The organism is Massilia sp., from assembly GCF_031995545.1.
GTDB lineage: Bacteria > Pseudomonadota > Gammaproteobacteria > Burkholderiales > Burkholderiaceae_D > Telluria.
Map to the genome: position 1 here is coordinate 1 of NZ_DAMAGA010000025.1, position 55,449 is coordinate 55,449.

The 55,449-nt window shown below is 64.6% G+C and carries 55 protein-coding genes (1 of these 55 only partly in view); 33 read left to right on the forward strand and 22 right to left on the reverse strand.

Annotation, left to right across the window (positions count from 1 at the left end):
* Positions 1-427: carboxymuconolactone decarboxylase family protein (locus RTQ83_RS16435; RefSeq protein ID WP_312516769.1), on the reverse strand; the 427-nt coding region annotated here is incomplete at its 3' end.
* A 119-nt stretch (positions 428-546) separates the two neighbouring features.
* Between RTQ83_RS16435 and RTQ83_RS16440 the strand changes: the two genes are divergently transcribed.
* Positions 547-1,872, forward strand: a complete 1,326-nt coding sequence (locus RTQ83_RS16440; protein ID WP_312516771.1) for an aspartate aminotransferase family protein — start codon at positions 547-549, stop codon at positions 1,870-1,872.
* Here the strand turns inward: RTQ83_RS16440 and RTQ83_RS16445 are convergent, their stop codons facing one another.
* Genes RTQ83_RS16445 through yjgA form a run of 3 tightly spaced genes read right to left on the reverse strand, consistent with a single transcriptional unit; the run spans position 1,873 to position 3,779 of the window.
* Entirely contained in the window at positions 1,873-2,547 is a 675-nt protein-coding gene (locus RTQ83_RS16445) for an alpha/beta hydrolase (RefSeq protein ID WP_312516773.1), read from the reverse strand.
* Between the two features lie 19 nt (positions 2,548-2,566).
* Positions 2,567-3,196 (reverse strand): molybdopterin adenylyltransferase, encoded by a 630-nt coding sequence (mog, locus tag RTQ83_RS16450; protein ID WP_312516774.1) that lies wholly within the window; start codon positions 3,194-3,196, stop codon positions 2,567-2,569.
* A complete protein-coding gene (yjgA, locus tag RTQ83_RS16455) occupies positions 3,177-3,779 on the reverse strand; it encodes a ribosome biogenesis factor YjgA (protein WP_312516775.1) in 603 nt (200 codons plus the stop codon). The genes mog and yjgA overlap by 20 nt, the downstream gene beginning before the upstream one ends.
* 92 nt (positions 3,780-3,871) lie before the next feature.
* On the opposite strand from yjgA, the gene pmbA reads away from it, so the two are divergent.
* Entirely contained in the window at positions 3,872-5,224 is a 1,353-nt protein-coding gene (pmbA, locus tag RTQ83_RS16460; protein ID WP_312516776.1) for a metalloprotease PmbA, read from the forward strand.
* A 20-nt stretch (positions 5,225-5,244) separates the two neighbouring features.
* Positions 5,245-5,484 carry a hypothetical protein gene (locus RTQ83_RS16465; RefSeq protein ID WP_312516777.1) on the forward strand — a complete coding sequence of 80 codons (240 nt, stop codon included), beginning with the start codon at positions 5,245-5,247 and terminating at the stop codon, positions 5,482-5,484.
* Between the two features lie 198 nt (positions 5,485-5,682).
* On the opposite strand, the gene RTQ83_RS16470 is transcribed toward RTQ83_RS16465, so the two are convergent.
* Positions 5,683-6,816, reverse strand: coding sequence for a M14-type cytosolic carboxypeptidase (locus tag RTQ83_RS16470; protein ID WP_312516778.1), 1,134 nt, complete (start codon positions 6,814-6,816; stop codon positions 5,683-5,685).
* A 60-nt stretch (positions 6,817-6,876) separates the two neighbouring features.
* Positions 6,877-7,806: a phenylacetic acid degradation operon negative regulatory protein PaaX gene (gene paaX / locus RTQ83_RS16475; protein ID WP_312516780.1), complete on the reverse strand. Its 930-nt coding sequence runs from the start codon at positions 7,804-7,806 to the stop codon at positions 6,877-6,879.
* Positions 7,807-7,922: 116 nt separating this feature from the next.
* On the opposite strand from paaX, the gene paaA reads away from it, so the two are divergent.
* The 12 genes from paaA (at position 7,923) to RTQ83_RS16535 (ending at position 18,851) form a co-directional block, all read left to right on the forward strand.
* Positions 7,923-8,912, forward strand: a complete 990-nt coding sequence (gene paaA / locus RTQ83_RS16480) for a 1,2-phenylacetyl-CoA epoxidase subunit PaaA (protein WP_312516782.1) — start codon at positions 7,923-7,925, stop codon at positions 8,910-8,912.
* Positions 8,913-8,995: 83 nt separating this feature from the next.
* A complete protein-coding gene (paaB, locus tag RTQ83_RS16485) occupies positions 8,996-9,280 on the forward strand; it encodes a 1,2-phenylacetyl-CoA epoxidase subunit PaaB (RefSeq protein ID WP_312516784.1) in 285 nt (94 codons plus the stop codon).
* A 7-nt stretch (positions 9,281-9,287) separates the two neighbouring features.
* On the forward strand, positions 9,288-10,055 hold the full coding sequence (paaC, locus tag RTQ83_RS16490) for a 1,2-phenylacetyl-CoA epoxidase subunit PaaC (RefSeq protein WP_312516786.1): 768 nt from the start codon (positions 9,288-9,290) through the stop codon (positions 10,053-10,055).
* Positions 10,055-10,564 (forward strand): 1,2-phenylacetyl-CoA epoxidase subunit PaaD, encoded by a 510-nt coding sequence (gene paaD / locus RTQ83_RS16495; protein WP_312516788.1) that lies wholly within the window; start codon positions 10,055-10,057, stop codon positions 10,562-10,564. The genes paaC and paaD overlap by 1 nt, the downstream gene beginning before the upstream one ends.
* 19 nt (positions 10,565-10,583) lie before the next feature.
* On the forward strand, positions 10,584-11,660 hold the full coding sequence (gene paaE / locus RTQ83_RS16500; protein ID WP_312516790.1) for a 1,2-phenylacetyl-CoA epoxidase subunit PaaE: 1,077 nt from the start codon (positions 10,584-10,586) through the stop codon (positions 11,658-11,660).
* Between the two features lie 183 nt (positions 11,661-11,843).
* The gene (paaG, locus tag RTQ83_RS16505) at positions 11,844-12,635 is read left to right on the forward strand and encodes a 2-(1,2-epoxy-1,2-dihydrophenyl)acetyl-CoA isomerase PaaG (protein ID WP_312516792.1); all 792 of its coding nucleotides are present in this window, start codon (positions 11,844-11,846) and stop codon (positions 12,633-12,635) included.
* 2 nt (positions 12,636-12,637) lie between these two features.
* A complete protein-coding gene (gene paaI, locus RTQ83_RS16510; RefSeq protein ID WP_312516793.1) occupies positions 12,638-13,078 on the forward strand; it encodes a hydroxyphenylacetyl-CoA thioesterase PaaI in 441 nt (146 codons plus the stop codon).
* Between the two features lie 25 nt (positions 13,079-13,103).
* Entirely contained in the window at positions 13,104-14,414 is a 1,311-nt protein-coding gene (gene paaK / locus RTQ83_RS16515; protein WP_312516795.1) for a phenylacetate--CoA ligase PaaK, read from the forward strand.
* A gap of 12 nt (positions 14,415-14,426) precedes the next feature.
* A complete protein-coding gene (gene pcaF, locus RTQ83_RS16520) occupies positions 14,427-15,632 on the forward strand; it encodes a 3-oxoadipyl-CoA thiolase (RefSeq protein ID WP_312516797.1) in 1,206 nt (401 codons plus the stop codon).
* Between the two features lie 3 nt (positions 15,633-15,635).
* Complete coding sequence (gene paaY / locus RTQ83_RS16525; RefSeq protein WP_312516798.1) at positions 15,636-16,235, forward strand: phenylacetic acid degradation protein PaaY; 600 nt, start codon at positions 15,636-15,638, stop codon at positions 16,233-16,235.
* A gap of 29 nt (positions 16,236-16,264) precedes the next feature.
* Positions 16,265-18,328 (forward strand): phenylacetic acid degradation bifunctional protein PaaZ, encoded by a 2,064-nt coding sequence (gene paaZ, locus RTQ83_RS16530; RefSeq protein WP_312516800.1) that lies wholly within the window; start codon positions 16,265-16,267, stop codon positions 18,326-18,328.
* 58 nt (positions 18,329-18,386) lie between these two features.
* Positions 18,387-18,851: a cupin domain-containing protein gene (locus tag RTQ83_RS16535; protein ID WP_312516802.1), complete on the forward strand. Its 465-nt coding sequence runs from the start codon at positions 18,387-18,389 to the stop codon at positions 18,849-18,851.
* A 9-nt stretch (positions 18,852-18,860) separates the two neighbouring features.
* On the opposite strand, the gene RTQ83_RS16540 is transcribed toward RTQ83_RS16535, so the two are convergent.
* From RTQ83_RS16540 to argH, 3 genes are all read right to left on the reverse strand, one after another.
* Positions 18,861-19,100, reverse strand: coding sequence for a hypothetical protein (locus RTQ83_RS16540; protein WP_312516804.1), 240 nt, complete (start codon positions 19,098-19,100; stop codon positions 18,861-18,863).
* 62 nt (positions 19,101-19,162) lie between these two features.
* A complete protein-coding gene (locus RTQ83_RS16545; protein ID WP_312516806.1) occupies positions 19,163-19,828 on the reverse strand; it encodes an HAD-IA family hydrolase in 666 nt (221 codons plus the stop codon).
* An 88-nt stretch (positions 19,829-19,916) separates the two neighbouring features.
* The gene (gene argH, locus RTQ83_RS16550; protein ID WP_312516808.1) at positions 19,917-21,314 is read right to left on the reverse strand and encodes an argininosuccinate lyase; all 1,398 of its coding nucleotides are present in this window, start codon (positions 21,312-21,314) and stop codon (positions 19,917-19,919) included.
* A 174-nt stretch (positions 21,315-21,488) separates the two neighbouring features.
* Here argH and RTQ83_RS16555 point away from each other — a divergent pair, with 174 nt between their 5' ends.
* Positions 21,489-21,926: a GNAT family N-acetyltransferase gene (locus RTQ83_RS16555; RefSeq protein ID WP_312516810.1), complete on the forward strand. Its 438-nt coding sequence runs from the start codon at positions 21,489-21,491 to the stop codon at positions 21,924-21,926.
* Between the two features lie 151 nt (positions 21,927-22,077).
* On the forward strand, positions 22,078-23,280 hold the full coding sequence (locus tag RTQ83_RS16560; RefSeq protein ID WP_312516812.1) for a cyanophycinase: 1,203 nt from the start codon (positions 22,078-22,080) through the stop codon (positions 23,278-23,280).
* On the opposite strand, the gene RTQ83_RS16565 is transcribed toward RTQ83_RS16560, so the two are convergent.
* A complete protein-coding gene (locus tag RTQ83_RS16565) occupies positions 23,268-24,047 on the reverse strand; it encodes a hypothetical protein (protein ID WP_312516814.1) in 780 nt (259 codons plus the stop codon). The genes RTQ83_RS16560 and RTQ83_RS16565 overlap by 13 nt on opposite strands.
* Before the next feature lie 72 nt (positions 24,048-24,119).
* Here RTQ83_RS16565 and RTQ83_RS16570 point away from each other — a divergent pair, with 72 nt between their 5' ends.
* Together RTQ83_RS16570 and RTQ83_RS16575 are read left to right on the forward strand one after the other, a co-directional pair.
* Positions 24,120-25,532, forward strand: coding sequence for a M64 family metallopeptidase (locus RTQ83_RS16570; protein ID WP_312516816.1), 1,413 nt, complete (start codon positions 24,120-24,122; stop codon positions 25,530-25,532).
* Positions 25,533-25,675: 143 nt separating this feature from the next.
* The gene (locus RTQ83_RS16575) at positions 25,676-26,164 is read left to right on the forward strand and encodes a hypothetical protein (RefSeq protein WP_312516818.1); all 489 of its coding nucleotides are present in this window, start codon (positions 25,676-25,678) and stop codon (positions 26,162-26,164) included.
* A gap of 124 nt (positions 26,165-26,288) precedes the next feature.
* Here RTQ83_RS16575 and parC read toward each other — a convergent pair whose 3' ends face one another.
* Both parC and RTQ83_RS16585 read right to left on the reverse strand, forming a co-directional pair.
* Positions 26,289-28,613 carry a DNA topoisomerase IV subunit A gene (gene parC, locus RTQ83_RS16580; RefSeq protein ID WP_312516820.1) on the reverse strand — a complete coding sequence of 775 codons (2,325 nt, stop codon included), beginning with the start codon at positions 28,611-28,613 and terminating at the stop codon, positions 26,289-26,291.
* Positions 28,614-28,653: 40 nt separating this feature from the next.
* Positions 28,654-30,648, reverse strand: coding sequence for a DNA topoisomerase IV subunit B (locus RTQ83_RS16585; protein ID WP_312516822.1), 1,995 nt, complete (start codon positions 30,646-30,648; stop codon positions 28,654-28,656).
* 175 nt (positions 30,649-30,823) lie between these two features.
* On the opposite strand from RTQ83_RS16585, the gene RTQ83_RS16590 reads away from it, so the two are divergent.
* From RTQ83_RS16590 to RTQ83_RS16600, 3 genes are all read left to right on the forward strand, one after another.
* A complete protein-coding gene (locus RTQ83_RS16590; RefSeq protein WP_312516824.1) occupies positions 30,824-31,660 on the forward strand; it encodes a response regulator in 837 nt (278 codons plus the stop codon).
* 95 nt (positions 31,661-31,755) lie between these two features.
* Positions 31,756-32,766 carry a type 1 glutamine amidotransferase gene (locus tag RTQ83_RS16595; RefSeq protein WP_312516826.1) on the forward strand — a complete coding sequence of 337 codons (1,011 nt, stop codon included), beginning with the start codon at positions 31,756-31,758 and terminating at the stop codon, positions 32,764-32,766.
* A gap of 189 nt (positions 32,767-32,955) precedes the next feature.
* Complete coding sequence (locus tag RTQ83_RS16600; RefSeq protein WP_312516828.1) at positions 32,956-33,303, forward strand: hypothetical protein; 348 nt, start codon at positions 32,956-32,958, stop codon at positions 33,301-33,303.
* A gap of 12 nt (positions 33,304-33,315) precedes the next feature.
* Here RTQ83_RS16600 and RTQ83_RS16605 read toward each other — a convergent pair whose 3' ends face one another.
* The 5 genes from RTQ83_RS16605 to RTQ83_RS16625 form a co-directional block, all read right to left on the reverse strand.
* On the reverse strand, positions 33,316-34,464 hold the full coding sequence (locus tag RTQ83_RS16605) for a YbdK family carboxylate-amine ligase (RefSeq protein ID WP_312516830.1): 1,149 nt from the start codon (positions 34,462-34,464) through the stop codon (positions 33,316-33,318).
* Positions 34,454-35,644 carry a cation:proton antiporter gene (locus tag RTQ83_RS16610; RefSeq protein ID WP_312516832.1) on the reverse strand — a complete coding sequence of 397 codons (1,191 nt, stop codon included), beginning with the start codon at positions 35,642-35,644 and terminating at the stop codon, positions 34,454-34,456. The genes RTQ83_RS16605 and RTQ83_RS16610 overlap by 11 nt, the downstream gene beginning before the upstream one ends.
* A 186-nt stretch (positions 35,645-35,830) precedes the next feature.
* Complete coding sequence (locus RTQ83_RS16615; RefSeq protein WP_312516834.1) at positions 35,831-37,000, reverse strand: VWA domain-containing protein; 1,170 nt, start codon at positions 36,998-37,000, stop codon at positions 35,831-35,833.
* Positions 36,994-37,593, reverse strand: coding sequence for a GNAT family protein (locus tag RTQ83_RS16620; RefSeq protein ID WP_312516836.1), 600 nt, complete (start codon positions 37,591-37,593; stop codon positions 36,994-36,996). The genes RTQ83_RS16615 and RTQ83_RS16620 overlap by 7 nt, the downstream gene beginning before the upstream one ends.
* Positions 37,590-38,483, reverse strand: coding sequence for a MoxR family ATPase (locus tag RTQ83_RS16625; protein WP_312516838.1), 894 nt, complete (start codon positions 38,481-38,483; stop codon positions 37,590-37,592). The genes RTQ83_RS16620 and RTQ83_RS16625 overlap by 4 nt, the downstream gene beginning before the upstream one ends.
* A gap of 187 nt (positions 38,484-38,670) precedes the next feature.
* Here RTQ83_RS16625 and RTQ83_RS16630 point away from each other — a divergent pair, with 187 nt between their 5' ends.
* The 3 genes from RTQ83_RS16630 to RTQ83_RS16640 all read left to right on the forward strand — a co-directional run bounded on the left by RTQ83_RS16630 (position 38,671) and on the right by RTQ83_RS16640 (position 41,207).
* A complete protein-coding gene (locus tag RTQ83_RS16630; protein ID WP_312516839.1) occupies positions 38,671-39,030 on the forward strand; it encodes a cytochrome c in 360 nt (119 codons plus the stop codon).
* An 8-nt stretch (positions 39,031-39,038) separates the two neighbouring features.
* The gene (locus RTQ83_RS16635) at positions 39,039-39,377 is read left to right on the forward strand and encodes a cytochrome c (protein WP_312516841.1); all 339 of its coding nucleotides are present in this window, start codon (positions 39,039-39,041) and stop codon (positions 39,375-39,377) included.
* A gap of 309 nt (positions 39,378-39,686) precedes the next feature.
* Positions 39,687-41,207 (forward strand): SulP family inorganic anion transporter, encoded by a 1,521-nt coding sequence (locus RTQ83_RS16640; protein ID WP_312516843.1) that lies wholly within the window; start codon positions 39,687-39,689, stop codon positions 41,205-41,207.
* A gap of 22 nt (positions 41,208-41,229) precedes the next feature.
* Here RTQ83_RS16640 and RTQ83_RS16645 read toward each other — a convergent pair whose 3' ends face one another.
* Positions 41,230-41,658, reverse strand: a complete 429-nt coding sequence (locus RTQ83_RS16645) for a DUF1841 family protein (protein WP_312516845.1) — start codon at positions 41,656-41,658, stop codon at positions 41,230-41,232.
* 89 nt (positions 41,659-41,747) lie between these two features.
* Complete coding sequence (locus RTQ83_RS16650) at positions 41,748-42,419, reverse strand: RNA pyrophosphohydrolase (RefSeq protein ID WP_312516847.1); 672 nt, start codon at positions 42,417-42,419, stop codon at positions 41,748-41,750.
* Between the two features lie 207 nt (positions 42,420-42,626).
* On the opposite strand from RTQ83_RS16650, the gene RTQ83_RS16655 reads away from it, so the two are divergent.
* The 4 genes from RTQ83_RS16655 to RTQ83_RS16670 all read left to right on the forward strand — a co-directional run bounded on the left by RTQ83_RS16655 (position 42,627) and on the right by RTQ83_RS16670 (position 47,906).
* On the forward strand, positions 42,627-44,345 hold the full coding sequence (locus RTQ83_RS16655) for a proline--tRNA ligase (protein ID WP_312516849.1): 1,719 nt from the start codon (positions 42,627-42,629) through the stop codon (positions 44,343-44,345).
* Positions 44,345-44,974 carry a lytic transglycosylase domain-containing protein gene (locus RTQ83_RS16660; protein WP_409456120.1) on the forward strand — a complete coding sequence of 210 codons (630 nt, stop codon included), beginning with the start codon at positions 44,345-44,347 and terminating at the stop codon, positions 44,972-44,974. The genes RTQ83_RS16655 and RTQ83_RS16660 overlap by 1 nt, the downstream gene beginning before the upstream one ends.
* Positions 44,975-45,064: 90 nt before the next feature.
* Positions 45,065-46,513 (forward strand): alkaline phosphatase, encoded by a 1,449-nt coding sequence (locus RTQ83_RS16665; RefSeq protein WP_312516853.1) that lies wholly within the window; start codon positions 45,065-45,067, stop codon positions 46,511-46,513.
* Positions 46,514-46,529: 16 nt separating this feature from the next.
* Positions 46,530-47,906: an alkaline phosphatase gene (locus tag RTQ83_RS16670; RefSeq protein ID WP_312516855.1), complete on the forward strand. Its 1,377-nt coding sequence runs from the start codon at positions 46,530-46,532 to the stop codon at positions 47,904-47,906.
* Positions 47,907-48,077: 171 nt separating this feature from the next.
* Here the strand turns inward: RTQ83_RS16670 and RTQ83_RS16675 are convergent, their stop codons facing one another.
* The 3 genes from RTQ83_RS16675 to RTQ83_RS16685 form a co-directional block, all read right to left on the reverse strand.
* On the reverse strand, positions 48,078-48,470 hold the full coding sequence (locus RTQ83_RS16675) for an SWIB/MDM2 domain-containing protein (protein WP_290417619.1): 393 nt from the start codon (positions 48,468-48,470) through the stop codon (positions 48,078-48,080).
* A gap of 248 nt (positions 48,471-48,718) precedes the next feature.
* On the reverse strand, positions 48,719-50,086 hold the full coding sequence (gene ffh, locus RTQ83_RS16680; RefSeq protein ID WP_290417620.1) for a signal recognition particle protein: 1,368 nt from the start codon (positions 50,084-50,086) through the stop codon (positions 48,719-48,721).
* A gap of 122 nt (positions 50,087-50,208) precedes the next feature.
* Entirely contained in the window at positions 50,209-52,455 is a 2,247-nt protein-coding gene (locus RTQ83_RS16685) for a hypothetical protein (RefSeq protein ID WP_312516859.1), read from the reverse strand.
* 247 nt (positions 52,456-52,702) lie between these two features.
* On the opposite strand from RTQ83_RS16685, the gene RTQ83_RS16690 reads away from it, so the two are divergent.
* From RTQ83_RS16690 to RTQ83_RS16705, 4 genes are all read left to right on the forward strand, one after another.
* Positions 52,703-53,668 (forward strand): ABC transporter substrate-binding protein, encoded by a 966-nt coding sequence (locus RTQ83_RS16690; RefSeq protein ID WP_312516860.1) that lies wholly within the window; start codon positions 52,703-52,705, stop codon positions 53,666-53,668.
* Positions 53,669-53,678: 10 nt separating this feature from the next.
* On the forward strand, positions 53,679-54,536 hold the full coding sequence (locus RTQ83_RS16695; RefSeq protein ID WP_312516862.1) for an ABC transporter permease: 858 nt from the start codon (positions 53,679-53,681) through the stop codon (positions 54,534-54,536).
* Between the two features lies 1 nt (position 54,537).
* A complete protein-coding gene (locus RTQ83_RS16700; RefSeq protein ID WP_312516864.1) occupies positions 54,538-55,335 on the forward strand; it encodes an ABC transporter ATP-binding protein in 798 nt (265 codons plus the stop codon).
* Positions 55,336-55,400: 65 nt separating this feature from the next.
* Positions 55,401-55,449, forward strand: the 5' end (the start) of a protein-coding gene (locus RTQ83_RS16705) for a cytochrome c biogenesis protein CcsA (RefSeq protein WP_312516866.1). 755 nt of this gene lie beyond the right edge of the window; the window shows 49 of its 804 coding nt (coding positions 1-49); its start codon is at positions 55,401-55,403; its stop codon lies off the right edge, out of view.

A 55,449-nucleotide genomic window follows, 5' to 3' on the forward strand; every position in this document is an offset into this window, starting at 1 on the left:
CCAGCGCATCCGCATACACAAGGTCCGACACCGCTTTCCGCTCGTGCAGCTCGACGCAGAAGTCGTGCACCACGGTCTCGTCCACCAGCAGATCCCCGGGCCGCTCGCGCGCCGCGATCGCCGCGATCACCGACGCCGGAATCCCCACCTGCACCGCGATCGGCGCATGGATCGCCCACTCCACCCCCTGGTCCCAGTGGCGCGCCGTGACCAGGATCGCCAGCTCCGACAACCGCACCCCGATCGCGCTGCGGTAGCGCAGGTATTCGCCCATACGCTGCGCATGGCGCATCAGTTCGGGACTGCGCAACAGCGGCACGAACGGCCCGTACACGGCGCCGCGCGGACCGTCGGCGACTTCGCGCGCAACGGCGCGCTGGGCCTCGCTTAGCGCGTGATCGGGGATGGGGCCGAGGCGTTCGCTCATGTGTGGTCCAAAAGTGGATTCGCGGAAATATTCGCACGGCGTGCGGCAAAAATCAAAAGAACAGCGCTCCGGCGCGCTTATCGTCAAGCGTCATTGTCGAACCCGAGGGAGAGCGAGCCATGACCCACATCATCCACCGCAGCCTGCGCCACACCCCGCCCGTGGCCGTCGGCGGCGAAGGCATCCTGCTGCGCGACAGCAGCGGCAAGACCTATATCGATGCCAGCAGCGGCGCGGCGGTGTCGTCGCTCGGCCACGGCCACCCGGAAGTGCTGGCCGCCATGCACCGCCAGATCGACCGCTGCGCCTATGCCCACACCGGCTTTTTCACCACCGAAGCGGCCGAGCAGCTGGCCGAGCGCCTGGCGCGCGGTGCGCCCGACGGCTTGAGGGGCGTGTACTTCGTCTCAGGCGGTTCGGAGGCGATGGAGACGGCGCTGAAGCTGGCGCGCCAGTACTGGGTAGAGCGCGGCGAGCCGACCCGCACGCGCTTCCTGGCGCGGCGCCAGAGCTATCACGGCAACACGCTCGGCGTGCTGGGTGTGGGCGGCAATGAATGGAGAAAGCGCGACTTCGCCCCGCTGCTGGTCGATGCGCTGCGGGTCTCGGCCTGCTACGAATACCGCGGCCGCGCGCCGCAGCAGAACGTCGAGGACTACACCGCCGCGCTGCTCGACGAACTGGAAACCGCGATCCTGCAGGCCGGCGCCGAGAACATCATCGCCTTCGTGGCCGAACCGGTGGTGGGCGCCACCGGCGGCGCGATCCCGCCCACGCCCGGCTACTTCAAGGGCGTGCGCGAGATCTGCGACCGTCATCGCATCCTCCTGATCGCGGACGAAGTCATGTGCGGCATGGGCCGCAGCGGCACCATGTACGCGATCGAGCAGGACGGCGTGGCGCCCGACATCATCGCCGTGGCCAAGGGCCTGGCGGCCGGCTACCAGCCGATCGGCGCGGTGCTGGCGCATCACGCGATCGTCGACGTTCTGCGTTCGGGCAGCGGCATGTTCCAGCATGGGCACACGTATATCGGCCATCCGGTGGCGGCGGCGGCGGCGCTGGCGGTGCAGCAGGTGATCGAGCGTGACGATCTACTGGCGCGGGTGCGCAGCCGCGGTGCGACGCTGCGGCGTATGCTGGGCGATGTGTTCGGGGTGCACGAACACGTGGGGGATATCCGCGGACGCGGCATGCTGCTGGCGCTGGAGTTCGTGCGCGACCGCGCGACCAAGGAGCCGTTCGCGCCGGAACGCAAGCTGCATGCGGCAATCAAGGCGCAGGCGATGGCGCACGGCTTGCTGGTGTATCCGATGGGTGGGACGATCGACGGCCAGCGCGGGGATCATGTGCTGCTGGCGCCGCCGTTCATTGCGACGGCGGCGGATCTGTCGGAGATCGTGTCGAGGTTGAGCGATGCGGTGGATGCGGCTTTGGCAAGCTGATCAGGCGACGACCTTGCGAATCCACTTCGCGATGTCCTGCACCTCTTCCAGGCACAGCGTGTGCTGCATCTGGTACGCGTGCCACTCCACCTGACACCCGAGCGCCTCGAGCACCTTGCGCGAATCCTCGGCGCGCGCGAACGGCACCACCGGATCCTGGGTGCCGTGCGCCATGAACACCGGCACCTGCAGGCTTGCTTCGCTGCGCTCGGCCGCCACGTGCCCCGCCAGCGGCAGGTAGCCCGACAGGCACATCATGCCGGCCAGCTTCTCCGGATGACGCAAGCCGGTCTGCAGCGTCATCGCGCAGCCCTGCGAGAACCCGGCCAGGATGATGCGCGAGGCCGGAATCCCGCGCGACTTCTCGCGGGCGATCAGCGCTTCCACCGCCAGCTGCGACGAGCGCAGGCCGCCTTCGTCTTCGCGCCGGGTCAGTTCGGTGCCGAGGATGTCGTACCACGAGCGCATCACGTAGCCGCCGTTGATCGTCACCGGCATGGTCTTCGCATGCGGGAACACGAAGCGGATGCCCGGCAGGCCGGCCAGGTCCAGCTCGCGCACGATCGGCACGAAGTCGTTGCCGTCGGCGCCCAGGCCGTGCAGCCAGATGATGGCGATTTCCGGATGCGGGGCGGTTTCGATCTCGATGTTTTCAAGCAGCTCGGTGTCGCTCATGGGATCTTTCGTCAATCAATCAGTTGGCAGGTGGACGCAGCGCCGATTTGGGGCGGAAGGTCTTGCTCACCGCCGGATCGGTTTCGATATACGGGCCCTTGATGAGGTCGATGCAGTAAGGGACGGCCGCGAAGATGCCGCCGACGACCGGGTTGCCGGCGTCATCCTTCAAGCCTTCCAGCGTTTCCTTGATCGACTTCGGTTGGCCCGGCAGGTTCATGATCAGGGCTGCGTGATCGGCGGTTTCACGGATCACGGCAGTCTGGCGCGACAGGATCGCGGTCGGCACGAAGCGCAGGCTGATCTGGCGCATCTGCTCGCCGAAGCCCGGCATCTCCTTGGTGGCGACGGCCAGCGTGGCCTCGGGCGTGACATCGCGCCGCGCCGGGCCGGTGCCGCCGGTGGTGAGCACCAGGTGGCAGCGCGCCGTGTCGACCAGTTCGATCAGCGTGGCTTCGATCGCCGCGCGCTCGTCGGGAATCAGGCGCGTCTCGACCCGGAACGGGGTGGTGATGGCGCCGGCCAGCCATTCCTGCAACGCCGGAATGCCCTTGTCTTCATAGACGCCGCCGCTGGCACGGTCCGAGACCGACACCAGTCCGATCACCAGCTCATTGGCCAGCGCAGCGTTATTCGTCGTCGTCGCCATCGACCGCCTCTTCAGCTTCGTCGTCGCCGGCCGCCTTCTTGTCCTTCTTGCCCAGGTCCTTCAGGATCTGGAAGATCTCGCGGTAGGCCTTCGGCGGCTTCGACTCGGCCACTTCCTTGCGCGCGTTGCGGATCAGGGTACGCAGCTGCTGCACGTCCAGGTGCGGGTGTTCTTCCAGCAGCTGGGTCAGGGCCTTGTCGTCGGCGAGGAGTTTTTCGCGGCGGCGTTCGAGCGCGTGCAGGGCGGCGGTTTCCGCCTTCGAGGCGCCTTTCCAGCTGTCGATGGTGCGCTGGATGACGGCGACTTCTTCCTCATCCAGGGTGCGCATCTTCTTGCCCACGAACTGCAGCGCGCGGCGCCGGCCTTCGTGGTTGCTGATGGTCTGGCACTGGAGGATGGCATCGCGCACGTCCTCCGGCATCGGCACGCGCTTGACGCGGTCGCGCGGCGCGTCGACCAGCTGCTCGCCGAGTTTTTGCAGGTCGTTCGACTGGCGCTTGAGCTCGGACTTGGAAGGACGGTCGTACTCGGGTTCGAACTCGTTCGACTGGAAGCCGACGGAGCCGCGATTTGGATTAGGCATGATATGGAGATTTGATTGGCGCTGGGCCGATCAGTGAAAACTGTAAACGGCTGCTATGATAACTGTTTTAGGGCTCGCTACGAAAATACGACATGAACGACTCCGCTTTCACCCACACCCAGGATCAGCTGAAACAGCTGGCGCGCGACGTGCTGGCATTTGCCCGCGAGCAGGGCGCCACAGACGCTTCGGTCGAGATCAGCGAGGGCAGCGGACTGTCGGTTTCTGTGCGTAAAGGCAACATCGAGACCATCGAGCAGAACAAGGACAAGGGCCTGGGCGTGACCGTGTATTCGGGCCAGCGCCGCGGCAACGCCAGCACCTCGGATTTCTCCACCGCCTCGCTCAAGGCCACCGTCGAAGCGGCCTGGAACATTGCCCGCTTCACCGCCGAAGACAACTGCGCCGGCCTGCCGGACGCCGATCTGCTGGAAACCAATCCACGCGACCTGCGCCTGTTCTATCCATGGCAGATCTCTACCCAAGAAGCGGTCGAACTGGCGCGCCGCTGCGAAAGCGCCGCGTTCGAGGTCGACAAGCGCATCATCAACAGCGAGGGTGCCAGCGTCTACGTCCAGCAATCGCATTTCGTCGGCGCCAACACGCGCGGCTTCATCGGCGGCTATCCGTTCTCGCGCCACACCATGTCGGTGGCCCCGATCGCCGGCAAGGGCAATCAGATGCAGCGCGACGACTGGTACACCTCGTCGCGCGACCCGAAACAGCTGGCCAAGCCGGAAGCGGTCGGCCGCTACGCTGCCGAACGCGCCCTGGCGCGCCTGAACGCACGCAAGCTCGATACCCGCACCTGCCCGGTGCTGTTCGAGGCACCGCTGGCCGCCGGCCTCTTGGGCGCCTTCGTGCAGGCGGTGTCGGGCGGCGCGCTGTACCGTAAATCCACCTTCCTGCTCGACACGCTCGGCAAGCAGGTGTTCCCGTCGCACATCCAGATCATCGAAGACCCGCACGCGATCGGCGCGGTCGGCTCGGCGCCGTTCGATGAAGAAGGCGTCAAGACCGTGCGCCGCAAGGTGATCGCGGATGGCGTGCTGCAGGGTTACTTCCTGTCCTCGTACTCTGCGCGTAAACTCGGCATGCAGACCACGGGTAATGCCGGCGGCTCGCACAATCTGCAGATCCTGTCGGATGACACCAAACGTTCGGACGATTTCGAAGGCATGCTGCGCAAGATGGGCACCGGCCTCTTGGTGACCGAGCTGATGGGGCAGGGCGTGAACTACGTCACCGGCGACTATTCGCGCGGCGCATCGGGTTACTGGGTCGAGAATGGCGTGATCCAGTATCCGGTCGAAGAAATCACCATCGCGGGCAATATGCGCGAGATGTTCCAGCAAATCGTTGCTGTCGGCAACGACACCCTGGTCCGCGGCAACAAGACTGTCGGCTCGATCCTGATCGAGAAGATGGTCGTGGCTGGTAACTAAGGGAAACTGAGGAGATCGCCATGAGCCGATTCGTACGTATCGACAAGGAAAGCAGCCAGAAGACCGTGCTGCTCAATCTCGACCTGGTGGCTACCGTCGAGCTGGCCCAGCAGTCAGACCTGCTGAGTTCGGGGGCGGATAGCCGCAAGGTGTATGCCACTTTCCTGGCGGCGGACAAGACCGCGATCGCGACGCTGCATTTCGATAGCAGCGCGGATGCGAATGCGTGGGTCGAGTCGCATCTGGGCGTGCAGCTCTGATTCATGTAGGGTTGGCGGCTACGCCGCCGACGCGGCGGCCGGCGCTCCGGTGAGCGTTGGCAGCAAGATCATCCGGCACGATATGGAGCCGATAACAATCGACGCGTCGGCGGCGAAGCCGCCAACCCTACGCTCCCGGCGAAGCCGCGAACCCTACGCTCCGTTTTGCGGAGCGTTTTTTTTATTGGCGGATTGCGCTTACTTGATGGCGCGGATCGCGCTCAACACCGGCTGCAGCACCGCCGCACCCAGGCGCGCGCTGCGTGCGCCGTCCCAGCCGACCTGCTCGTCCGGATCGTTGGCGTTGTCCTTGAACGGCAGTTCCAGCGTCAGCGACAGGCAGCCGAACGCGTGGGTGATATGCGGCGACCCCATGGTCAGCGTCTCTTCCGAATACGGCGACTCGCCATAGCCGTATTCGTCCTGGAAGTCCGGGCTGGCGATCTTGAAGTCGGCGATGAAGCGCTGCTGCGCCTCGGCCTGCTCAGCGCTGAAGTTCGGCAGCGACTCGCTGCCTGCCACGAACACGTACGGCAAGCCTTCGTCACCGTGCACGTCCAGGCACATGTCGACGCCGACTTCATGCATCTTCTGCTTGACCAGGAACACCTCCGGGCTGCGCTCCATGGTCGGGTTCAGCCATTCGCGATTGAGGTTGGCGCCGGCTGCGTTGGTGCGCAGGTTGCCGCGTACCGAGCCGTCCGGGTTCATGTTCGGCACCACGTAGAACACCGACTCTTTCAGCAGCTGGCGTCCGAACGGATGCGCCGGGTCCAGCAGCGCGTCCAGCATGCCTTCGACGAACCATTCGGCCATGGTCTCGCCCGGGTGCTGGCGTGCGATCACCCACACCTTCTTCTTGCCCTCGGCCGGCTCGCCGATCACCAGCATGTTCAGGTCGCGGCCGTCGACGGTCGAACCCAGGTCGAGCATGCGCACGTTCTCGGCCATCTGGGCGCGGTCGAGCAGCTCGAGGTGGCGTTCGAACGAGTACGGCTCGAAGTAGGCGTAGTAGACGCTGTCCATGCCCGGGGTGTGCTCGATGGTGAGGGTCTCACCGTCGAAGCTGGTGGGCACGCGGAACCAGTTGACGCGGTCGTAGCTCGCCATCGCCTGGTAGCCTTCCCAGCCGGCCGGATAGGCGGCCTTGCCGGCGTTGAGCAGGCGGATGGTGCAGGCCTGGCCTTGTGCGCCCTGCAGGCGGAAGTAGAACCACTGGATGATGTCGGCGTGCGAATCCTTGCGGATGTTCAGGTCGATGGCGTTGGCGCTGGTGGCGTTCACGACCTCGATGGCGCCAGCGTCGAATTGGCTGCTGATCTTGATAGACATGGTGTTGTCCTGTGTTGGGAAGTGCATCGAAGAAGAGATGATAACCGCTTTCGCGTCCTCTTATTCGACCTGCAATCCGCCGAAACGTCCGTGGAAGGCGTCGTCGGCGTCGGGCGTCGCTTCGTCCTCGCGGCGCAGCATGGCCAGCAGGTGTTGTTCGGCGCGCACGTGGCACAGGCGGTAGATGTCGCGCGCCAGTTCGTAGGCGCTCGCACCTGGCCACGGCTGCGGCAGCAGCGCCAATGGCAGCATCGGATCGTGCAGCTGCACCCGGCGGTAGGCATGGATCAAGAGGGTGCGGATCGCGAACGCATCCTCGGGCGGGATGGCGTCCTGGTCCAGCATGTTCAGTAGCGGGGCGAAGGTCTCGATGAAGCCGCGGTAGCCCTCGATCACCGCATCCAGGTTCCAGCAATCGCGCACCAGCTGCGGCAGCGGGCGCGATCCCAGTCCCGGCAGCTCGGCTACTTCGCAGGCGAACACCTTGCCGTCGGCGTCGCAGCGCACCAGGATTTCGCGCAGGGTGTCGCGGTCCGGCGCCGGATGGGCCATCACGCCGGTAGCCAGCATCGCATAACCCTCCCACTCGAGTTCCTTGCGCAGCTGCGTACGCAGCTCGCTGTCGATGCTGCCGCTCGGCGCCAGCAGGAAGGTCCATTTGCCATCCCAGTCCAGGCCCGGCGCCGAATAGATGCGGCGGTTGGCGCGCTCGAAGCGCGGCAGCGCCTTCGCTTCCAGCGCGTAGCGGCTGCGCCGGCCCTCGCGGCTGGCGTTCAGCCAGCCTTCCTGCACCAGGCGAAACACGTTGGTGCGCACCAGCCGGTCGCCCACGCCCAGCGGCGCCAGCAGCTCGATCATGCTGCCCAGCCAGAACGCGCCGCCATGCGGCGCGATGGCGTCGCCGCAGACGGTCATCACCAGCGATTTGTGACGCGGCGGATCGGTGGCGAGCACGTGGGCGATCCACTCGCTGCTGGAGAGTCGTTTCATGAGTTTGGTCAGCTTGTTAAGTCTCGATATGATTCAAAATTCTTGTGTACATCCGATTTTTTGTATCGTATTATGATTCGCACAGGTTTGCAATGCAGGAGATGGAGGAGACACTCATGTACGCACAGATGGTGGAGACCGGCCTCAAGAAAGTCCGCACAGAACAGGACATGAGCGCCGAAGAACAGGCATTCCAGGCGCGTATCGACGCCGGGATCAAGATCGAACCGAAGGACTGGATGCCGGAGGCGTACCGCAAGACGCTGATCCGGCAGATCTCGCAGCACGCGCATTCCGAGATCGTCGGCCAGCTCCCCGAGGGTAACTGGGTGACGCGCGCGCCGACGCTGCAGCGCAAGTCGGTCCTGCTGGCCAAGATCCAGGACGAGGCCGGCCACGGCCTGTACCTGTACAGCGCCGCCGAGACGCTGGGCGTGTCGCGCGACGAGCTGCTGCAGGCGCTGCACGCCGGCAAAGCGAAATACTCGAGCATCTTCAACTACCCGACCCTGAGCTGGGCCGACATGGGCGCCATCGGCTGGCTGGTCGACGGCTCGGCGATCATCAACCAGATCCCGCTGTGCCGCTGCTCGTACGGCCCGTATGCGCGCGCCATGGTCCGCGTCTGCAAGGAAGAATCCTTCCACGCGCGCCAGGGCTACGACATCATGATGAGCCTTGCCAAAGGCACGCCCGAGCAGAAGGCGATGGCGCAGGACGCTCTCAATCGCTGGTGGTGGCCGTCGTTGATGATGTTCGGCCCGTCCGACGCCGAATCGGTCAACAGCGCCCAGTCGACCGCCTGGCGCATCAAGCTGTTCTCGAACGACGAACTGCGCCAGCGCATGGTCGACCAGACCGTCCCGCAAGCCGAATACCTCGGCCTGACGGTGCCCGACCCCGACCTGAAATGGAACGAAGAACGCGGCTCGTACGATTTCGGCGAAATCGACTGGTCCGAGTTCCACAACGTCCTGAAGGGCAACGGCCCCTGCAACCGCGAACGCCTGCGCACCCGCGTCAAGGCTTGGGACGACGGCGAATGGTTCCGCGACGCTCTGGTAGCCCACGCCGACAAACAGGCAGCCAAGCGAACCGCCGCTTGACCGGACAATAAACGTAGGGTTGGCGGCTTCGCCGCCGACGCGTCCAACGTACGCCGGACCAACCGGCGACATCGGAGACAACAATGAGCAAAGAATGGCCCCTCTGGGAAGTCTTCATCCGCGGCCAGCACGGCCTGGCCCATAAACACGTCGGCAGCCTGCACGCCCCCGACGCCGAAATGGCGATCAACAACGCCCGCGACGTCTACACCCGCCGCAACGAAGGCGTCTCGATCTGGGTCGTGCGCGCCGCCGACATCGTCGCCAGCAGCCCGCTTGATAAGGAAGCCCTGTTCGAACCCGCCAATAGCAAGGTCTACCGCCACCCTACCTTCTTCCCGATGCCGGAAGAAGTGAAGAACCTGTGAGGCGAGCATGGACGCAAAGTTCGCAGACGCCAAATTCGACTACCTCCTGCGCCAGGGCGACAATGCCCTGATCCTGTCGCAGCAGCTGTGCCAACTGGTCGGCAAGGGCCCGGCCCTGGAAGAAGACATGGCCCTGTCCAACGTCGCCCTCGACCTGCTCGGCCAGACCCGCATGTGGCTGTCCTACGCCGGCGAGCTGGAAGGCAAGGGCCGCGACGAAGACCGCCTCGCCTTCCTGCGCGACGCGCACGATTACCGCAACTGCATCCTGGTCGAGCAGCCCAACGGCAGCTACGCCGACACCCTGATGCGTCAGTTCCTGTTCGATACCTGGCACTACTTCCTGATGGACGGCCTCACCAGATCGAGCGATGAACGCATCCGCGACATCGCCGCCAAGTCGCTCAAGGAAGTGACCTACCACCTGCGCCGCAGCGGCGACCTGGTAGTGCGCCTGGGCGACGGCACCGACATCAGCCACACCAAAATGCAGACCGCGCTCGACGAGCTGTGGATGTACAGCGGCGAAGCATTCATCTACGACGAGATCGACAACGCGATGGTAGAGCAGGGCGTGTCCCCTGCGGTTGAACCGTTACGCAAGCAGTTCCTCGACCACGTCGCCGAAGTGCTGCAGGAAGCCACCTTGAGGATGCCGTCGCTAGAAGCCTGGATGCAGCGCGGCGGCAAGCAGGGCCGCCACAGCGAACGCCTCGGCTACATCCTGGCCGAGATGCAGTTCCTGCAGCGCGCCTATCCGGGAGCGACGTGGTGATGACCGCGCAAGCTGCCACCGTCGAACAGGTCTGGTCCTGGCTCGGTGCGGTCCCCGATCCCGAGATCCCGGTGATCTCGGTGGTCGACCTGGGCATCGTGCGCGACGTGCGCATGCAGGACGACGCATGCGTGGTCACGATCACGCCGACCTATTCGGGCTGTCCCGCGATGCAGGTAATCTCCGACGCGGTGAAAGACGCACTGCACGAACACGGCGTGGAAGCCCGCATCGAAACCCGCCTGTCACCCGCCTGGACTACCGACTGGATGAGCGAGTCCGGCAAGGCCGCCCTGAAAGGCTACGGCATCGCCCCACCGGTACAGCAGGCGATCGACATCAGCGGCCTGCACGCCGGCATCCGCCGCCGCGCCGCGCCCGCCGTCAGCTGCCCGCACTGCGGCTCGCCGCACACCCAGCTGACCAGCGAGTTCGGCTCGACCCCGTGCAAGTCGCTGTACAAGTGCCTCGACTGCCGCGAGCCGTTCGATTACTTCAAGTGCCACTAAGTTGCCCAATGAGGCCAGCATGAGCAAATTCTATCCATTGACCGTGGCGAAGGTGAAGCACGAGACACGCGACGCCATCGCCGTCACCTTCGACGTGCCGCCCGAGCTGAAGGACACCTTCGCCTACCGCCAGGGCCAGTACCTGACCCTGCGCACCACCATCGACGGCGAGGACGTGCGCCGTTCGTATTCGATCTGCTCCGCCGTGCAGGACGAGCGCCTGCGCGTGGCGATCAAGCGCTGCAACGGCGGCCTGTTCTCGAACTGGGCCACCGAGCGACTGCAGCCCGGCATGCAGCTCGACGTCATGCCCCCCAGCGGCAACTTCAACGTGCCGCTGGACGCGTCCAGCCGGCGCCACTACCTGGCCTTCGCCGCCGGCAGCGGCATCACGCCGATCCTGTCGATCGCCAAGACCACGCTGCTGGCCGAGCCGGAAAGCCGCTTCACCATCGTCTATGGCAACCGCGCTTCATCGACCGTGATCTTCCGCGACGAGCTCACCGACCTGAAGGACCAGTACCTGGACCGCCTGCGCCTGGTGTACGTGATGAGCCGCGAGCCGCAGGACATCGAGCTGTTCAACGGCCGCATCGACGAAGCGAAGTGCAACCAGTTCCTGAAGGGGTGGATCGACATCGGCGACATCGACGTCGCCTTCATCTGCGGTCCCGAGGACATGATGCACGGCGTCTCGCGCGCGCTGCAGAATGCCGGGCTGCCGAAGGAACAGATCCGCATCGAGCTGTTCGCCGCCAGCGCGCCGGCGCGCGAACGCCAGCCGCGCGCCGCAGCGCTTGACTCCCGCCACCAGACCGAAGTCACCGTGATCATGGACGGCAGCGCCGCCAGCTTCATGATGGACAAGGACAAGGAATCGATCGTCGACGCCGGCCTGCGCGCCGGGATCGAGATGCGCTATTCATGCAAGGGCGGCGTGTGCTCGACCTGCCGCTGCAAGGTGCTCGAGGGCGAGGTCGAGATGGACGTGAATTACGCGCTCGAGGATTACGAGGTGGCGCGCGGGTTTGTGCTGAGTTGCCAGAGTTTTCCGGTGACGGACAAGGTGGTGGTGGATTTCGATATTGCTGAGTAGCGGAGCTATCGGTCTGCACGCAAACTTGGGTCCCCGCCTTCGCGGGGATGACGTGCTGATGGAGCAGTGCTAGCAAAATTCTCAGCCTGCTACCTGAGCACGTCATTCCCGCGAAGGCGGGAACCCAAGCTTGTAGCGGTCCATTTGCACCCCAGAGCGCAGCGAATAACAACGGAGACAACAATGACCTACGCAACCATCCAGTTCAAGATCGACAACGGCGTCGCCGTCCTCACCCTGAACCGTCCCGATCGCCTCAACAGCTTCACCCAGTCCATGCACCACGAAGTGCGTGACGCCTTGACCAGGCTGCAGGAAGACAAATCCGCCCGCGTCCTGGTCCTCACCGGCGCCGGCCGGGCATTTTGCGCCGGCCAGGACCTGAACGACCGCGCCGTCGAACCCGGCGCCCCCGGCGTCGACCTCGGCGAGTCGGTCGAAAAATTCTACGCCCCGCTGGTGCTGACGTTGAAGAACCTGCCCATGCCGGTGATCTGCGCCGTCAACGGCGTCGCGGCCGGCGCCGGCGCCAACCTGGCGCTGGCCTGCGACATCGTACTGGCCGCGAAATCGGCCAGCTTCATCGAAGCCTTCTGCAAACTGGGCCTGATTCCGGACACCGGCGGCACCTGGCACTTGCCGCGCCTGATCGGCCACGCGCGCGCCATGGGCCTGGCACTGCTGGGCGAAAAACTCAGCGCCGAAAAGGCCGAGGAATGGGGCCTGATCTGGCGCTGCGTTCCCGACGAAGCGCTGATGGGCGAAGCCCTGGCCATGGCCGAACACTTCGCCGCAGCACCAACCAAGGGCCTGGCGTTCACCAAGAAAGCGATCCAGGCCAGCTACACCAACACGCTGGAAGACCAGCTGCAGCTCGAAGCCGGCATGATGCGCGAACTCGGTTATAGCCACGACTACCGCGAAGGCGTCGCCGCCTTCATGGCCAAGCGCCCGGCGCAATTCAAGGGAGAGTGAGCATGGACGCGCTGCACCCCCAACAACTGGCCGAGCTGGCCGGCCGCACCATGTTCGAACGCGACCCGGCCAGCCAGGCGCTGGGCATGACGCTGGAAGAGATCAAGCCCGGCTACGCGCGCATGTCGATGGCGATCCGCCCCGACATGCTCAACGGCCACGGCACGGCCCACGGCGGCTACATCTTCATGCTGGCCGACAGCGCGTTCGCCTTCGCCTGCAATTCGCACAACCTCAACACCGTGGGCGCCGGCTGCACGATCGACTATCTGGCACCTGGCCGGGCCGGCGACGTGCTGGTGGCCGAGGCGGTCGAGCAGGCATTGCAGGGCAAGACCGGCGTCTACGACGTGACGGTGAGCGACCAGGAAGGGCGCAACATCGCACTCTTTCGCGGCAAATCGCACCGCGTCGGCGGCCTGGTGGCCGAAGTGATTGCCTGAACAACGAGATCGAAAGGAAGCCGTGATGGTCCAACGTAATCCCGCCCCAGGCGACCTGGAACCAATCGAACGCGCCAGCCGCGACGAACTGCAGGCGCTGCAGCTGGAACGCCTGCAATGGACGCTGCAGCACGCGTACGAGAACGTGCCGCACTACCGCGCCGCCTTCGACGAAGCCGGCGTGCACCCGAGCGACTTGAAAACCCTGGCCGACCTGGCCAAGTTCCCGTTCACTGAAAAGAAAACCCTGCGCGACAACTACCCGTTCGGCCTGTTCGCCGTGCCGCGCGAACAGGTAGTGCGCGTGCATGCCTCGTCCGGCACCACCGGCAAGCCGACCGTGGTCGGCTACACCCAGAACGATATCGACACCTGGGCCAATGTGGTGGCGCGTTCGATCCGCGCCGCCGGCGGGCGCAAGGGCGACCTGGTACACATCTCCTACGGCTACGGCCTGTTCACCGGCGGCCTGGGCGCGCACTACGGCGCCGAGCGCCTGGGCTGCACCGTGATCCCGATGTCGGGTGGCCAGACCGAAAAGCAGGTGCAGCTGATCTGCGACTTCAAGCCGTCGATCATCATGGTCACGCCGTCGTACATGCTGAACATCGTCGAGGAATTCGCGCGCCAGGGGATCGACCCGGCGCAGTCCTCGCTCAAGGTCGGCATCTTCGGCGCCGAGCCGTGGACCGACGCCATGCGGCGCGAGATCGAGGCGCGCGCCGGCATCGACGCGGTCGACATCTACGGCCTGTCTGAAGTGATGGGCCCGGGCGTGGCCAGCGAATGCATCGAGAGCAAGGACGGCCCGGTGGTCTGGGAAGACCATTTCTACCCCGAGATCATCGACCCCGACACCGGCGCAGTGCTGCCCGACGGCGAAGAGGGCGAGCTGGTATTCACCTCACTCACCAAGGAAGCGCTGCCGATCATCCGCTACCGCACGCGCGACCTCACGCGCCTGCTGCCGCCCACGTCGCGCTCGATGCGCCGCATGGGCCGCATCACCGGCCGCTCGGACGACATGCTCATCATCCGCGGCGTGAACGTATTCCCGAGCCAGATCGAAGAACTGGTCCTGAAGATGCCGGCGCTGGCGCCGCAATACCAGCTGGTGGTGGCGCGCGACGGCCATCTCGATACGCTGGAGGTGCTGTGCGAGCTGCGTGACGCCACGCTGGCCCCGGACACCGTCGATGCGCTGAGCCGCGAGCTGCAGCACTGCATCAAGACCTATGTCGGCGTCACCACCCGCGTGACCCTGATGGCCCCGCAAGGCATCGAACGCACGATGACCGGCAAGGCCCGGCGCGTGGTCGACCGCCGTCCAAAATAACCGGAGACTTTCATGAACGACGCTTTTATCTGCGACGCGATCCGCACCCCGTTCGGCCGCTACGGCGGCGCCTTGTCCAGCATCCGCGCCGACGACCTGGGCGCGCTGCCGATCGCCGCCCTGATGGCGCGCAACAAGGACGTGGACTGGGCCACCGTCGACGACCTGTTCTACGGCTGCGCCAACCAGGCCGGCGAAGACAACCGCAACGTCGGCCGCATGGCCGCGCTGCTGGCCGGCCTGCCGCCTGCGGTGCCGGGCAACACCATCAACCGCCTGTGCGGCTCCGGCATGGACGCCGTGGGCAGCGCCGCGCGCGCGATCAAGACCGGCGAAGCGCAGCTGGTGATCGCCGGCGGCGTGGAAAGCATGACGCGCGCGCCGTTCGTGATGGGCAAGGCCGACAGCGCGTTCTCGCGCGCAGCGAAGATCGAGGACACCACCCTTGGATGGCGCTTCGTCAACCCGCTGATGAAAGCGGCATACGGCATCGACTCGATGCCTGAAACCGCCGAGAACGTGGCGCGCGAATTCGGCATTGCACGCGGCGACCAGGATGCCTTCGCATTGCGCAGCCAGCAGCGCTGGGCGCGCGCGCATGCCGACGGTTTCTTCAAAGAAGAGATCGTGCCGGTGACGGTGCATGGCAAGAAAGGCGATTCACGGGTGGTCGACACCGACGAACAGCCACGTGCCGACACCAGCCTCGATGCGCTAGCGCGCTTGAAAGGCGTGGTCGCGGCAGATGGCACGGTCACCGCCGGTAATGCCTCGAGCCTGAACGACGGCGCCTGCGCACTGCTGCTGGCGTCCGGCGACGCCGCCGCGCGCCACGGCTTGACCCCGCGCGCGCGCGTGGTCGGCATGGCCACCGTCGGCCTGGCGCCGCGCATCATGGGCTTCGGTCCCGCGCCGGCCGTCAAGAAGTTGCTGGCCCAGACCGGCCTGCGCCTGGATCAGATGGACGTGATCGAACTGAACGAAGCCTTCGCCGCGCAAGGTCTGGCGGTGACGCGCGACCTCGGCCTGCCAGATGACGCCGAACACGTGAACCCGAACGGCGGAGCGATCGCGCTCGGCCATCCGCTTGGCGCCTCTGGCGCACGCCTGGTGACGACGGCGGTGAACCAGCTGCACCGCATTGGGGGCCGCTACGCGCTGTGCACCATGTGCATCGGCGTCGGGCAGGGTATCGCCATCATCGTCGAGCGGGTGTAAGGCATGGTCAAGGTTTACGAGATCGACGGCGTGCGCCCGGTGGTGCATCCGAGCGCCTACGTGCATCCGAGCGCGGTGCTGATCGGCGACGTGATCGTCGGTCCGCGCTGTTACGTCGGGCCGCTGGCTTCCTTGCGCGGCGACTTCGGGCGCTTGATCCTGGAAGAAGGCGCGAATATCCAGGATACCTGCGTGATGCACGGCTTTCCCGGCGACGACACGGTGGTCGAAGCCGATGGCCATATCGGCCATGGTGCCGTGCTGCACGGCTGCCGCGTCGGACGCAATGCGATGGTCGGCATGAATGCGGTGGTGATGGACCGCGCCGTTGTCGGCGCCGAGTCGATCGTGGCCGCGATGAGTTTTGTGAAGGCCAATTTGGTCATTCCACCGCGCTCGATGGTGATGGGCACGCCGGCCAAAGTGGTGCGTGAACTGACCGACGACGACGTGCAATGGAAGACTTTCGGCACGCGCCAGTATCACGAACTGGCGGTGCGCTCGCATCAGAGCATGCGTGAAGTGGACGCGTTGCTCGAAGTCGAGCCTGACCGCCAGAGAATCGCATTCGACGCCGACGGCATGCACAAGCCGAAGGCATAGGCCACAGAGCCACACTGAGGAGACACGACATGGGCAACATCCCGACACTACAAAGCCTGATCGCCGGCCGCTGGCACGGCCAGCAATCGCATACGCCGCTGCACAGCGCCCTCGACAACGCGCTGATCTACCATACCCACGCGGAACAAATCGACTTCGACGAAGCCCTGAGCTACGCGCGCAAGACCGGCATCCGCCAGCTGATGTCGCTCGACTTCCAGAAACGCGCCCAGCGCCTGAAAGCCCTGGCCCTGTATCTCATGGAGCGCAAGGAAGAGTTGTACGAGATCTCGCACCTCACCGGCGCCACGCGCCAGGACAGCTGGGTCGACGTCGAAGGCGGCATCGGTACGCTGTTCGCCTACGCCAGCATGGGTTCGCGCGAGCTGCCGTCGTCGAACGTGCTGCACGAAGGCCCGGCCATCGCCCTGGGCAAGCGCGGCGGCTTCGCCGGCACCCACATCCTGGTGCCGCGCGGCGGCGTCGCGGTGCACATCAACGCCTTCAACTTCCCGATCTGGGGCCTGCTCGAGAAATTCGCGCCCACTTTTCTCGCAGCCATGCCCTGCATCGCCAAGCCGGCCACCGCCACCAGCTATCTGACCCACGCAGTGGTGAAAATGATGATGGACTCGAAGCTGCTGCCCGAGGGCGCGCTGCAGCTGGTGATCGGCAGCACCGGCGACCTGCTCGATCGCCTGGGCGGATTCGATGCCGTCACCTTCACGGGTTCGGCCGACACCGCCGCCAGGCTGCGCGCCAACCAGAACCTGATCCGTGAATCGGTCCCGTTCACCGCCGAAGCCGACTCGCTCAACTGCGCCATCCTGGCGCCGGACGTGACGCCTGACGATGAAGAATTCGACCTGTTCGTCAAGGAAGTCGCTCGCGAGATGACCGGCAAGGCCGGCCAGAAGTGCACCGCGATCCGGCGCGTGATCGTGCCCGAGGCACACGTGGATGCGGTCGGCGAACGCCTGCGCGAGCGCCTCAGGAAGATCACGGTCGGCAATCCGAAGATGGAAGGCGTGCGCATGGGCGCGCTGGCCTCGATGGACCAGCACCGCGACGTGAGCGAGCGGGTCGAACTGCTCGCGCGCGGCAATGAAGTCCTGTTCAGCGCGCGCGACGGCTTTTCTCCGGTGGGAGATGGATGCGCGAATGGCGCCTTCTTCTCGCCCACGCTGCTCCTGTGCCGTAACGCTCTAGCCAACGATGCGGTGCACGACATCGAAGCCTTCGGCCCGGTCAGCACCCTGATGACCTACCGCGACATCGACGAAGCGCTCGACCTGGCCGCACGCGGCAAGGGCAGCCTGGTGACCACGCTGGCCACTAAGGACCCGGCCATCGCCGCCTACGCGGTGCCGATGGCGGCCGCCTCGCACGGCCGCGTGCTGATCCTCGACCGTGAGGCGGCGGTCGACTCCACCGGCCACGGCTCGCCGCTGCCGCAGTTGAAACATGGCGGTCCGGGCCGCGCCGGCGGCGGCGAAGAGCTGGGCGGTATCCGCGCCGTGAAGCACTTCCTGCAGCGCGCCGCGGTGCAGGGCTCGCCGACCATGCTGGGCGCCGTCACCGGCGAATACGTGCGCGGCGGTGCGGTCAAGGAAAGCGAAGTCCATCCGTTCCGCCGCTACTTCGAAGACCTGGAAACCGGCCACTCGCTGCTCACGCACCGGCGCACGGTGGTTGAGGCCGACATCGTCAACTTCGGCGGCGTCTCGGGCGACTACTTCTACATGCACTTCGACGAGATCGCGGCCAAGGACACGCAGTTCGGCCAGCGCATCGCGCACGGCTACTTCGTGCTGTCGGCCGCGGCCGGGCTGTTCGTGTCCCCGGCGCCGGGGCCGGTGCTGGCCAATTACGGCCTCGACAACCTGCGCTTCGTGGCCCCGGTGGCGATCGGCGACACCATCCGCGCCCGGCTTACCTGCAAGCGCAAGGTCGATCGCAATCGCACGGACGAGCAGGGCCGCGGGCAGGGCGTGGTGGCCTGGGACGTGCAGGTGACCAACCAGCGCGACGAGCTGGTGGCGAGTTACGATATCCTGACGCTGGTACAGAAACGCGGCGAGCAGACGCAGTAAGATGCTAGCCGCAGCGTGGGTGGCACCCGCCATCCACGCCCATCGAACGGAGAGCCAGATGTCGCGACTGGATTTGAGCAGTATCCCGATGCAAGGCGGGAGTGATTATCCCCAGCAGTTCAACGAGCTGGTCGATGGACGCAGCCAGCAACGGCTGGGCGAGGCCGGCGGCCTGACCCAGTTCGGCGTCAACCTGGTCGAGCTGCAGCCGGGCGCCGGATCATCGCACCGGCACTGGCATTCGCGTGAGGATGAGTTCGTAATGGTGATCTCGGGCGAGTTGACCCTGATCACGGACGAGGGCGAAACCATCATGCGCGCCGGCGATTGCGCGGCTTTTCCAGCCGGCAAGCCGAACGGCCATCATCTGGTGAATCGCAGCTGGGGCAATGGGGTGTTCCTGGTGTGCGGCACCAAGGACAAGAGCGACGTGGTCACGTATTCCGACGTCGACATGCGCTATGACAGCGCCACGGATACCACCACCCGCAAGGATGGCACGCCGTATCTGCCACAGTCGTAGCAACGATATTCAGGTCAGCTTGCGCGCATACCGCTCGCGCACATGCCGGCTGATGAAAGTGGACAATCCCTGGCCCTCATGGGCCAGTTCCTGCATCCTGGCGATGTTCTCGACGCCGGCGCTGTGCCCGGTGTACAGGTAGCGATCCCCACCCAGAAACTCGACAATGATCGCCGGTTCTTTCGGATCCTTGCCGATCTCGTAGGCGACGATGCCCGACTCGCCGCTGCGGTTGCTGTAGCGTTGCATGATGTTCTCCCCAAGCCAGTCCAGTATTCACATGGGGCTGGCCCGGCATCATGCAAGGCTGACTACGAACGCGCCCGTTGCAGACGCAGCAGTCCTTCACCGGTGCGGATCGCACGCAGGTCGTCATAGTCCGGCACGCCGGTCACGGTAGTCTCGATCGGATGCTTGTGCGTGGCCGTGACCACGATGCTGTCCATGCCCGCCGCTTCGGCCGACTGCAGGCCGGCCAGCGTATCCTCGAACACCAGGCATTGCTCCGGCGCCACGCCGAGCTTTTGCGCACCCAGCAGGAACGGGTCCGGCGCCGGCTTGCCGCGCGTTACATCGTCGGCCGACACCAGCACCGGCGGCAGCGGCAGTCCGGCGGCGGCGATGCGCGCTTCGGCCAGCAGGCGCGGGGCCGAGGTCACGATCGCCCAGCGCTCGGCCGGCAGCGTCGCCAGGAAGGCGCTCACGCCGGCGATCGCTTCAATGCCGTCCACGTCGGCGATCTCGGACAGGGTGATGTTGTTGGCTTCTTGCACCGGATCGATGTCCGGCAGGCCGAGGCCGCGCACCGTGTCTTCGGCGCGCTTGCCGTGGATGGTCGGCAGGAAGACGTCGACGTCGAGCCCGTGCGAGCGCGCCCAGTTGGCCCACACGCGTTCGGCGGCGATGATCGAGGTCAGGATGGTGCCGTCCATGTCGAACAGGAAGGCGGCGTAGTCGCGGTCTGGCAGTGCAGTCATTCGTTTGTATGAAAAATATTCAATAAAAGAAAAACGGGCCGGGGCATCATGCGCCGGCCCGTCGAAGTCAGCTCTCGATGCAGCCCGATTACTCGGCCAGCTGCTTGCGCACGCGCTCGATCGCCTTGCGTACCTGGTTCGGCGCGGTGCCGCCCACGTGGTCGCGCGCGGCGACGGAACCTTCCAGCGTCAGCACGGCGAACACATCCTGTTCGATCAGCTTGGAGAAGCCCTGCAGCGTCTCGAGCGACATTTCCGACAGGTCGCAGCCCGCCACATCGCATTCACGCACTGCATGCGCCACGGCTTCGTGCGCATCGCGGAACGGCAGGCCCTTCTTGACCAGGTAGTCGGCCAGGTCGGTGGCGGTGGCGTAGCCCTGCAGCGCGGCCGAACGCATGTTCTCGGCCTTGACCGTGATGCCCGACGCCATGTCGGTGAAGATGCGCAGCGTATCAAGGACGGTGTCGATCGTGTCGAACAGCGGTTCCTTGTCTTCCTGGTTGTCCTTGTTGTAGGCCAGCGGCTGGCCTTTCATCAGGGTCAGCAGGCCGGTCAGGTGGCCATACACGCGGCCAGTCTTGCCGCGCGCCAGTTCCGGTACGTCCGGGTTTTTCTTTTGCGGCATGATCGACGAGCCGGTGCAGAAGCGGTCGGCGATGTCGATGAAGCCGATGCGCGGGCTGATCCACATGACCAGTTCTTCCGAGAAGCGCGAGATGTGCATCATCAGGATCGATGCGGCGGCGGTGAACTCGATCGCGAAGTCGCGGTCGGACACGGCGTCCAGCGAGTTGTGGCAGACGTCGTCGAAGCCCAGGGTCTTGGCCACGCGCAGGCGGTCGATCGGGAAGGTGGTGCCGGCCAGGGCGGCGGCGCCCAGCGGCAGGCGGTTCACGCGGCGGCGCGCGTCGAGCATGCGCTCGGCATCGCGGCCGAACATTTCCACGTAGGCCAGCATGTGGTGGCCGAAGGTGATCGGCTGCGCCACCTGCAGGTGCGTAAAGCCCGGCATGATGGTGTCGTGATGGCGCTCGGCCAGGTCCGTCAGGGCGCCGCGCAGGCCCGCCAGCAGGGCAACCACGTCGTCGATCGCGGCGCGCACGTACAGGCGGATGTCGGTGGCGACCTGGTCATTGCGCGAGCGGCCGGTGTGCAGGCGCTTGCCGGCGTCGCCGACCAGCTCGGTCAGGCGCTTTTCGATGTTCAGGTGCACGTCTTCCAGGTCGAGCAGCCACTCGAAGGTGCCGGCCTCGATCTCGGACCGGATCTGAGCCATGCCGCGCTCGATCTCGGCACGGTCCGCGGCGCTGATGATGCCCTGCGCCGCCAGCATCTCGGCATGCGCCAGCGAACCTTCGATGTCGTACTGGGCCAGGCGCTTGTCGAAGAACACCGAGGCGGTGTAGCGCTTGACGAGATCGGACACGGGTTCGGAGAAACGGGCCGACCAGGCTTCGGCTTTTTTGGAGAATTGTTCGGTCATGGTGGAATTCCGGTTGGGGATCCGGCGATTATAAACCGCGTGGCCGACCCTCCCGCCCGCAAGCAGCTTACTCCCGGCAATACCCGCAAAAAAACCGGCATCCGGGCGCCAAGCGGACGTTATACAAAGTACAAATAGCGATAGAATAAATTTTTTGCCAGCTCCCCAGGCACCATGGTTACCAACGATTCCAGCTTCCAGGTCAGCACCGACCAGACCCGGCTCGACATCCCGATGATCTACCGCTTCCTCAGTGAGCAGTCGACCTGGGCCGTCGGCATTTCGCGACCGACCGTCGAGCGCGCCATTGAGAATTCGCTGTGCTTCGGCGGCTACCTCGACGGCCGCCAGATCGCGTTCGCGCGCGTGATCACCGACTTCGCCACCTTCGCCAATCTGGTGGACGTGTTCGTCGTACCCGAGTTTCGCGGCAATGGCTACGGCAAGCAGTTGATCGGCGTCGTGATGCGCCATCCGAGCCTGCAAAAGCTGCGCCGCTTCACGCTCGCTACTGCCGATTCGCACAGCCTGTACGAGCGCTTCGGCTTCACTTCCCCGCAACGTCCCGAGACGTTGATGGAGCGATATTTCCCCAACATTTATCTGTCATGACGGTACGCAACATGGCGACGTGATTCTGGAATCAGGCTTACCTTGATGACTTATCGGGGGAAGCGCCATGTTCAGGACTTTCGTTGGTGTCTTGTTTCATTCTCTGCTGCTACGGCTGTTATTGACAGCGCTGGTAGCACTCGGCCCTAGCGTGCTTCCGGTCGCGCACGCCGCCGATTCCGTCCATCCCAGTGCGCCGCCACGTGCAAACAGCCAGCAACCCCAGGGTTCGCTGGTCATCGTCGGCGGCGCCCTGCGTTCCGACAACGACGCGGTCTGGGATCGCATCGTCGAGCTCGCCGGCGGGCAGGGCGCCCGCATCGCCGTCTTCGCTTCCGCCTCGGCCACGCCGGAACGCGCCGCGCGGCTGCTGGTCGAACGCTTCAACCGCAGCGGCGCGCGCGCCTTCTTCGTGCCGGTGGCCGAACGCCTCGACAAACTCGATTACCGCGTCGCGGCCGAAGACGCCGAACTGGCGGCCGCGGTGCGCTCGGCCGGCGGCGCCTATTTCGCCGGCGGCGACCAGGGCCGCATCACGCGCGCGCTGCGCCGCCCCGACGGTAGCAACACGCGCGTGCTCGACGCGCTGTGGGACATGTACCGGCGCGGCGGCGTGATCGCCGGCTCCAGCGCCGGTGCCGCCATCATGAGCAGCACCATGTTCGGCCAGCCGCGCGCGGTGCTGGCCACGCTCAAGCAGGGCTTGAGCGACGGCCGCCACATCACGCAAGGCCTGGGCTTCATCGGCGACGACGTGTTCATCGACCAGCACCTCTTGGTGCGCGGCCGCTTCGCGCGCATGCTGCCGGCGATGCTGGCCAAGGGCTACAAGATCGGCCTCGGCATCGACGAGAACACCGCCATGGTGGTGGGACCGAAGCGCGACGTCGAGGTGATCGGCTACCGCGGCGCGCTGCTGGTGGACCTGACCAACGCTGCCACCCGTGACGGCACCTTCAACCTCAGCAACGGCCGCCTGAGTTACCTCGACAACGGCGACCGCTTCAACCTGGCCAGCGGCGTGTTCACGCCGGCCTCAGACAAGGCCGAGGGCAAGATCGACGCCGGCAAGCCGTACTACCGCGAGCCGCTGTTCACCGCCGACATCCTCGGCAACGGCACCGTGGTCGATTTGATGGGAAAACTCATCGACAGCGACCAGCCGGAAGCCATCGGGCTGTCACTCGACAGCGCCACCGCCGAGCAACCCGACCTCGGCTTCGAATTCAAGCTGTCGCGCACCGGCGAGAGCGTCGGCTATCAGTCGCCATTCAGCGAAACGTATTCGGTGTACAACGTGCGGCTCGATATCCGGCCGATCGTGGTGCAGCGGCCACTTTATCAATATAAATAGCAATTTTCATTGTCTGCGATTGACTTAGTATTAGGTCTAGTTGTTAGTTCTAGCCACCTCAGAGTGCGCAAAAAATTCCATCGGGATTCCAATTCAGAATATCTCCAAGTGAATAGAATGAAACCTATGCTGAGTACCCAGGTTATTGATAATCCGACTGCCAAGAATGTTTGACTTTGCATTTGGGTCGCGTTGATCCAGGTAGAGACGCGGGAATTGATCAAGACAACAAGACTACTGATCAGTAGCAGCGGCACGGGGTGCCGAAAATACGTGCTCCATGAGGGAGGAGAGTCTTTGGTACTTAGCTCTAAGACTTCGATGCTGGTTTTTATTTCTTCATGGCCTACCTGAAGTTCATTCATTACGTGACGGCGAAAGAAGAGAAGCTTAAGGAAGGGAAGATGAAGTTTGGCCGAGTGTGATGTGTTCACGCCCGTTATTCCTAGTTCACGATGCTCATCAGGAAGACCATTTCGAATACAGTACTTCGCTAAAGGGAAGTATAAAAAGAGCATAATTGCTACTTGGGCGAGCATGCCTAACCACCCCCAATCTGGATCTACAAAAAATTGGAGAACTGCGATCGCCACCGCTGGCACGATCGTCGTGGCCCAAAGCGCAACGGTATACCATCGAATTTTCTGTGGAAGGTATGCTGCTTTTAATGTTTTGTTTCCTATGCAGTTTAAGTATGCATAGTGTAGTTTCCCTAGTGTTGCAATCGCTTTGAGTGAGTTGTGACAATTGAGTGCTGCGTCGTTCATGATGCCCTCCATAATTTTTGGCCACTAAAAGTATTAGATACAATATCGCGATCTATCCATTAAGGAATCGCGATGCGCCTGTTCCACTCGTTTGCCGCGCTGCTGCTCGGCGTAGTCTCTGTCTTTGCCCACGCCGCCCAGCCGGCCACCGTCCGTCTCGATTACACCCACAGCGGCAACGCGCTCGACGACCGCTATGCGATCGAGCGCGTGGTGATCGAGCCGTTGCCCTGGCCGGGCAATCTGGCCCGCAATATGGACGACACCAATCGCGGCAACAACCGCCTGGAAGTGGTCGATGCCAAGACCGGCGACCTGCTGTATTCGCGCGGTTTCTCGACCGTGTTCGGCGAATGGCGCTCGACCGAAGAAGCCGGCCGCATCAGCCGCAGTTTCCAGGAGTCGGTGCGCTTCCCGCAGTTCGCACAGCCGGTGCGGGTGCGCATCCTCAAGCGCGACGAGCGCAACGCGTTCTCAGTGGCGTGGAGCATCGATGTCGATCCGAATGCGCAGGACGTGGTACGCCAGCAGCCGCCGGCGCTGGCCAAGCCGATTCCGATCCAGGTCAGCGGGCCGTCGCCCGACAAGGTCGACCTCTTGATCCTGGGTGACGGCTACACCCAGAAAGAGATGAAGAAATTCGAACAGGACGCACGCCGCCTGTCGCAGCATCTGTTCTCGGTGTCGCCATTCCGCGAGCGCGCGAAAGACTTCAATGTGTGGGCGCTGGCGGTGCCGACCGAGAAGTCGGGCATCAGTCGTCCCTCGACCGGCGTGCACAACCCGTCGGCACTGGGCACGCGCTACGACATCTTCGGGAGCGAGCGCTACGTGCTGACGCTCGACAACCGCGCGCTGCGCGAGATCGCCCAGCACGCGCCGTACGAGTTCATCGAGATCCTGGTCAACAACGAAACTTATGGCGGCGGCGGCATCTTCGGCCAGTTCAGCACGGCAGCAGCCAGTAACGACTGGGCCAACTACCTGTTCGTGCACGAGTTCGGTCATCACTTCGCCGGCCTGGCCGACGAGTACTACACCTCGCCGGTGGCGTACGCGGCAGCCAGCGGACGGCCGGAACCGTGGGAGCCGAACGCCACCGCGCTGCGCGACCCAGGCAAGCTGAAATGGAAGCGCCACGTGAAGGATGGCACGCCGTTGCCGACGCCGTGGCCGAAGGAACAGTACGAGGAAGCATCGCGCGCCTATCAGAAGAAGCGGGCAGCGCTGCGTGCGGCCAATCGGCCCGAGTCCGAGATGAATGCGCTGTTCCGCGAAGACCTGAAACAGACCAATGCCCTGTTCGCTCAGCAGCCGCACCGTCACACGATCGGTGCCTTCGAAGGCGCCAACTACGAGGCCAGCGGTTACTACCGGCCCGCGATGCAGTGCATCATGTTCGACCGTAGTGAACAGTTCTGTCCGGTGTGCCAGGACGGCATCACCGACATCATCGACCTGTATGCGGGACCTGTCCGACAGTAATCTTTGCTTACAACTCTGACAAATTCTCGGTGGGCTAACTAACAGACCCGGCGGAGCGACGGACGTATTCTGGAATCACTGAAGAACAACAACGACGTACAGAACATGTTGATCTGCACGTGACCACCAGAAAGGAACACATCATGAACAAACTGATCGCTACCCTCATCGCCGGCCTGTTCGCTACTGCTGCCCACGCCCAGACCACCGCCACCACCGCTGCCGACAACCGCGTGGTCAAGGCTGAAGCCAATGCCGAGAAGGACATCATCAAGGCCGAACAGAAAGAGATCAAGACCGCCGTAAAGGCCAACGAAAAAGTGAACAAGCAGATGGCCAAGTCGGCCGAAGCGAAGTCGGAAGCGCATGCTGACCTGGTCGAAACGCACACCGACGCGGCGGCGAAGGTTGCCAAGGCCGATCCGGAAGACCGCGCCAAGGCCATGGCCAAGGCTGAAGACAAGGTCGCCAGCGCCAACCTGAAGGCCGAGAAAAAAATGATCAAGGCCGACGAAAAAGTGCTGAAGGCCCAGGTCGATGCAGCTGCCGACAAGGCAACTGCTGCGGCCAAGACCGAAAAGGTCCGCGCTGAAGCCCAGGCTGACGTGCACAAGGCTGCTGCCAAGAACTAAGCAGTCAGCTTGAAATGAAAAATGCCGGCTTCGCGCCGGCATTTTTTTTATTCCACCTATCTAAAGACCGTCATTGCTGCCAGTGGCAGGAATGACGGATCAAAGAGAGGTGGTTACGGATGCATCAGCCTTCCGCCCGCATCGCCAGATCCTGCGCCTTCAGGCGAGCCGACAAAGCTTTGCCTTTGCGTGCACGCTTGCCGAAGTGCGGCTCCAAGCCCGAGGCGAACAGTTCCACGGTACGCGCCTTGTCGCCCGACCAGGTGCCCATCACGTTCACGCCTTTCTGCGTGATCGGTTGCGCCGCCAGCAGCGTCTCTTTCGGCTCCAGCTCCATCAGCGTCACACCACGACCGCCATTGGTCAGCACCTTCATCTCGTCGATGCCGAACACCAGCACGCGGCCCTTCTCGGACAGGCAGGCGATCGCGCCGGCAGCGTCCGATACGATCCGCGGCGGCAGTGGGGTAGCGCCTTCGTTCAACGTGATGAACGATTTACCACCTTTCAGACGGCTGACCATGTCGCCGGCCTTGGTGATGAAGCCGAAAGCATCCGAGGTCGCCAGCAGCAGACGCGTGTCCGGATTGCCCGCGAAGTAGTGCAGGATGCGCACACCGCCCGACAGATCGACCAGCGTGGTGATCGGCACGCCGTCGCCGCGCGCACCCGGCAGCGCGTTGACCGGCACCGAGTATGCCTTGCCGTTGTCGCCGATGCCCAGCAGATGGTCCACCGTACGGCATTCGAAGGCCTTGTACAGCGAGTCGCCAGCCTTGAACGTGAACTGGGCCGGGTCGTGGCCGATGCCGGTACGCGCGCGTACCCAGCCCTTTTCGGACACGATCACGGTCACCGGTTCGTCGATCACTTTTTGTTCGGCCACCGCGCGCTGCGCTTCCTCGATCACGGTGCGGCGGTTGTCGCCGAACTGCTTGGCGTCCTGCTCGATCTCGCGAATGATCAGGCGCTTCATCGACGACTGGTTGTCCAGCAGATCCTGCAGCTTTTCCTTTTCGTTGCGCAGTTCAGAAAGCTCTTGCTGGATCTTGATCGCTTCCAGGCGTGCCAGCTGGCGCAGGCGGATCTCGAGGATGTCTTCGGCCTGGCGTTCACTCAGACGGAATTCTTCGATCAGCGCCGCCTTCGGCTCGTCCGAATTACGGATGATCGCGATCACCTTGTCGATGTTCAGCAGCACGGTCTCGCGGCCTTCCAGGATGTGGATGCGGTCGTTGACCTTGCCCAGCCTGAATTCGGTACGGCGGCGGACGGTGACGAAGCGGTAATCGATCCATTCCTGGATGATCGCGGTCAGGCCCTTCTGGCGCGGACGGCCGTCGCCGCCGATCATCACCAGGTTGATCGGTGCCGACGATTCCAGCGACGTATGCGCCAGCAGCATCAGCATGAATTCGTTCTGGTCCTGGTTCTTCGACTTCGGCTCGAACACCAGGCGCACCGGCGCTTCGCGGCCGGATTCGTCGCGCACCGCGTCTAGCGAACCGAGGATGGTGTTCTTCAGCGCCAGCTGCTCCGGCAGCAGCGCCTTCTTGCCCAGCTTGACCTTCGGATTGGTCAGCTCTTCGATCTCTTCCAGCACGCGCTGCGACGAGCAGCCCGGCGGCAGTTCATAGACCACCGCCTGCCACTGGCCGCGCGCCAGTTCTTCGATCTTCCAGCGTGCGCGCACCTTCATCGAGCCGCGGCCGACCGCGTACATGTCGGCGATGTTCGAGGCCGGGGTAATGATCTGGCCGCCGCCCGGGAAGTCCGGACCCGGGATCAGCGTCATCAGCTCGGCGTGGGTGATCTTCGGATTGCGGATCATCGCCACCGCGGCCGATGCCACTTCGCGCAGATTGTGCGACGGGATCTCGGTGGCCAGGCCGACCGCGATGCCCGAGGCGCCGTTGAGCAGCACCATCGGCAGGCGCGCCGGCAGCGTGCGCGGCTCGTTAGTGGAGCCGTCGTAGTTGGGCTGGAAGTCGACCGTGCCCATGTCGATCTCATCTAACAGCAGGCGCGAGATCGGGGTCAGGCGGGCTTCGGTATAGCGCATCGCCGCCGCGCCATCGCCGTCGCGCGAGCCGAAGTTGCCCTGGCCGTCGATCAGCGGATAGCGCAGCGAGAAGTCCTGCGCCATGCGCACCAGCGCGTCGTACACCGACTGGTCGCCGTGCGGGTGCAGCTTACCGAGCACGTCGCCGACCACGGCGGCCGATTTGCGCGGCTTGGCGGTCGGGCCCAGGCCCAGTTCATTCATCGCGTACAGGATGCGGCGCTGGACCGGCTTCTGGCCGTCGGCCACGTCGGGCAGGGCGCGGCCCTTGACCACCGAGACGGCGTAGTCGAGGTAGGCGCGCTCGGCGAAGGTGGAGAGGGTGAGCGTTTCGGCGTCGTCGGCCGGCTTGCTCGCTTGTTCGAATAGGCTTGCTTGATTCGTCATGGTATGTATTCGTGTTCTGCCGATAGATCGATGGAGCCGATCAGATATCGGCCTCGGTCTCGTTGCCGTGTTCTTCAATCCAGGCACGGCGCGCCGCAGCTTCGCCCTTACCCATCAGCATATTGAAGCGCGACGCCGATTCCGCCAGGTCGTACTGGCCGAACGACACCGGCAGCAGACGGCGCGTGTCCGGATTCATGGTGGTTTCCCACAGCTGCTCGGCGTTCATCTCGCCCAGGCCCTTGAAGCGCGAGATGCTCCACACGCCTTCCTTCAGGCCTTCTTTCTTCAGCTTGTCCTCGATCGCCAGCAGTTCGCCGTCGTCCAGCGCGTACAGCTTCTGGATCGGCTTCTTGCCGCGCGCCGGCACGTCGACGCGGAACAGCGGCGGACGGGCGACGCAGATATTGCCGTTCCTGAACAGGGCCGGGAAGTGCTTGAAGAACAGCGTCAACAGCAGCACCTGGATGTGCGAGCCGTCCACGTCCGCATCGGACAGGATGCAGATCTTGCCGTAGCGCAGACCCGTCAGATCCGGCGAATCGTTCGGGCCGTGCGGATCGACGCCGATCGCCACTGCGATGTCATGGATCTCGTTGTTGGCGAACAGGCGGTCGCGGTCGGTTTCCCAGGAGTTGAGCACCTTGCCGCGCAGCGGCAGGATGGCCTGGAATTCCTTGTCGCGGCCCATCTTGGCCGAACCGCCGGCCGAGTCGCCCTCGACCAGGAACAGTTCGTTGCGGGTGAGGTCGGTTGATTCGCAATCGGTCAGCTTGCCCGGCAACACGGCCACGCCGGACGATTTCTTCTTCTCGACCTTTTGCAGCGAACGCAGGCGCGACTGGGCTTGCTTGATCACCAGTTCGGCCAGCTTCTTGCCGTATTCGACGTGCTGGTTCAGCCAGAGTTCGAGCGGCGGTTTGATGAAGGTCGAGACCAGCTTGAGCGCGTCGCGCGAATTCAGGCGTTCCTTGGTCTGGCCCTGGAATTGCGGATCCAGCACCTTGGCCGACAGCACGAACGAGGTGCGGGCAAAGACGTCCTCGGGCAGCAGCTTGACGCCTTTCGGCAGCAGGCCGTGCAGCTCGACGAAGTTCTTCACCGCGCCGAACAGGCCGTCGCGCAGGCCGGCTTCGTGGGTGCCGCCGCTGACGGTCGGAATCAGGTTGACGTAGGACTCGCGCACCACGCCGCCTTCCTCGGTCCAGGCCACCACCCAGCTGGCGCCTTCGCCCTCGGCGAAGCTCTCGTCACCAGCAGCGGCGAACTGCTCGCCTTCGAACAGCGGGATCACGGTTTCGCCGGTCGAGCTTTGCGCCAGCGCTTCGGTCAGGTAGCCGCGCAGGCCCTCGTCGTAGCGCCAGGTCTGCGATTCGCCCTTGGCATTGGTCAGCGTGACGGTTACGCCCGGCAGCAGCACGGCTTTCGAGCGCAGCAGGCGCTGCAGGTCGCCGAGCGGGATGTTCGGCGAATCGAAGTATTTGCCGTCCGGCCAGGCAGTGACGCGGGTACCGTTTTTCTTGCCGCCACGCTCGGCAGGCGACGAAGTCAGCGGCTCGATCACGTCGCCGTCGGCGAACACCAGCTTGTGCTGGCCGTTGCCCTGGTCGTCCTTGCGCCACACCTCGATCTCGAGGCGCTTGGAGAGCGCATTGGTGACCGAGACGCCGACGCCGTGCAGGCCGCCCGAGAAGGCGTAGGCGCCGCCCGAGCCTTTGTCGAACTTGCCGCCGGCGTGCAGGCGCGTGAACACGATTTCGACCGTGGAGACGCCTTCTTCCGGGTGGATGCCGACCGGGATACCGCGGCCGTCGTCTTCGACCGTGATCGAGCCGTCCGGGTTGAGCGTGACGCCGATGTTCTTGCAGTGGCCGCCCAGCGCCTCGTCCGAGGCGTTGTCGATCACTTCCTGGATGATGTGGAGCGGATTCTCGGTCCGGGTGTACATGCCCGGACGCTGTTTCACAGGTTCGAGCCCTTTGAGGACGCGGATGGATGATTCGCTATAGTCGGGAGCGGGTTTCTTGGAGGCCATACTAATGTGTGTAATGTCGAATGCTTGCGCATTCTATCTTGTCGGGCGGAAAAGGTTAGGCTTTTTTACTGGATAAATATACAGTATTCCACCAACGTGTTGTGCTTTTCGGTTTGCGCACTTGTGCTAGATTAAGCTGGATCATGTCCGGCTATGCCAGGGAGGGGCGTTACCGATGACTGCGTCTTGTAGCCCGTTTACCGTTCGCCTGCTCGGATTTTTACCCGAGGAATTCGCACGCCTGGAAGCCATGCTGATCCGCGTGCCAGGGGCGGGGCCGTCGTATTTTTGCCTGCACGAAGACAGTTTGCAAGAGCCTGACGTCTATATTGTCAATGGCGACAGCCCGGCTGCCGTGGCCCGTCTCGACTGTTTGCCGCCGGGCGCGCTGCACAGCGCGCTGGTGATCGGCTCGCCGGGGCCGACCCTGTGGCCGACCATGGCAAGGCCAGTCGAACGCCTGGTGCTGCACGATGTGCTGGCCGATCTGCTCGACCAGCGCGTGCAGGCCCAGGCCGCCTGCGTGGCGCGCGGCGAGCGCCTGCGGCCCGAGCGCCGGCGCCGCCTGCGCATCGCGCCCGACTGCGAATCGCCGGCCTTTTATTCCCGTCTGCGCCATGGTCCTCCAGATGGGGCCGTTCTGGTGGTGGACAAGGAATGTACCTTCCACAATCACGTCGCGCGCGTGCTGGGCCAGCAGGCGCCCGCACACCGGCCAGCCCTGGCCTGGACCGACGGCCCGCGCGCCGCCGCCCGCCTGTGCGACGAGACGGCGGTGTCGCTGGTGATGATCAACACCGCCGCGTCCGGCATCGAACCGTATGAATTGTGCAGCCTGATCAAGTCGCAAGAAGGCGCGGGGCGCACGCCGGTGCTGTTCCTGGTCGAGCAATCGTTCCGCTACGACGCGGTGCGCGCGCGCCGCGCCGGCGTGCGTGGCCTGCTCGACAAGCCGGTGACCGGGCGCCACCTGTTGATGACCTTCCACAAGCTGCTCGACTTGCCGGTTTGAAGGCAGGTTGGGACGGTAACGGCGCGCGCGTCAGGCATGCGCTTTTGTCACAATTTTCGAATCGTGCGCGTCCAGGGCGAAGTTATATTGTCAACATGGCCGAAGACGATCACAAACTGCCCGACCCGCCCGCCGGGCCTCCGCACGAGCCTGCGCCCGAAAAGCGTCCCGAGACCCCGGTGCGGGTGCCGGACCGCCGCGCCGGCAGGCAGACCAACGGTGGCATACCGCGCTACCAGCGCGACGGCGACACGCCGCTGGCGCTGGCCGGGCGCGTCATCAGCTCGCGTTTCCGCTCGCTGCGCGAACGCTTCAACCGCGATTTCATGCAGCGCACGCTGCACATCGGCGTTTCGGCCCGCATCTTTCACCCGGAAGCTGGCGCCAAGGGGCTGCTCAGCAAGAACCTGCAGTATCTCGAGGAATCGATCGCCCAGTGGGTGATGTCGCGCGACGTGCTGGTGTTCATGATCCCGACGGTGAATACCAACGGGCTGCTACACCCCAGCAATATCACGCTGCGCCACTATGCGCGTCACCTGGACGGGCTGGTGCTGCAGGGCGGGGCCGACGTGGCGCCGCAGACCTATTCCGAAACCCCGACCCGGCCGGAGTGGAGCGGCGACCGTGCGCGCGATGTGTACGAGCTCGAATTGCTGCATGAGTTCGTCGATGCCGGCAAACCGGTGCTGGGCGTGTGCCGCGGCTGCCAGCTGATCAACGTGGCGTTCGGCGGCACGCTGCACCAGGACGTGGCGACCGAATTTCCCGAAGCCTTGCCGCACGTGCACGATTTGTACGACGCGCACCGGCATGCAATCGCCTTTCCCAAGGGCTCGTCGCTGGCGCGCATGTTCCCCAAGGTCGAGCGCGCGGTGGTGAATTCGATTCACCACCAGGCGGTGAAGGATCTGGGGCGCGATATCCGGGTCGAGGCATATTCCGAGCCGGATGGGATCGTCGAGGCGATCCGCTATCAGCGCGCCAACTTCGTGATGGGTCTGCAGTGGCATCCGGAATTCCACCGGGCGGGTGGGGTGGACCTGCTCGATTGCACGCCGGTGCTGGACGAGTTCTTGCGCGCGGCGCGCGAGACGCGGTTGTAAGGTCGCGTCGCTCCTCCTTGCTCTACGTCAACGGCCCCCACACGGTTACCGAAAACGCTTGCTTTCGCCCCTCGACCGGTCAATAATTAAATGAGAATCATTCGCATCCATGTGCGGCGTGATTCACCATGATTCTTGATTCCGTCCCTCACCGGTCAGGCGCAGGGCACGCATTTTGGAGACGCACACATGACCATCCCCGCCGCAATTCCGACGCTGGCGGCGTCGCAGGAACCGCGCAGCCAGGACGCGCTGCTGGTCGCTTCGCTGTTGCATCTGATGTCCCACTATACCGCTCGCGGCGACGGCGAGCAGCCGTGCGTCAAGCTGGCCTCGGTGATCGAACGCCACCTGTGTGCCTTGTCGCGCTTGCCCAGCATCGACCCGGTACTGCGCGCCACCTGCGAACAGCTGGCCGACCAATGGGCCGGCGTGGTCGACGCCAAGCTGCCGGCGCCGGCGCCGACCCGTCAGCCGCTGCTGGCCCGTTTCATGAAGGGTGGCTGGCCCGGCAAGGCCGCGCCGCTGGCGAGCTGATCGCGCAGGCGCTCACAGCGCCATGGTCGGCCCGCCGCGGAAGTGCCCGATCGCCGCATTGACCATGCCTTCGCAACTGCCTTCCTGCTCGAAGTGGCGGCGCAGGATGGCCGCGTCGCTGCCGCCCTCGACCGCCGTCGCCAGGTGGCGCAGCGCATCGACGCTGCCCAGCGCTTCGGCATGCGGCAGCATCTGATCGAGCGTGGCCAGGATGTCGTCGCGCATCGCCATGCTCTCGTAGGTTTTCGGATGCGTGATGGCGCCCTCCAGGCCGAATCGGCAGGCCTGGAAGCGGTTGTAGTTGTAGACCAGGTAATCGTCTTCCGCCGGCATCTCGTCGGGCGCGCCCGCGGCCTTGCGCTCCAGCAGGTAGCGGCACAGCGCCTGCAGGTAGGCCGCCAGGGCTGCCGCCCGCTCCACCGTCAGCGGCGTGTCGCACACGCGCAGCTCGATGGTGCCGTATTCGGGTTTCGGCCGCAGGTCCCAATAGAAGTCCTTCATGCTCTTGATGATGTTGGTGCGCTCCATTTTGGCAAAATAGACGTCCTGGAAATCCTGCCATTTCAGCGTGAACGGCGCCCGCCCGCTCATTGGGAAGGCGAACACCGAGTTCAGGCGCGCCGATTCGAACAGGCTGTCGTGGCCCTGCACGAACGGCGACGAGGCCGACAGCGCGATGAAATGCGGCAGGTAGCGGTTCAGCGCATGCAGCAGGTACAGCGCATCGTCGCCGTTGGCGCAGCCGATGTGCACGTGCTGGCCGAATACCGTGAACTGCTTGGCCAGATAGCCGTACAGCTGCGACAGGTATTCGTAGCGCGGCTTGGCCGAGATCTTCTGATCCGACCAGTGCTGGAACGGGTGCGTGCCGCCGCCGGCGATGCCGATATTGAGCATGTCGCTGGCCGCGACCAGGGTGTCGCGGATCTCCAGCAGTTCGCTCAGCAGCGGCTCGTACGACGAGTGCACGCTCGAGTTAATCTCGATCATGCTCTCGGTGATCTCGGGCGTGACGTTGCCCGGGAACGGCTTCCTCTTCAGGAGGTGCATCAGGTCGGGGCTGGCGGCGGTCAGGTTGAAATCCGACAGGCTCACCAGCTGCAGCTCGAGCTCGACCCCGAAGGTGAGCGGCTGCGAGGCATTGAATGCGTCAAGTGGCATGATTCGACTCCGGTGCTTCGCGCGCCCATACCAGGGCGCGCTGGATGATGATCGGGCCGAAGACTTCCAGCAGCATCGTCACCGCCGCCATCGCGCGCAATTCCTCGACCACCTGCACCCCGGCATAGCGAGTGTGCTCGAGCAGCAGGATCACGAACACGGCCAGCGGCGCCAGCCCCAGGCCGGTCAGCATCCCTTTGCGCCGGGTGATGCCGGACAGGTGGGCGAAGGCGGTGACGCCAGCGGTCTTGGCCAGCATGCGCACCAATACTACCGCCAGCGCCAGCCAAAAGGCGTCACGCACCAGGCGCCAGTCGATGGTGGAGGCGGCGTATACGAACAGCAGGATGGTCAGCACCTCGCCCAGCACGCCGAAGTTGCGCTGGGTCTGGTTGAAGGCGACGCGCCGGTAGCGCACCGTCAGGCCGAAGGCCAGCGCCGCCACCACCGGCGACAGGCCGGTGCGGTCGCAGATCGACGCCAGCAGGATCACCGCCAGCGCAAAGGCGACGGTGGCGTCCTGCTGCGCATTGCCGGTAGCGCGCAGCAGGGCCGGGACGATCACGCCGAAGATGGCGCCGGCCAGCAGCGAGCCGGCCAGCATCACCATGCTTTGCCACAGCGCTTCGCCGACCGCGTCATAGGTGCGGAAGATCCAGAAACCGATGATGGCATTGAAAGCGAACACTGCCAGCACGCAATTCAGCGCCGACAGGTGCAGCACGCGCTCGGTCATCTGGCCCGAGCTGCGCTGCTCGTTGATGATGCGCACCACGGTCGCGGGTGACGTCGCCATCGACAGCGCTCCCATCAGCAGCGCCGTGATCTGGCTGGTGCCGAACAGGGTGGCGACGATATAAACCGCGACGAAAGTCAGCCCGGCTTCGACCAGGCCGGCCATGCCGATCCAGGGATTGGTCACCAGCCAGCGCAGGTTGATGCGGTTGCCAAGTTCGAACAGCACCAGGCCAAAGGCGATATTGGCGAGCAGGGCGATCGGCCCCATGTCGGGTGCGGGCAGGGCGCCGAGCTGGGCGCTGCCGAAGGCGAAGCCGACCAGGCCATAAAAGCTGATGCGCGGCAGGCCGGTCCAGCGCTGCCCGAATTCGCCGGCCAGCCAGGCGAGCACGATCGCCAGCGGCCACGCAAGGCTCGTCAACAGGGACAGCAGGTCTGGCATTAAGTCTCCCAAGGCAATATTGTTCTGGCTTGCCCGTCCCCACACCCTGTGCGAAGCACGGCGAGCGGCGGGCAAGTGACGCTATTCTTGGCGATTCGGGCGCGGCCGTCCGTGTCCGTGCTAACACAGTGCGTAAGGACGGGTTGATGCGCCGCCAGGGGGCGGGTCAATAATGTGGCAAGGTGCTTATTTGCTCAGCAAGCGCATGGCCCTTTCCAGCCCATCGAGCGTGATCGGGAACATCCGGTTGTTCATGATCTGCCGGATCAGCGCGATCGACTGCCGGTACTGCCACAGGTGTTCCGGCTCCGGATTGAGCCAGACGAACTTGGGGAAGGTGGTCACGAAGCGCGCCAGCCACTCCGCACCCGGTTCCTCGTTGTTGTACTCGACCGACCCGCCCGGCGCCATTACCTCGTACGGGCTCATGGTAGCGTCGCCGACGAACAGGATGCGGGTGTCAAGCGGGTATTTGCGCAGCACGTCCCAGGTGTCGAAGCGCTCGCTGTGGCGGCGCCGGTTGTTCTTCCACAGGTAGTCGTAGACGCAGTTGTGGAAGTAGTAGAACTCCATGTTCTTGAATTCGCTGCTGGCGGCCGAAAACAGTTCTTCGGTGCGCTCGATGTGGTCGTCCATCGAGCCGCCGACGTCGAACAGCATCACCACCTTGATCCGGTTGCGCCGCTCGGGACGCATGCGGATGTCGAGCCAGCCCGCGTTGCTGGCGGTGGCGCGGATGGTGTCGTCGAGTGCCAGTTCGTCCGCCGCGCCCTGGCGCGCGAAGCGGCGCAGGCGGCGCAGCGCCACCTTCAGGTTGCGCGTGCCCAGTTCGCGTTCGTTGTCGTAGTCGCGGTAGCTGCGCTGCTCCCACACCTTGACGGCGCTGCGGTTGCGGCTCTGGCCGCCGATGCGGATGCCTTCCGGGTTGGTGCCGCCGTGGCCGAAGGGCGAGGTGCCGCCGGTGCCGATCCATTTGCTGCCGCCGGCGTGGCGCTCCTTCTGTTCCTTCAGCAGTTCCTGCAGGCGCTGCTGCAGCTTGTCGTAGCCGAATTTTTCCAGCTGCGCCTTCTGCTCGGGCGTCAGTTCGCGCTCGAAGCGCTTGAGCAGCCAGTCCAGTGGAATCTCGGCCTTCTCGTCGAACACCGCATCGACGCCTCTGAACCAGGCGCCGAACACGCGATCGAACTTGTCGAAGTGGGCTTCGTCCTTCACCAGCGTCAGGCGCGCCAGGTAATAGAACTCGTCGAGCGAGGGCAGGATCACCTGGCGCTGCAGCGCTTCGAGCAGCGTCAGGAATTCGCGGATCGAGACCGGCACCTTGGCATCGCGCAGCGCGCGGAAGAAGTCGATCAGCATGCGATGGCTCCGGCGTGATGGGCCAGGCGCCCCTGCAGGCCTGCGCGTACCTGTGGCCATTCAGCGCGCAGGATGCTGAACATGACCGTGTCGCGCACGGTCCCGTCACGGCGCAGCGCATGGTGGCGCAGCACGCCGTCGCGCTGGGCGCCGAGGCGCGCGATCGCGGCCTGCGAGACGAAATTCTCGCAGTCGGTGCGCAGGCCGACCACGGCGCAGCCGAGCGTGTCGAAGGCATGCGCCAGCAGCATCAGCTTGCAGCTGGTGTTGACGTGGCTGCGCTGCACCCGTTTCGCATACCAGGTGTAGCCGATTTCGACGCGGTCGATCTCCGGCACGATGTCGTGGTAGCTGGTGGTGCCGATGACGGTGTTCGTCGCGGCATCGAGCACGGCGAAGGCGACGCGGTTGGTCATCGTCATGCCGGCGTCGATATAGCGTTCGACGTCGTCCGGCGTCGGCACGCTGGTCACGCGCAGGTTCCACAGTTCGCCGTCACCGGCTGCCGCGCGCAAGCCGTCCGCATGGTGCTGGGCCAGCGGTTCCAGGCGCACGCCATTGAACGCGAGCGTCAGCGGCCGCACGTCGATCATCGGTTGTTCCTCGACAAGGTGTTAGACATGAGCATCAGGCGCTCGAACAGTTGCACGTCCTGTTCATTTTTCAGCAGGGCGCCGTGCAGTGGCGGCACGCCGGCCTTGCCGCTGCCTTTGCCACCCTCGTTGCCGGCCAGTGCGGCGGCCGGAATGTCCTCGGCCAGCAGCAGCTTGAGCCAGTCCAGGAATTCCGAGGTCGACGGCTTCTTCTTGATGCCGGGGACGTCGCGCAGCGCGTAGAAGCTTTGCAGCGCCGCCGCCAGCAGGTCCTGCTTCAGATTCGGGAAGTGCACGCCGACGATGTCGGCCATCGTCTCGCGGTCCGGGAACTGGATGTAGTGGAAGAAGCAGCGGCGCAGGAAGGCGTCCGGCAGTTCCTTTTCGTTGTTGGAGGTGATGATCACCAGCGGCCGGTGCCTGGCCACCACCATCTCGCGCGTTTCGTAGACGTAGAACTCCATGCGATCGAGTTCGCGCAGCAGGTCGTTCGGGAACTCGATGTCGGCCTTGTCGATTTCGTCGATCAGCAAAACCACCGGCTCGGGCGCGGTGAAGGCCTGCCATAGCACGCCCTTGACGATGTAGTTCTGGATGTCGCGCACGCGCTCGTCGCCCAGCTGCGAATCGCGCAGGCGCGAGACGGCGTCGTATTCGTACAGGCCCTGCTGGGCCTTGGTGGTCGACTTCACGTGCCACTGCAGCAGCGGCATGTTGAGCGCGGCCGCCACTTCTTCGGCCAGCATGGTCTTGCCGGTGCCCGGCTCGCCCTTGATCAGGAGCGGGCGGGCAAGCAGAAGGGCGGCGTTGACGGCCAGTTTCAGGTCGGCGGTGGCGACGTAGTTGTCGCTGCCTTCGAAGCGTGAAGGTGGGTGGGATGTGGCTTGCATGGGATGGCGAAAAAGTGGTGTTTGACCCCACCGAGTATATGCCAGAACGGCACGGAAACGCCGTCGTGGCGGGGTGGCGCGGTTTGTAGACTGGTGTCAAGTCTTCAGATAGAATCAGCCCGTTGGTAGACCAGTTGCTAACTTTTTGTGCGGTTGCGGTTTTCGAATCATAACTAACGAGACGCCCATGAAAAAAACTTTGGCACCACTGGTACTGGCTGTATTTGGCAGCATCGCCAGTACCTCCGGCAGCGCAGCAGCAGCGGAAGTCGTCGGCAATCCCAAGGCCGCCGCCGCCAAGATCGAGATGTGCATCGGCTGTCACGGCATCGCCGGCGGCTACAAGACCGCCTTCCCCGAGGTCTACCAGGTGCCGAAGATCGGCGGGCAGTCGGCCAAGTACATCGAGGCCGCGCTCAAGTCCTACCGCAAGGGCGACCGCAAGCATCCCTCCATGACCGGCATCGCGCGCTCGATGAGCGACCAGGACATCGCCGACGTCGCGGCCTACTATTCCCAGCAAAATTCGACCACGGCCGCGCGATGAGGACCGCCATGAAGACACTGATTGCATCCCTCGCGCTCGGCCTGTTTTCCTTGAGCGCGGCCGCCGCCGACGTGACCCGCGGCGGGGAACTGGTCAAGAAGTACAACTGCGCTTCGTGCCACGGGGCGGATTTCAACAAGCCGATCGATCCGAGCTATCCCAAACTGGGCGGGCAGCATGCGGATTACCTGGCGCATGCGCTGCGGGCCTATAAACGCGGGGCCGGCGCCAACGGGCGCGTGAACGCGATCATGGCGCTGCAGGTGCAGCCGCTGTCGAACCGCGACATGGACGATATCGGGGCGTATCTGGCCAGCCTGCCGTCGCAGCTGGTGGTCAAGAAATAGGGCGCTTGCAGACGGCGTTTGCAACAGCTGGTAAGATGGCGGTCCCCTTTGCTGCGCTGCGGCCAAGGGGATTTTTGTTTTTGGGTGGTGTGGTTGAGTTGCGGGTGTGCGGCGAATTTGGGGGGGACAATGCCAGTGGCATTGTTCCCGCCTTCGCGGGAATGACGTGCTGAAGGAGCGGGCCAAAGTGTTGAACTTTTGGCCACCTACATACGAACGTCATTCCCGCGAAGGCGGGAACCCAAGTTCGTATGCGTACCGCATGTGAATGATCTTGCCAACGCCACCCAGCATACCGTTGGAGCTCTTGTGTCGTCCGTCACCCCCACTTACCTCAAAACCAACCTGCTCAGCGGCCTCACCGTCGCCCTGGCCCTGGTCCCCGAAGCCATCGCCTTCGGCCTGATCGCCCACATGTCCCCGCTCACCGGCCTGTATGCCGCGGTGCTGGTCGCCTTCATCACCTCCGCTTTCGGCGGCCGCCCGGGCATGGTCTCGGCCGCCGCCGGTTCGCTGGCGGTGGTGATGGTGGCGCTGGTGGTGCAGCATGGCGCGCAGTATCTGTTCGCGGCCGTGGTGCTGATGGGTGTGCTGCAGCTGCTGTTCGCCGCCGCCCGCCTCGGTAAATTCATCCGCATGGTGCCGCATCCGGTGATGCTCGGCTTCGTCAACGGCCTGGCGCTGCTGATCTTCCTGGCCCAGTTCAACCACTTCAAGCAGGCTGGCCCGGATGGCGTGGTGCGGTGGATGCCGGGGCCCGAGCTGGCCACCATGTTCGGCATCGTCGCCGTCACCGTAGCACTCATCTACCTGGTCCCGCGCCTGACCAAAGCCGTGCCATCGACCCTGGTCGGCATCCTGGTGGTGAGTGTCGGCTGTTCTCTGCTCGGCATCGACACCAAAACCGTGGGCGACCTCGGATCGATCGCCGGCGGCCTGCCGAGTTTTGCGATACCAGACGTGCCGTTCAACCTCGAGACCCTGCGCATCGTGTTCCCGTATTCGCTGGTGCTGGCCGGCGTCGGCCTGATCGAGTCGCTGCTCACGCTAACCCTGATCGACGAGATCACCGATACCCGCGGCCAGCCGAACCGCGAATCGCTGGCGCTGGGCGCGGCCAATGTGGTTACCGGCCTGTTCGGCGGCATGGGCGGCTGCGCCCTGATCGGCCAGAGCATGATCAACGTGAACAGCGGCGCCACCGGCCGCCTGTCCGGCATCGCGGCGGCGCTGTTCCTGCTGGCTTTCATCCTGTTCGGCTCGAGCTGGATCGAGGCGATTCCGCTGGCGGCGCTGGTGGGCGTGATGTTCGTGGTGTGCGAGAAGACCTTCGAGTGGGGCACGTTCCGCCTGTTCGGCAAGGTGCCGCGCGCCGACGCGTTCGTGATCGTGCTGGTGGCCGGCATCACGCTGGTGTTCGACCTGGCGGTGGCGGTGATCGCCGGCGTGATCGTGTCGGCGCTGGTGTTCGCCTGGCAGCACGCCAAGCAGGTGGGCGCGCGCAGCAGCTTAGACGCCAACGGCTGGAAGGTCTATGAGCTGGAAGGCACGCTGTTCTTTGCCTCGGTGACGGCGTTCCAGAACGTGTTCGCCCCCAAGGATGATCCGCAGGACGTGGTGATCGATTTCCTGCGCGCGCGGGTGGTGGATCATTCCGCGATCCAGGCGATCGATGCACTGTCCGATCGCTACCGCGCGCTGGGCAAGCGCCTGCACCTGCGCCACCTGAGCCCCGATTGCCGCGAACTGCTGGGCAAGGCGCAGGACATGATCGAGGTGAACGTAATGGAAGACCCGCGCTACCGGGTGGCGGACGACAAGCTGGCGTGAGTCAGGAGAGCGTGGTCCGGCGTCAGGCAAATGCGCGCCGGCGCACGCACTCGATATACGCTTCGGTATCCGGCGGCACGCCATTGCGCTGCGAAGCCCAGATCATCTCGCCCAGGCATTCCATGATCTCGTGGTGCGCATCGTGCTCGCCGCGCCGCGCGACCAGCGCGTCGTGGGCGGCGCGGATGCCGCGCGGCTGGTCGATCGAGATCTGCTCGGCAATCGACAGGTGCATCGACAGGTGCAGGAAGGGATTCGGCTTGCCGCCTTCGATCGAGTAGTCGCGCGCGATGGCTTCGTCGGGATCGAACAGTTCGGCGTGGTATTCCGGATGCTGCGCGATCCAGTCGGCGGCGATCGCATCCATCGGAGTCAGGATCTCGCCGTTGCGTTGCTTGCGGTAGGCGTCGCAGAAGAAACGGCGCACGTCATGCGAGGAGGGAGTGAACATGGCGGAAGGGGAGAGCAAAAGGAATCAGCCGGCATTGTAGCGCGATGGCGGAGACGTCGTTCCTGCGCGGGCAGGAACGACGTTGGGTGTTACTTGTTTGGCACCAGCACCAGCGACTCCGGAGCCGCTGCCGGTGCGGTAGGCGCACTCGCAGCCAGGCCGGGCGTACCTGGTTTGGCGCCTGTGCCGGCGCTACCCGATTGCGAGCGCGCATGCGGCTGGCGCAGATAGCGCGCGCTATGCCGCCGCTCGCCATGCGGCCCGCCGCCATTGCCGCCGCCGCGCGCAGGCCAGGTCACGAAGCGCGACAGTTCCTGCAGCGCGCGCTGGTACACGTCGCGCTTGAACTCGATCACCACGTCCAGCGGCACCCAGTAATTGTGCCAGCGCCAGGCGTCGAATTCCGGATGGTCGGTCAGGCGCAGGTTGACTTCGCTGTCGCGCGCGACCATACGCAGCAGGAACCAGATCTGCTTCTGGCCGCGGTAATGGCCGCGGATCTCGCGCTTGATGAAGTGATCCGGCACCTCGTAGCGCAGCCAGTCACGGGTGCGGCCCATGATCTTGACGTGCTCCGCGCGCAGGCCGATCTCTTCCTCGAGCTCGCGGTACATCGCTTGCTCCGGCGTTTCGCCGTATTTGATACCCCCTTGCGGGAATTGCCATGAGTGCTCGCGCACCCGCTTGCCCCACCACACCTCATTGTTGGCGTTCAGCAGGATGATGCCGACGTTGGGCCGAAACCCTTCACGATCGAGCATAAGTGCACCTCAATACTTTCCGCCGGCCGGATGGTTCCTTATGTTTTTACTTACAAATTCTTCACGTCCGTGGGATTTCCGCACCGCTTGCGCGGTCGACGCTGCTTGCTGCGGACCCTGTTTGTAGAAAGATTGGACGCATCAGCCGGCTAATCCTTTAAAATTAGGTCGATTATAACCCTCTCTTTTTAAAAAGAATTCATTGATATGCGCGCCTCACGATTTTTTATTTCAACTCTTAAAGAAGCGCCTTCCGATGCCGAGATCGTCAGCCACAAGCTGATGATGCGCGCCGGGATGATCAAACGCATCGGCTCCGGCATTTATACCTACATGCCGGTGGGCCTGCGTACCATCCGCAAGGTCGAGGCGATCGTGCGCGAAGAGATGAATCGCGCGGGCGCGATCGAACTGCTGATGCCATTGGTGCAACCGGCCGAACTGTGGCAAGAGACCGGCCGCTGGGACAAGATGGGCGATGAGCTGATGCGCGTGAAAGACCGCCACGGCCGCGACTTCGCGATCCAGCCGACCTCGGAAGAAGTGGTCACCGACGTGGTGCGCAGCGAAATCAAATCGTACCGCCAGCTGCCGATCAACTTCTATCACATCCAGACCAAGTTCCGCGACGAGCGCCGTCCGCGCTTCGGCCTGATGCGCGGCCGCGAATTCACGATGAAGGATGCGTACTCGTTCGACCGCGACGTCTCGGGAATGCAGGCTTCCTACCAGAACATGTTCGATGCCTACACCCGCATCTTCAACCGCTTCGGCCTGAAGTTCCGTGCGGTGGCGGCCGACAACGGCGCCATCGGCGGCACCGGCTCGCACGAATTCCACGTCATCGCTGGCACCGGCGAAGACGCGCTGGTGTACTGCCCGACCTCTGATTACGCGGCCAATATCGAAGCGGCGGAAGCCGTCGCCAGCGGTGAGCGCGGCGCCGCCACCCAGGAACTGGCCAAGACCCCGACCCCGGGCAAGACCAAATGCGAAGCCGTGGCCGAACTGCTTGGCCTGCAGCTGGCGCAGACCGTCAAGACCATCGCCCTGACCGTCGAGAACGAAGGCAAGAAGCAGTACTGGGTGCTGCTGCTGCGCGGCGACCATGAACTCAACGAGATCAAGGTCGGCAAGGTCGCCGGCCTGAAGGACTTCCGCTTCTCGACCGAAGCCGAGATCCTCGAAGTATTCGGCACCATGCCGGGCTACCTGGGTCCGATCAATACCAAGCTGCCGGTGAATGTGGTTGCCGACCGTACCGTCGCCAACATGGCCGACTTCGTGTGCGGCGCGAATGAAGCGGACTTCCACTTCACCGGCGCCAACTGGGGCCGCGACCTGCCGGAACCAAGCGTGGCCGACCTGCGCAACGTGATCGAAGGCGACGCTTCGCCGGACGGCAAAGGCGTGCTGGCGATCGAGCGCGGCATCGAAGTGGGTCACGTGTTCCAGCTCGGCACCGCTTATTCGGAAGCGATGGGCGCCACCTTCCTCGACGAAAACGGCAAGCCGGCCCCGCTGCAGATGGGCTGCTACGGCATCGGCATCACCCGCATCCTGGGCGCCGCGATCGAGCAGAACTTCGACGACAAGGGCATCGTCTGGCCGGACGCGATCGCGCCGTTCGAACTGGTGCTGTGCCCGATGGGCATGGACCGCAGCGAGATGGTCAAGGAACAGACCGAGAAGCTGTACGAAGAGCTGCTGGCGGCCGGTGTGGACGTGATCGTCGACGACCGCGGCCTGCGTCCGGGTGCGATGTTCGCCGACTGGGAACTGATCGGCGTGCCGCACCGCGTGGTGGTCGGCGAGCGTGGCCTGAAAGAAGGCAACCTCGAATACCTGGGCCGCCGCGACGAAGCCGCCAGTGCGGTGCCGGTGGCCGAGATGGTCGCCTTCATCAAGGGCAAACTGGGCAAGTGATGGCGGTGTGGGCGGGACATCTGGCCCCGATGAGCGCGGGCCTGCTGCTGGCGCTTGCGCTTCTGACGGGTGCGGCGCAAGCCGGCAACCAGAAAGAAGAAGCGCTGTCGGATTCGGTGCGCCTGGCGCTGGCCAACGCCATCGCCGACGCCCGTCCGCCCAAGCCGTCCTTCCGCACCGAAGCGGCGCGGGCGCGCTACCAGGCCTGGTTCGACGAGATGTCGCGCCGCCTGACCAAGCGCCTGCCCGACCTGCAGACGCGCACCGAATTCCTCGAGACCGCGTGGTACGAAGCCACCCGCGCCGGCCTCGATCCGGGGCTGGTGCTGGGCCTGATCCAGGTGGAGTCGGCCTACCGCAAGTACGCGATCTCGATCGCCGGCGCGCGCGGCTACATGCAGGTGATGCCGTTCTGGACCAAGGCGATCGGCGACGGCGACCGCCGCCGCCTGTTCCACATGCAGACCAACCTGCGCTACGGCTGCTCGATCCTGCGCCTGTACATCGACATGGAGCGCGGCGACCTGTATCTGGCGCTGGGGCGCTACAACGGCAGCCGTGGCAAGCCGCAGTATCCGAATGCGGTGCTGGCGGCGTGGAAGAAGTGGGAGTTCCATCCGGCCGGGTGACGCCGTCACGGCGTACAAGCGCCAACATGGCAATTCACCTACGTGTCACTTTCACAGTGTAGACTTCCCGCTTTCCACCGTGAGGACTGCATGCGACTGACCACTCTTGCCGCCGCCACGCTGCTGGCGACGCTCGCCGGCTGCGCGGCCACGCCGCCCGCCGCCACCCAAACCGCGACCACGACGCAAGGCACCAACGCCGTCGACCAGCGCGCCAAGAACATCATCTTCTTCCTCGGCGACGGCATGGGCATCAACACCCTGACCGCAGCGCGCATCTACGCCGTCGGCGAAGACGGCGAACTGGCCCTCGACAAGATGCCGGAATCGGCGTTCGTGAAGACCTTCTCGAACGACGCCCAGGTGACCGACAGCGCCGCTTCGATGGCGGCCTACATGACCGGCGTGAAGCACAACAACGGCGTGATCTCGATGTCGGCCGGCACCCGTGCCATCGCCCCGGTGGCCGACGCCAACGGCAACAAGCTGGTGGGTCGCTGCGAGAACGGGCAAGCCACGGTCACGCTGCTGGAACTGGCCAAGCGGCGCGGCATGGCGGTCGGCGTGGTCACCAACACCAACGTCACCGACGCCACCCCGGCCTCGACCTACGCCCACGTCTGCCACCGCAAGATGGAAAACGACATCGCCGCCAGCCTGGTACCGGGCGGCGCCGGCTACAACGCGGCCCTCGGCGCGCGCGGCCTGGACGTGCTGTTCGGCGGCGGTGCCCAGTTCTTCACGCCGTTCGCAAACGGCGGCAAGCGCGCCGACAACCGCGACCTGCTGGCCGAATTCGGCAGCAAGGGCTTCCGCGTCATCAAGGATACCGCAGGCCTCGATGCACTCAAGCCAGGCCAGCCGGCGGTGGGCCTGTTCGCCGCCAGCCACATGGCCTTCGACGCCGAGCGCGACGCCGCACGCCAGCCGGCGCTCGACGCCATGACGCGCAAGGCGATCGAGCTGCTGGCGCCGAACCCGAACGGTTTCTTCCTGATGGTGGAGGGCGGCCTGATCGACCACGCGCTGCACGCCACGCTGGGCAAGCGCGCCTTGCAGGAAACGGTCGGCTACAACGCCGCGCTGCAGGCCGCGATCGACCGCATGAACCAGCTCGACCCGGGCCTGAAGAACACCCTGATCGTGGCCACCGCCGACCATGACCACACGCTGCTCTTGAACGGCTACGCGGCGCGTACCGGCAAGACCACGCCCACCAATCCGGGCGTGCTCGGGCTGGTGCGCAACGCCGACGGCACCCCGGTATTGGACAGCAAGGGCACGCCGTACACCATCATCGGTTTCGGCACCGGCGAAAAGCGCGAAGGCGACCGTTCGGCGCAAGGGCCGTTGACCGACGCCGTGGTCACGGCCGACGACTACCACCAGGAAGCCGTGGTGCGCACCAACAAGGGCGCCGAGACCCACGGCGGCAGCGATGTGTTCCTGGGCGCGACCGGCGCCAATGCGGAGCTGTTCCGCGGCACCATCGACAACACCCGCGTGTTCAACCTGATCAAGACCGCCGGCGGTCTGTAAGCCCGAGGTAAACGATATGACTTTCCGACGCATTACCCCGCTGCTGCTGGCCGCCTGCTGCGCTGCAGTGCCAGCCATCGCTGCCGCCCAATCCACCAAGCCGGCCAAGAACATCATCTTCTTCCTCGGCGACGGCATGGGGCCGACGGTCATTACCGCCGCCCGCATCCACAAGAACGGCGAAGACGGCCTGCTCGACTTCGAACGCCTGATGGAGCGCACCGCGCGCATCAAGACCTATTCGCTTGACTACCAGACCACCGACAGCGCACCGTCGATGGGCGCCTACATGACCGGCGTGAAGATGAACAACGACGTCATCTCGATGAAGGATGCGCGTCCGGTCGAGCCGACCAAAGAGGGCGTCGATCAGTGCAAGGCCGGCAACGGCAGCGCCGCCGTCACCATCCTGGAGCTGGCCAAGGCACGCGGCAAATCGGTTGGCAGCATCACCACCACCGAACTGACCCACGCCACGCCGGCATCGACCTTCTCGCACGTGTGCAGCCGCGACGCGGCCTACACCATCGCGCAGCAGATCGTGCCGGGAGGCGCCGGCTACAACCCGGCGCTACGCGATGGCGTCGACGTCCTGATGGGCGGCGGACGCAATCACTTCACGCCGCACGACGAAGCGACCAATCCGAAGGGCCGTCCGGACGGGCGCGACCTGATGGCCGAATTCGCCGGCGCCGGCTACTATGTGGCCGGAACGCGCGCGGGCATGCTGTCGGCCCGGCCGGGACGCAAGTTCGTCGGCATCTTCAGCGCCACCAGCCACCTCGATTACTCCTACCAGCGCCGTCCCGAGCAGCCGACCCTGGCCGAGATGACCGGCAAGGCGATCGACCTGCTGTCGGCCAATCCGAACGGCTTCTTCCTGATGGTCGAAGGCGGCAAGATCGACCACGCGCTGCACGACACCCGTGCCAAGCACGCCCTGGAAGAAACGGTGGCGTTCGACGAAGCGCTGGCGCTGGCGGTCGAGCGCATGCGCGCCATCGATCCGGGGCTGGAGAACACGCTGATCGTGCTCACCGCCGACCACGACCACACCATGCAGATCAACGGCTACGCCAAGCGCGGCAACCCGATCCACGACATCGTGCGCGACTACGCGACCGGCCAGCCAAAGAAGGATGCCGACGGCAAGACCTTCACCACGCTGGTGTTCGGCAACGGCCCGAACCGGCCTGACGCGCGCACCGATGTGGACAGCGTGGTGGCGCAGAGCGACGATTATCACCAGGAGACCGGGGTGCACAAGTCGTCCGAGACGCATGGCGGCGGCGATGTGAAACTGTATGCGACCGGGGCCGGATCGGCGCCGTTCAAGGGGACAATCGAGAATATCCAGGTGTTTCAGCTGATGAAGGCGGCGGCGGGCTTGTAATGCTGCGGTGGTTTTGCATGCGATATCAGTATGCATGCAAACTTGGGTCCCCCTTGGCGGGGACCCAAGTTAATCCGCCCAGCCACCACCAGTATTAGCACTTTAAAAACAAAAAGCCCCGGCATTAACCGGGGCTTTTCTTTTCAGCTCGAGGCTTTTAAAACAGCCGGCTTATTTCAGGTGATCCGAAATCAGCTTGGTCATTTCAAACATCGACACTTGCGCCTTGCCGCCGAAAACGGCTTTCAGCTTGTCGTCGGCATTGATCATGCGACGGTTTTCCGCGTCTTGCAGGTCTTTCGACTTGATGTAATCCCAGACCTTCTTGGTCACTTCGGTACGTGGCAGCGGTTTGTCGCCCACGACGGCGGCCAGGGTGGCGGACGGGGTCATTGCCTTCATGAAGGCGGCATTCGGCTTGCGCGCAGCTGCCGGCTTGTCGGCCGATTTGGCTGCTGCTTTAGCTGGTGCTGCTGCCTTTTTTGCTGCCGGCTTGGCCGCTGCAGCAGGCTTGGCAGCTGCTTTTTTGGCTGGCGCTGCAGTGGTTTTTTTGGCTGTTGCCATCTTCGAGCCTCCTAAAACGAACACATGGAAAAATGCGTGATTTATCGCACGCCTATATTGGTAGCGTTTTTCTGTTCGTGCAAGTCTTTTTCAAGACTTTTTCACTCTGAAAAGCCCCTAAATGGGTGCTATCGCACACAACAACGCACCAGAGCGAAAAAACGGTGACAAAGGACGAAAAAAAACCGCGCAAAGCGATACTCTGCGCGGTCCTGGCAGTCCAACGCCATAGCGTCGGAATAATCCGATTAACGCATGCCGGGCATCATGCCCTTCATTCCGCGCATCATCTTCATCAGGCCGCCGCCTTTGAGTTTCTTCATCATGGTCTGCATCTGGTCGTACTGGTTCAGCATGCGATTGACTTCCTGCACCTGCACGCCGGCGCCGGCCGCTATGCGGCGCTTGCGGTTGGCCTTGATCAGTTCCGGCTTGGCGCGTTCGCCCGGGGTCATCGAGTCGATGATGCCGACCATGCGCCGCACCGATTTCTCGGCCTGGTCCATATTGGCGCCGGCGGCGGCTTGCTGGAACTGGGCCGGGAGTTTATCCATCAGGCCGGCCATGCCGCCCATTTTCTTCATCTGGGTCAGCTGCGCCTTGAAGTCGTTCATGTCGAAACGGCCGCCGACCTTGATCTTGTTGGCCAGTTCGGCCGCCGCTTCGGCGTCCACGCCCTTGCGCGCTTCTTCGACCAGCGCCAGGATGTCGCCCATGCCCAGCACGCGGTTGGCCATGCGGCTCGGGTCGAAGGCTTCCAGACCGTCCAGTTTTTCAGACACGCCGGCGAACTTGATCGGCTTGCCGGTGACGTGACGCACCGAGAGGGCCGCACCGCCGCGCGAATCGCCATCGAGCTTGGTCAGCACGATGCCGGTGAGGGGCAGGGCGTCGTTGAAGGCCTTGGCGGTGTTGATCGCATCCTGGCCCAGCATGGCGTCGACCACGAACAGGGTCTCGACCGGCTTGACCGCGCCGTGCACGGCGGCGATCTCTTTCATCATCGCTTCGTCGATACCCAGGCGGCCAGCGGTGTCGATGATCAGGACGTCGTGGTAGTGCTTCTTGGCCCAGTCCAGGGCGTTGAGGGCGATGTCGACCGGCTTGTCGTTGGCGGTGGACGGGAAGAAGTCGGCGCCCACCTGCTTGGTGACCGATTCCAGCTGCGCGATCGCGGCCGGACGATACACGTCGGCCGAGACGGTCAGCACTTTTTTCTTCTTCTGTTCCTTCAGGTACTTGGCCAGTTTGCCGGTGGTGGTGGTCTTACCTACACCTTGCAGGCCGGCCATCAGGATGATCGCCGGCGGCTGCTGGGCGAACGACAGCTGGGTCGCTTCCGGACCCAGGTCGGCGCCCATCAGGGCAGCAAGTTCTTTCTGGACCACGCCGACCAGGGCCTGGCCCGGGCTGAGCGAGGCCAGCACTTCTTCGCCCAGCGCTTTTTCCTTCACTTTGGCGATGAATTCGCGCACTGCCGGCAGCGCCACGTCGGCCTCGAGCAGGGCCATGCGCACTTCGCGCAGCATTTCGGCGGTGTTGGCTTCGGTCAGGCGGGCCTCGCCGCGCATGGTCTTGACGACCTTGGCGAGGCGTTGAGTCAGATTGTCTAGCATGACTGCATCTCGGGAAAAATAGCGTGCACATAGCTGCAGCCCGTGCCCAACAGAGCGCCGGGCTGCAGGAAAGCCGTCATTCTACCTCAGTGCGACGTTGCGGTTTCGGCCGTTCTTCCGTGTCAACGCGGCAGAACCAGGCGGCGCAGGGAGAAGCCGTCATACACGACATACGACGTGCCGCCGGCCGGGATCAGGTCGTAAGGGGCGTCGGGCAGACAGGCCAGTGGCGGTGCCGGCGTGCCGTTGGCGCAGTACGGCACGGACGTCACCTGCTCCTTGCTGCCGTCCGCACCAGTACGAACCAGCTTGCGTGAGACTTCATCGTAAGCGTAGGTATTGCCGTCCTTATCCGCATTCAAACCGTTCGGCAGGGCCGCCAGCGGCGTTACACTGCCGGCCGCGCTCACCTTGTACAGTGTGCGGCTGCTGTCGAGCACATACAGATTGTCGTCGAAATCGATGCCGGCAATGGTCGGCGCCTGGGCGCTCTCAGGTGGGGCATCCGGAGGAGAATTGGTTACCAGTTCCGACATGATGCCTGCCGGGTTCACCTTCAGGATCGTCGGCGCGCCGACCGTGACGCTGAATGGTTGTACGACGGCAAAGTAGAGGTCCCCCGTGCGGCCCACCGCGAATCCCACAATATTGTTGAGACGCCGGGCATTTTCGTCCGAGACAGGCTGGCCGAACCAGGTCGTGGCGCTGATGAGCGGCGTCACCGTATTGTCGGGGGCGATCCGGTACAGGTGCGGGGATCCGCGCCGTGTGGGATTCACATTGGCCACGTAGCTCACCACATAGGTGTTGCCTGCAAGATCGGCGGCAATGCTGTGCGGCCGGTGCATGGTCGGTTCGTCCGAATCGCGCCATGGCATTGCGAACAATCCCGGCATGTTCGGTGTGGACGTCAGGGCCAGCGTCAGCGCGGCGCTGGCGCCGTCGGCTTCGGCGATCACGGTCGCCGTCGTCGGCGCAGCCAGCGCGCCGGCCGGCGGCAGGTAGCGCACGGTGGCGCCCATGTCGGCGCTGAGGCTGCCGGGCGATCCGGTCGCCAGGCGCCAGCGCACCGCGCCGCCGCCTGACACGGTGGCCGTGAGCGGGATCGCATTGCCGCCGGCGATGGTGCGCAGGGTCGGGCTGGACAGGGTCATGGTCGCGGCCGGCGGCGAGTTCGGTGACGGCATGACCAGGCGTAGCAGGCTGTAGCCGTCGAACACGACATACGAGGCGCCGCCGGCGGGGATCAGCCGGTACCAAGCGCTCGGCAGGCAGGCACGCGGTCGCTCCGGCGCGCCATCGGCGCAGTAGGGCACGTCCGTTACGATCGTCCTGGCGCCATCCGCACCGGTGCGCACCAGCTTGTTCGTGGCGTCGTCGCGCGCATACGTATTGCCGTCCTTGTCCGCGGTCAAACCACGCGGCAGCGAAGCCACGGTCGTCACGTTGCCGCTCGTGGTCACCTTGCGCACGGTGTCGCCACCGTCGCGCACGTACAGATTGCCATCGAAGTCGATACCGGCGATGGATGGATCGAGGAACCGTGCGGCACTGCCGTTGCCGTCGGTGATCGCGCCGACTTGCGGATCTGCGCTGCCCGCGAGCACCGAGACGACGCCGGCCGGGGTCACCTTCAGGATGGTCGGGCCTCCGAGGCTTTGCTGGCCCGCCGTGAGCGGAGAGCCGAGCGGCAGGATGCCGAAGTACAGGTTGCCGGCGCGGTCCACGGCCATGCTCGAGATCCAGTAAAGGTGAGAAGCATTCGCGTTCGACGCAGCCTGGCCGAACCAGGTGTCGTCGTCGATAAGTGTGGTGACGGTATTGTCGGGAGCAATCTTGTGCAGATGCGGCGCACCCCGGCGCGAGGGCGAGACGTCGTTATACGACACGACATAGGTATTGCCGGCGATGTCGGTGGCAACACTGCTTGGCCGGTGCAGGGTAGGGCCGCTGGAAGCGCGCCAGGGCATCTCGAACAGTCCGGGCGTACGCGTTTCGGACGAAACGGCCAGCGTCAGCGACGCGCTGGCGCCATCGCCGGTGGCGGTGACGGTTACCGCCACCGGCGCCGCCAGTACACCTGCCGGCGGCTGGTAGCGGACGACGCTGCCAGTGTCGGCACTGAGCGTGCCGGGCGCGCCGGCCGCCAGTTGCCAGCGCACCGCGCCGCCGCTCGACAACGCGGCGCTGAGCGGAACTGCGCTGCCGCCGGTGATCGGGCGCAGGGTCGGGCTGGACAAGGTCATGCTGGCGGTCACGGGCGGGGCCGGTTGCGCCGGAGGGGAAATTGGCGCAGGGCTGTCGCTGCCTCCACCGCCGCCGCAGGCGCTCAGCAGGCCGCCCAGAATCAGGGGAAGAAAAATTCGCATTGGAGGTATCAAGTCGAAATGGCTGAATGCCGAAGCGATCATTATCTGCTCTGGATACCAACTGGAAAGTCATCAATTGTCACCGACAAGCGGATGGCGGCAACCTTGCCCTACGCTCCAGCATGATTGCTGTCCCGCTTGCTGTTTCTCAACGACAAGTTTCTGTGCGGAATGCATTGTGCACCCTGCGGCATTTGGCGGATATGCCAGGGCCAACGGCAATCCTTTCATGAGCAAGGAGCGGGGAATGAAACTGGTATCGATCGCCATGACTGTATGGCTGGCATTGAGTACAACGGTGCAGGCGCAAGAAGTCGTCCGGCTCGGCAATCTCAAGCTCGCGCATTTCGGCGCGGTCTCGTACATCAAGGAAATCGCCCCGCGCTGCGGCATCCGGGTCGAGGAAAAGATGTTCGCCAAGGGCCTGGACGTGATGCAGGCCATCATCGCCGGCGAACTGGACGTGGGCGCCACCGCCTCCGAAGCGGCGATCCAGGGCCGCGCCGGCGGCGCCCCGATCGTGGTGGTGGCCGGTTTCGCGCGCGGCGGGGCGCGACTGGTGGCGCGGCGAGGCGTCAACATCGCCGGCATCGCCGATTTGAAAGGTAAAAAAGTCGGCGTCACGCGCGGCGGCATCCAGGAAGTGCTGCTGATGGCGGAACTGGCGCGCCATGGCCTGAAGGCCGATGCCTCGGGCAGCAAGGACGTGCAGCTGGTGTACCTGGCCTACGCGGACCTGAACCAGGCGCTGATGGGACGCCACATCGACGCCATGATGCAGTCCGAGCCGCAGTCGTCGCAGGCGATCAATATGGGCATCGGTGTCGAGGTGATGAAACCCTACGGCACCTCGATCGGCGAACCGGTGCGCACCATGGTCATGACCGAGAAGTTCTACCGCGAGCGCCGCCCGCTGGCCGAGAAATTCATGCGCTGCTTCGTGCAGGCCACGCGCACCTTCATCGAAAGCCCGGCGGTGGCCGAGCAGTATGTGCGCCAGCAGATGTTCAAGGGCCAGATCACGGTGGCCGACTTTCGGGACGCGATCGGTAACTCGCCGTATTCGTACGACATCACCCCGAACCACATCCAGGTCACCACCGACGTGATGGCGCAGACCGGCGTGGGCCGCATGGCGCGTCCGCCGCTGGCCAGGGACTGGGTACGCACCGACCTGCTGGCCGCGGCCAAGCGCAGCCTGCAGATCCAATAGAGGAGGGCATATGGAACGCATCGAACGACGCAAGACCCGGCGCCTCACGCCGCTGCGCTTGTCGGACACCGGCGTCGGCCTGGTGGTGCCGGTGCTGGCGATCGCGCTGTGGCAGTGGATCGCGGCCAGCGGCTGGATCAATCCGCAAGTGCTGCCGGCGCCGCTGGACGTGTGGCGCAAGTGGGTCGACTACCTTTTACCGTTGGTGGCGTGGAAGGATTATGCCGACGGCGGCTGGCTGTCGTGGGCGTTCTCGGGCGAGCTGCCGGTCGACATCCTCGCCAGCCTGTATCGGGTAGTGCTGGGCTTTGCGCTCGGCGCCGGACTGGCGCTGCCGCTCGGCCTGGCGATGGGGGCGAGCCGCAGCGTGTATGCCTGGTTCAATCCGCTGGTGCAGGTGCTGCGGCCGATTCCGCCGATCGCCTATATCCCGCTGGCGATGCTGTGGTTCGGGCTCGGTAATCCGCCGGCGGTGTTTTTGATCGCGATCGGGGCGTTCTTCCCGGTGCTGATGAACACCGTGGCCGGGGTGCGCCAGGTGGACGGCATTTATCTGCGTGCGGCGCGCAACCTGGGCGCGGGCCGGTTGACCATGTTCGTGCGCGTGATCCTGCCGGCGGCGGTGCCCTACATCCTGTCCGGCGTGCGGATCGGCATTGGCACCGCCTTCATCGTGGTGATCGTGGCCGAGATGATCGCGGTGAACAGCGGCCTGGGGTTCCGCATCTCGGAAGCGCGCGAGTACTTCTGGTCGGACAAGATCATCGCCGGGATGATCAGCATCGGCCTCCTGGGCCTGGCGATCGACGTCGGCGTCACCAAATTGAACAACCATTTGCTGCGCTGGCACCGCGGCCTGGAGCATTGAGATGAGTGACATACATATCCGAGTCGATGGCGTGAACAAGGTGTTCGGCGCCGAGGGACGCGAAATGGTGGCGCTGCAGGACATCAGCCTGAACATCCCGCGCGGGCAGTTCACCTGCCTGCTTGGGCCTTCCGGCTGCGGCAAGTCGACGCTGCTGAATGCGGTGGCCGGTTTCGCGCCGCCGTCGAGCGGGGTGATCGTGGTCGACGGACGGCCGGTGACCGGGCCCGGTCCCGAGCGCGGCATGGTGTTCCAGGAATATGCGCTGTTCCCGTGGATGACGGTGGAGCAGAACATCCGCTTCGGGCTCGAGATCAAGCGCGTGCCGGCGGCGGTCATCACCCAGCGCGTGGACGATCTGCTGCGATTGCTGTCGCTGGCCGACTTCCGCGCGCGCTATCCGAAAGACCTGTCCGGCGGCATGCGCCAGCGGGTGGCGATCGCGCGCGTGCTGGCGCTCGATTCGCCGATCCTGCTGATGGACGAACCGTTCGGCGCGTTGGATGCGCTCACCCGGCGCAACCTGCAGGACGAACTGCTGCGCCTGTGGGGCGAGATGAAGAAGACGATTCTGTTCGTCACCCACAGCATCGAGGAAGCGATCTACCTGGCCGACCGCATCGTGGTGATGACTTACCGGCCGGGGACGGTCAAGCGCGACCTGCTGGTAGAGCTGCCGCGCCCGCGCGACCCGGCCGACCCGGCCTTCAACCTGCTCAAGCGCGAGCTGGGGCAGCTGGTGATGGAAGAACAGCAACGGCATCACCATGACGAACTGCGCATGGCGGCGGTGGACTGACAGGCAAGCGGCGGCGGGCGAGGGGGCCTTGCCACCGCCTCCTGCCAATGGTGTAGACTGCCGTTATGCAGAATTCCCTCTTCCTTGCCGCGGCATTCCTGTACGCGGTATGCG

What these genes read in the sequence shown, in the direction of transcription:
- paaA (WP_312516782.1), top strand. Translation starts at nt 7,923, where the DNA reads ATGTACGCACAGATGGTGGAGACCGGCCTCAAGAAAGTCCGCACAGAA.
- RTQ83_RS16540 (WP_312516804.1), bottom strand. Translation starts at nt 19,100, where the DNA reads ATGCAACGCTACAGCAACCGCAGCGGCGAGTCGGGCATCGTCGCCTAC.
- pmbA (WP_312516776.1), top strand. Translation starts at nt 3,872, where the DNA reads ATGAACGACTCCGCTTTCACCCACACCCAGGATCAGCTGAAACAGCTG.
- RTQ83_RS16690 (WP_312516860.1), top strand. Translation starts at nt 52,703, where the DNA reads ATGAAACTGGTATCGATCGCCATGACTGTATGGCTGGCATTGAGTACA.
- paaY (WP_312516798.1), top strand. Translation starts at nt 15,636, where the DNA reads ATGGTCAAGGTTTACGAGATCGACGGCGTGCGCCCGGTGGTGCATCCG.
- RTQ83_RS16595 (WP_312516826.1), top strand. Translation starts at nt 31,756, where the DNA reads ATGGCCGAAGACGATCACAAACTGCCCGACCCGCCCGCCGGGCCTCCG.
- RTQ83_RS16585 (WP_312516822.1), bottom strand. Translation starts at nt 30,648, where the DNA reads ATGGCCTCCAAGAAACCCGCTCCCGACTATAGCGAATCATCCATCCGC.
- RTQ83_RS16465 (WP_312516777.1), top strand. Translation starts at nt 5,245, where the DNA reads ATGAGCCGATTCGTACGTATCGACAAGGAAAGCAGCCAGAAGACCGTG.
- paaX (WP_312516780.1), bottom strand. Translation starts at nt 7,806, where the DNA reads ATGAAACGACTCTCCAGCAGCGAGTGGATCGCCCACGTGCTCGCCACC.
- RTQ83_RS16570 (WP_312516816.1), top strand. Translation starts at nt 24,120, where the DNA reads ATGCGCCTGTTCCACTCGTTTGCCGCGCTGCTGCTCGGCGTAGTCTCT.
- RTQ83_RS16685 (WP_312516859.1), bottom strand. Translation starts at nt 52,455, where the DNA reads ATGCGAATTTTTCTTCCCCTGATTCTGGGCGGCCTGCTGAGCGCCTGC.
- RTQ83_RS16565 (WP_312516814.1), bottom strand. Translation starts at nt 24,047, where the DNA reads ATGAACGACGCAGCACTCAATTGTCACAACTCACTCAAAGCGATTGCA.
- RTQ83_RS16630 (WP_312516839.1), top strand. Translation starts at nt 38,671, where the DNA reads ATGAAAAAAACTTTGGCACCACTGGTACTGGCTGTATTTGGCAGCATC.
- paaC (WP_312516786.1), top strand. Translation starts at nt 9,288, where the DNA reads ATGGACGCAAAGTTCGCAGACGCCAAATTCGACTACCTCCTGCGCCAG.
- paaD (WP_312516788.1), top strand. Translation starts at nt 10,055, where the DNA reads ATGACCGCGCAAGCTGCCACCGTCGAACAGGTCTGGTCCTGGCTCGGT.
- RTQ83_RS16645 (WP_312516845.1), bottom strand. Translation starts at nt 41,658, where the DNA reads ATGTTCACTCCCTCCTCGCATGACGTGCGCCGTTTCTTCTGCGACGCC.
- pcaF (WP_312516797.1), top strand. Translation starts at nt 14,427, where the DNA reads ATGAACGACGCTTTTATCTGCGACGCGATCCGCACCCCGTTCGGCCGC.
- RTQ83_RS16575 (WP_312516818.1), top strand. Translation starts at nt 25,676, where the DNA reads ATGAACAAACTGATCGCTACCCTCATCGCCGGCCTGTTCGCTACTGCT.
- RTQ83_RS16695 (WP_312516862.1), top strand. Translation starts at nt 53,679, where the DNA reads ATGGAACGCATCGAACGACGCAAGACCCGGCGCCTCACGCCGCTGCGC.
- RTQ83_RS16635 (WP_312516841.1), top strand. Translation starts at nt 39,039, where the DNA reads ATGAAGACACTGATTGCATCCCTCGCGCTCGGCCTGTTTTCCTTGAGC.
- yjgA (WP_312516775.1), bottom strand. Translation starts at nt 3,779, where the DNA reads ATGCCTAATCCAAATCGCGGCTCCGTCGGCTTCCAGTCGAACGAGTTC.
- paaB (WP_312516784.1), top strand. Translation starts at nt 8,996, where the DNA reads ATGAGCAAAGAATGGCCCCTCTGGGAAGTCTTCATCCGCGGCCAGCAC.
- RTQ83_RS16445 (WP_312516773.1), bottom strand. Translation starts at nt 2,547, where the DNA reads ATGAGCGACACCGAGCTGCTTGAAAACATCGAGATCGAAACCGCCCCG.
- paaG (WP_312516792.1), top strand. Translation starts at nt 11,844, where the DNA reads ATGACCTACGCAACCATCCAGTTCAAGATCGACAACGGCGTCGCCGTC.
- RTQ83_RS16625 (WP_312516838.1), bottom strand. Translation starts at nt 38,483, where the DNA reads ATGCAAGCCACATCCCACCCACCTTCACGCTTCGAAGGCAGCGACAAC.
- RTQ83_RS16700 (WP_312516864.1), top strand. Translation starts at nt 54,538, where the DNA reads ATGAGTGACATACATATCCGAGTCGATGGCGTGAACAAGGTGTTCGGC.
- RTQ83_RS16535 (WP_312516802.1), top strand. Translation starts at nt 18,387, where the DNA reads ATGTCGCGACTGGATTTGAGCAGTATCCCGATGCAAGGCGGGAGTGAT.
- ffh (WP_290417620.1), bottom strand. Translation starts at nt 50,086, where the DNA reads ATGCTAGACAATCTGACTCAACGCCTCGCCAAGGTCGTCAAGACCATG.
- mog (WP_312516774.1), bottom strand. Translation starts at nt 3,196, where the DNA reads ATGGCGACGACGACGAATAACGCTGCGCTGGCCAATGAGCTGGTGATC.
- RTQ83_RS16660 (WP_409456120.1), top strand. Translation starts at nt 44,345, where the DNA reads ATGGCGGTGTGGGCGGGACATCTGGCCCCGATGAGCGCGGGCCTGCTG.
- RTQ83_RS16470 (WP_312516778.1), bottom strand. Translation starts at nt 6,816, where the DNA reads ATGTCTATCAAGATCAGCAGCCAATTCGACGCTGGCGCCATCGAGGTC.
- RTQ83_RS16665 (WP_312516853.1), top strand. Translation starts at nt 45,065, where the DNA reads ATGCGACTGACCACTCTTGCCGCCGCCACGCTGCTGGCGACGCTCGCC.
- RTQ83_RS16610 (WP_312516832.1), bottom strand. Translation starts at nt 35,644, where the DNA reads ATGCCAGACCTGCTGTCCCTGTTGACGAGCCTTGCGTGGCCGCTGGCG.
- parC (WP_312516820.1), bottom strand. Translation starts at nt 28,613, where the DNA reads ATGACGAATCAAGCAAGCCTATTCGAACAAGCGAGCAAGCCGGCCGAC.
- paaZ (WP_312516800.1), top strand. Translation starts at nt 16,265, where the DNA reads ATGGGCAACATCCCGACACTACAAAGCCTGATCGCCGGCCGCTGGCAC.
- RTQ83_RS16670 (WP_312516855.1), top strand. Translation starts at nt 46,530, where the DNA reads ATGACTTTCCGACGCATTACCCCGCTGCTGCTGGCCGCCTGCTGCGCT.
- RTQ83_RS16605 (WP_312516830.1), bottom strand. Translation starts at nt 34,464, where the DNA reads ATGCCACTTGACGCATTCAATGCCTCGCAGCCGCTCACCTTCGGGGTC.
- argH (WP_312516808.1), bottom strand. Translation starts at nt 21,314, where the DNA reads ATGACCGAACAATTCTCCAAAAAAGCCGAAGCCTGGTCGGCCCGTTTC.
- RTQ83_RS16600 (WP_312516828.1), top strand. Translation starts at nt 32,956, where the DNA reads ATGACCATCCCCGCCGCAATTCCGACGCTGGCGGCGTCGCAGGAACCG.
- RTQ83_RS16620 (WP_312516836.1), bottom strand. Translation starts at nt 37,593, where the DNA reads ATGATCGACGTGCGGCCGCTGACGCTCGCGTTCAATGGCGTGCGCCTG.
- RTQ83_RS16545 (WP_312516806.1), bottom strand. Translation starts at nt 19,828, where the DNA reads ATGACTGCACTGCCAGACCGCGACTACGCCGCCTTCCTGTTCGACATG.
- RTQ83_RS16615 (WP_312516834.1), bottom strand. Translation starts at nt 37,000, where the DNA reads ATGCTGATCGACTTCTTCCGCGCGCTGCGCGATGCCAAGGTGCCGGTC.
- RTQ83_RS16650 (WP_312516847.1), bottom strand. Translation starts at nt 42,419, where the DNA reads ATGCTCGATCGTGAAGGGTTTCGGCCCAACGTCGGCATCATCCTGCTG.
- paaE (WP_312516790.1), top strand. Translation starts at nt 10,584, where the DNA reads ATGAGCAAATTCTATCCATTGACCGTGGCGAAGGTGAAGCACGAGACA.
- RTQ83_RS16590 (WP_312516824.1), top strand. Translation starts at nt 30,824, where the DNA reads ATGACTGCGTCTTGTAGCCCGTTTACCGTTCGCCTGCTCGGATTTTTA.
- RTQ83_RS16675 (WP_290417619.1), bottom strand. Translation starts at nt 48,470, where the DNA reads ATGGCAACAGCCAAAAAAACCACTGCAGCGCCAGCCAAAAAAGCAGCT.
- RTQ83_RS16440 (WP_312516771.1), top strand. Translation starts at nt 547, where the DNA reads ATGACCCACATCATCCACCGCAGCCTGCGCCACACCCCGCCCGTGGCC.
- RTQ83_RS16555 (WP_312516810.1), top strand. Translation starts at nt 21,489, where the DNA reads ATGGTTACCAACGATTCCAGCTTCCAGGTCAGCACCGACCAGACCCGG.
- paaK (WP_312516795.1), top strand. Translation starts at nt 13,104, where the DNA reads ATGGTCCAACGTAATCCCGCCCCAGGCGACCTGGAACCAATCGAACGC.
- RTQ83_RS16655 (WP_312516849.1), top strand. Translation starts at nt 42,627, where the DNA reads ATGCGCGCCTCACGATTTTTTATTTCAACTCTTAAAGAAGCGCCTTCC.
- paaI (WP_312516793.1), top strand. Translation starts at nt 12,638, where the DNA reads ATGGACGCGCTGCACCCCCAACAACTGGCCGAGCTGGCCGGCCGCACC.